The following is a 56,375-nucleotide window of genomic DNA, read 5'->3' on the forward strand; positions in this document are numbered from 1 at the left end:
GCCCCGGCCGGAGGAATCCCCGGCCGTGCGTGTACGTTGCAGCCGTCGTCGTGGCGAGTGAACGGAACGGAGCGCCGGCGTGGATGTGAACGGCACGGTCGCCGAGGGCTTCGAGCCGGTGCGGGAGGCGTTCCTCCGCAACTTCGAGGCGTTCGGCGAGAAGGGCGCGGCGGTCGTCGTCTACCGGCACGGCCGCAAGGTCGTCGACCTGTGGGGCGGCACCCGCGACGTGGACGGCGACGAGCCTTGGCAGCAGGGCACCGCCCAGATCCTGCGCTCCGCCACGAAGGGCGTCGCCGCCGCAGCGCTGCTGATGCCGGCCGAGCGCGGCGAACTGGACCTGGACGCCCCGGTGGGCCGCTACTGGCCCGAGTTCAAGGCGCACGGCAAGGACGGCGTCCTCGTGCGGCACGTACTCAACCACCGGGCGGGCCTGCCCGTCCTCGACCGCCCCCTCACCCCCGCCGAGGCGTTGGACCCCCGCCGCGGCCCCGAGGCCGTCGCCGCCCAGACGCCCGCCTGGGAGCCCGGCACCGCGCACGGCTACCACCCGCTGACGTACGGCTGGCTCCTCGACGAGCTGGTCCGGCGTGTGACGGGCCGGGGCGCCGGTGAGTGGATCGCGTCGGAGATCGCGGCGCCCCTCGGCCTCGACCTCTGGCTCGGTCTGCCCGACGCGGTGGCGGCCGAGGGCCGGGTGGGCCGCGCCGGGCGGCTGCCGTCGGCACCCGAACCCACCGGGGGACTGCGCGTGCGCGCGAAGCGGTCGGTCACCGCCGCCTACGACGACCCCGACTCCCTCACCCGGCGCGCCTTCGCCGCGATCACCCCGTTCCCCGACCAGAACGACCCCGCGTACCGCGCGACGGCGCTGCCCGCCACCAACGGCATCGCCACGGCGGACGCCCTGGCCCGCTTCTACGCCGCGCTGATCGGAGAGGTCGACGGCGTACGGCTGCTCGCCCCGGCCACGATGGAGGCGGCCCGCGCGGAGGAGTCGGCCGGCCCCGACCGCACCCTCGTCATCAACACCCGCTTCGGCCTCGGCTACATGCTGCACGGCACCGCGTCCCCGCTCCTCGGCCCCGGCTCCTTCGGCCACCCCGGCCGAGGCGGCCCCCTCGGCTTCGCCGACCCGGACACGGCCACGGCGTTCGCCTACGTCACCAACGGCTACCGCAAGACGGTCACGGCGGACCCGAGGGCCCAGGCACTGGTAAAGGCGCTCCGCGCCCTTTAGGGGCGCGGGGAACTGCGCGAGAAACCACGACGGACCCGCACCCGCCGACGGACAGGCACCCCCGGCCCCATCAGGCGCCCCGGCCCACCCCGGCGGAGCGAAGACGCGGCCGCCCGGACACCGGAGACGCCCCAGAACTCCCCCGCAGAATGCCCTGGCGCGCTCCGATGAACCGGACGGCCGCCCTCCGTGAGCGGCGATCCCAGCATGCGCGACATTTCCCGCGCTGTCGTTCGCACCCGGTCCACAGTCGCTTGGCACCCCGTCCACGGCCGGACCGCCCGGCGGCCCCACCGACACGGCGGGCGGCTGCCCCCGGCCGCGCGGGGCCGCGGGCAGCCGCCCGGTCACCAGGACTTGTCACAGCTCAGAGGGCTATCGGGTGGGACGTCCTGCCCGACGCCTCGTCTATCTCGTCGTGCGCCTTGGTGAGCAGTTTCATGGCCAGCTCGTTGAGGGCCCGCGCGCCAGCTATCTCCTCGCCGACCCGTGGCTGATTGGAGTCGGTGTGGTGGCGGCTCGCGTACCCGTTGGCCCGGACCTCCTTGCCATCGGGCAGCCGTACGAGCGCCGCCGCCCGAGTCTTCTGTTCGTCCTCCTGGAACTCCAGCTCGATGTGCCATCCCACAGCGGTGTGCATCATGACGATCACCTCCGGAAACCGCTCTTTCCAGAGTGCTCCTCCGGGCCCGCCGACGCACGGCCTGGCCGAGCCTCGGCCCCGCGGCCCCCGCCCACCCGGTCAGGCCCCTACCCGGCCCGCAGCATCAACCCGATGCCGACCACCAGCAACCCGGCCGCCACGACGCGGGGAGCGCCGAACCGCTCCTTGAAGAACACCGCCCCGATCGCCGCCCCCACGATGATCGACGACTCCCGCAGCGCCGCGATCGGCGCCAGCTCCGCCTTCGTCTGGGCCCACAGGACCAGGCCGTACGCCACCACGGACAGAGCGGCGCCGAGCAGGCCCACGGTGGCGACCGGGCGCAGCAACGCCACCGTCTCGCCGCGCCAGCGGTACACCGCGTACGCGGGGACGGCCAGCCCTTCCAGTGCCATCAGCCAGGCGATGTAGCTCAAGGGGGACCCGGCGGCGCGTACGCCGAGGCCGTCGACGACCGTGTACGCCGCGATCGACAGGCCCGTGGCGAGCGCCGCCCCGATCGCGGTCCAGTGCGGCCGGTCCCCGCGCAGGCCCCACAGGGCGACCCCGGTCAGTCCGGCGCAGCTCAGCAGGATGCCGGCCGCGGCCCAGCCGTCCGGCACCTCGTGGGCGAAGACGGCGGCGAGAACGGTGACGACGAGGGGCGCGGAGCCGCGGGCGATGGGGTACGCCTGACCGAAGTCGCCCAGCCGGAAGGACGTCATCAGCAGGACGTAGTAGAGGAGGTGAAGGATCGTCGAGGCGATGAGGTAGGGCCAGGCCGCGGGCTCGGGCAAGGGCACGAACGGCACGGCCGCGAAGCCGATGAGTGCGCCGCCGCCGGATATCAGCGTGAAGCCGACGAGCTTGTCCGTGATGTTGTGGGCTATCGCGTTCCAACTGGCGTGGGTGACCGCGGCGAGCAGCACGGCCGCGGTGACCAGCGGCGTCACGAGTTGCGGTTCTGTGCGTCGGTGGGCATGGCCGGCAGGCTAGCGCGACGCTGGTTCGGGCTGGGAACCCGCCCCGAGCGCACCTTCCCCTCCTGGGTCGGCAAGAGCGTCCCGGGAGCGAAGGAACCCCTGCACCGAGTCGTCGACGAGAAGACCGTCGACGACAATCGCGAAAAATCCATTAGGGAGTGCAAGAAGGTCTGGGGCAACTACACCGGCACCGGCCTGGAGTGTGACGAGTACCCCTTCGCCTCCACGAAGGAAGGGTCCACCAAGGGCGACAACCGCTTCTCTGTCCGGTTGATCACCGGTGCGGACAACCGAAAGGGCGGAGAGCGTCTCAACGCGATGTACACCCTCAACCGCATCCTGGACGACGACCCCTTCTACGTGAAGATCACAAAGTAGCGGAAAGGCACCCCACCATGGCTCTTCTCGCCGAACACGACATCACCGCTATCCCGGGCCGACGCGTGATCGAGGTCTATGACGCTGACGCCTACGTCGGCGACGAAGCAGCCCTTGATTTGGCAGAGACCCAGGTGGTGGCCGGCAACGGCTATCACCTGTATCTCCTCAGCCTGCAACCGGACATGAAGGTCCAGGTGACCATCCGCATCTGGGACAGCCCACCCACTCCGCCCGCCGAGGCCGAGGGCCACACCGAAATCAGCCTGGAATCCGAGACGGGCATTCTTGTCGTCGGCCAACTGGACCGCGGGCCCGCCGACGAAGTGACTCTGCCCCGCCCCGGTGTGTACGAGGGCCACGCCTGGTGGCAGGGGCGCCAAGCAGCAGCCGACTATTACGACACCACCCTCGACCAGTTCACTGACGACTCCCCCGAAGGTGAACTCGTCGAAGCCTGGAACCACTGTCCCGTCACCGAACGCTACGTTCTCGACCTCGCCTACAGCCGCGAACCTGAAGTCGTCGATGACGACGACCTTTGAGATCACTACGGTTTGCCCCGCGATTGCGTTGGAGGCAACCCCGTCTGGAGCGTACGGGCGTGCACGGAAGGAACGCGCCTCCAGTTCCTCGAGCTCCTGAAGGACCCCCACCCACCCGCACCCCGAAATCCGGTCCGGACACAGAGACGGCACTGGACCGGAGTGATCGGGTTCCCTGACGATCGGGGTATGAGAGAGACTCCGCCGACATCGACCCACACCCCCCGCGCCTTCCTCGTCCTGCACGGCTGGCAGAACCACCGGCCGGTCGGGCACTGGCAGTACTGGCTGGCCGACCGGCTCGCCGACCTGGGGCACGAGGTGATGTACCCGCAACTGCCGGAGGCGGACGACCCGGACCTGGAGCGCTGGCTGGCGGAGCTGGACGCGCTGCTGGGGGAGTTGGCGGGCCGACGGGTCACCGTGGTGTGCCACAGCCTCGCCTGTCTGCTGTGGCTGCACGCCGTGGCCCGCGACGACGTCCTGTCGGGGCCTGTGGAGCGGGTCCTGCTCGTCGCCCCGCCGTCCGCGGAGGTCGCCCTGGAGCACCCGGAGATCGCCGAGTTCGCCCCGCCGCCGCTGACGCCGGAGCGGGTCGCGGCGGCCGCCGCGACCACCCGGGTGGTCGGCAGCGACAACGACCCGTACTGCCCGCCGGGCGCGGCCGCCGCGTACGCCGAACCGCTGGGCCTGCCCGCCGACGTGCTGCCGGGCGAGGCCCACCTCAACCCCGACTCGGGTTACGGCCCCTGGCCGTCGATGCTCGACTGGTGCCTGGCGGCCTCCTCCGACGGGTACGAGGAGATGGCGGTCCAGGAGCGTTCCGCGCAGCGGGCGGACGCGTCCGGGACCTGAACCGCCGGGCTCAGCGGCTGCCCGCCTTGAGGAGGGCCGCCACGATCGGGCCCGCGGACTCGCTGCCGTGGCCGCCCTCCTGGACGACGCCGGCGGAGGCCAGGTCGCCCTTCCACGCCGTGAACCAGCCGTTGGGTTCCTTCTGGCCGTCGACCTCCGCCGAGCCGGTCTTCGCGCCGAAGTCGGGGCCGAGGCCCGCCATCGCCTCGGCCGCCGTACCCGCCGCGGCGGTGTACTGGAGGAGTTCGCGCAGCTGGGAGCGGACGGTCGCGGACATGGGCCGGGAGGCGGTCGCGAGGGTGCGGCCGTCGACGGAGGGGGCCACCAGGTAGGGCTGCTTGAAGACGCCGGTCTTGGCCGTCGACACCACGGACGCCATGTTCAGCGGGTTCATCCGCACCCCGCCCTGCCCGATCAGCGAGGCGGCCATCGGCGCGGCGCTCTGCACCGGCACCGCGCCGTCGAAGGTGGGCACGCCGATGGCCCAGTTGTTCATGCCGAGGCCGAAGACCTGCTGGGCCTCCAGCGTCAGGGAGTTGTCGTCGAGCTTCTTCGCCTGGGAGATGAAGGCGGTGTTGCAGGAGCGGGCGAAGCTCGCCTTGAACGTACCGCCGTCGATCTTGAACTTGTCGTCGTTCTGGAACTTCCAGCCGCCGTACGACGAGTACTTCGGGCACGGGTGGACCTTGTCGGCGGAGGCCAGTCCCTTGTCGATGAGGAGCGCCGACGACACGATCTTCATCGTGGAGCCCGGTGCGAGGGAGCCCTGGAAGGCCACGTTGAAGCCGTGGCCCGAGTTGGCGACGGCCAGGATCTCGCCGGTCGACGGGCGCATCACGACCACCGACGCCCGCTTCCTGGTGTTCACCTGCTGCTCGGCGGCGGCCTGGAGGGACGGGCTGAGCGTCGTCCTCACCTCGCCGGGCGTGCCCTCGCTCAGCTCCAGCAGCGTCTTGTCGGCGTTCTTCTTCCTGCCCTTCTCGGCCTTCGCGCGCACCACCCGCAGTTCGACGCCCGCCTTGCCGCCGGCCTTCTTGCCGAACTTCTCCCGCAGCCCGTCCAGGACCGTGCCCAGCGACGGGTACTTCTTCGCCGTCAGCTCGCCCCCGTCCCGGTCCAGCGCCTTCACCGGGGGCGTCCCCGCCTCACCGGTGACCAGCCGGTCGCCCTCGCCGAGGTCGGGGTGGACGACGGAAGGCCGCCAGTCGACGACGGGCTCACCGTCCTTCTCGGCCCGTACGACGGTCAGGGACGACGTGTACGACAGCGGCTTGTCCGTGCCCTTGTACGACACCGTGCCCTTCACCGAGAACGCGACGTCGTCGCCCGCGCGCTTGCCGCGGGTGAGGGTGACGTCCTTGACGTGGGCGTCCTTGGCGAAGCCGGTCAGCGCGGTGCGCGCCGCCGCGGAGTCGTCCGTGGCGGCGGCGGCCTTCGTGACGGAGCCCTTCTGCCAGGCGGTCAGGAAGGTGGTCGCGGCCGTGCGGACCTCGGCGGCGGACAGGGGGCCCGTCTTCACCGGCTTCGCGTCGGCGGCCGACGAGCGGTCCTCGGCGAACGCGCCGCCGCCGAACACGGAGTACACGGCGAACGCGCCGCCGCCGAGCGCGACGACCGCCGCGCCGACGAGGACGGCGGACCGCCGGGACCTCGCCGACGCCGACGCCGGCCCCGATGCCGGCTGCGGCGAGTGCGGCGAGTGCGGTGACTGCGCCGAGTCCGGCCGCGTCGGCTTCGCCGGCCTCCGATTGTCGACACGCCTTCTCTTACCCACGCTCCCGACCTTCCGCTGCGGTTGCCTCTCGTTGCCCACAACGAGGACCCCCACCCTAGAGCTTCGGGGCCGGGCGCCTTGTAGCTCGGGGGTGCGCGGTTCGTTGGCGGGTGCGGGTGTGTTGTGGCTTCTCGCGCAGTTCCCCGCGCCCCTGAAGGCATGGGCCTGCGGCCCGGCCCTCATCTGAAAAGCACGGGGCGCAGCCCCGGTCACTTTTCAGGGGCGCGGGGAACTGCGCGAACAACGCCCACTCACCCGCGCCCCGCGACGACACCGCACCCCCAACGGCGCATCCCGGACCGCCGCAGCCCCCTCAGCCGCCGGCCCGCAGCACGTCCACCACGATCGGGCCCGCCGCCTCGCCCCCGCGGCCCCCCGCCTCCGCCATCGCCGCCGCGGCGACATCGTCGCGGAAGCCGGTGAACCAGCTGTCCGCCACGTCCTGCCCGTCGACCTCCGCGGAACCGGTCTTCGCGCCGATGTCGCCGGTCAGCCCGGACATGACGCCCGCGGCGGTGCCCTGCGGCGAGGTCGCGGTGAGCCTCATCATCTGCTTGAGCTGCGACGCGGTGGCGGGGTTCAGGCCCCGCGCCGTGGCCAGTTCACGGTCGTCCAGGTCGGGCGAGACCAGGTACGGCTGGCGGAACTTGCCGGTGATCGCGGTGGCCGTGACCGACGCCATGTTCAGCGGGTTCATCGTGACCTGGCCCTGCCCGATGGCGTTGGCCGCGCGGTCCGGCCCCACGGACTCCGGGACCGTGCCGTCGGTGGAGGTGATGCCCGTCTTCCAGTTGTCCCGGCCGAGGCCGAACCGCTCCTGCGCCTCGTCGGTCAGGGAGGCGTCGTTCATCGGGTCCTCGTCGATCAGCTTGATGAAGGCCGTGTTGCAGGACCGCATGAACGCCTTGGCGAGCGTGGCGCCGGACGACTCGTCGGGCTTCATCCCGGGCAGGTTCTTGAAGGTCTGGCTCTGCCAGGTCGCGGTGTCGGGGCAGGGTGCCGGGCCGTTCATCGTCGCCACGCCGTTGTCGATGAGCGTGGCGGCGGTGAGGATCTTCATCGTGGAGCCGGGCGGCACCTCCCCCTCGAACGCCGCGTTGAACGCGTCCTTGCGGTGGTTGGCGACGGCCAGCACCTCACCGGTGCCGGTCTTGACGGCGACCACGGACGACTCGGCGTACTTCTCGACGGCCTTCTCGGCGGCGGCCTGCACCTTCCCGCTGATCGTCGTCCTCAACTCGCCCGCCCTGCCCTTGGCGAGCGTGAGCAGCGGGGTGTCGGCGGCGTCGGTGGCGGTGTGCCGGATCGCCAGCTCGATGCCGGGGGTGCCGCCCGCCTTGTCGCCGTAGCGTTCGCGCAGGGTGTCCAGGATCGGCCCGAGGGAGGGGTACTTCTCCTTCGTCAGGACGGCGCCGTCGCGGTCCACGGCCTTGATGGGCGGCGCCTCGGCCTCCCCGGTGTACAGCTCGTCACCCTTCTTGAGGTCCGGGTGCACGACGGACGGCGCCCAGTCGACCAGGGCCCGCCCGGTGGTCTCGCCGCGCACCACGGTCAGCCGGCTCCTGTAGGCGAGCTTCTCGGTCTTCCCCTTGTACGACACCGTCGCCCGGACGGAGAACGGCACGGTCCGGCCGCCCGCGCCGGTCGGCTCGCCCGGCGCGATCTCCACGTCGCCGATCCGCGCCGCGCCGGTGTACTCCCCGAACAGCCTCCCCGCGCCGGCCGCGTCGTTGGTGTACGACGCCGCGGTCGTCGCGTCGCCCTTCTCCCACGCGGCGAAGAACTTCTCCGTGGTCTCCGCGACCTCGTCCGAACTCGGCGGCCCCGTCCGTCTCTCGGTGCTCTCCCCGCCGTTCAGCGCGTCGACGAAGTTGTACATCCCGTACCCGGCGCCCCCCACCAGCACCACGAGCACTCCGCCGACTATGGCGACCTTGGCCCCCTTGCGCATGACCTCTCCCCGTTCGTTCCCCGTGAGCGGCCCCGGCGGCTGGCACCGGGGGCGCTTTGAACATGTTCAGAAATCGCTTGCCGCGCCTCACTGTATGCGCGTCGGGTGACGAACGGGACGAGTGTTCCCCGAATCGTTAGACCGGGACGCCCTTCCACATACGCGAACAGCGACCGTGGTGCGGACCCGGGGCCGGCCTCCGGGATGCGACTCCTGGGGCGGAAGTGCACGGTGGTACTGGGGGTGTTACTTGGAGGCGAGAGACATGCGACGCTCGACCACTTGCGTGACCTTGGCCGCCTCTCTGGTCCTTGCGGGAGGCGCGGCCGTAGCGGTACCCCAGAGCCCTGATTCCGTGGCGCGCACGACGACGGCGCGCGCGGCGGCGCCCGAGAGGCCCGTCACACACGGAACTCTGGACGTCTGCAACCACACCATCCAGCGGCCCACCCTGAAGATCGGCTCGGCGGGCAGCGCCGTCCGGCAGGCCCAGTGCTACCTGAACAACTCCCTGTCGGGCCCGAAGCTGTCCGTGGACGGGAACTTCGGGCCGGTCACCAACGCGGCGACGAGGCGGTTCCAGCAGTGCGCCGGCATCACCGTGGACGGCACCATCGGCGCCCAGACCTGGTCGTTCCTGGTCTTCTGGGCCAACTCCACGTCCAACGTGTGCTGATCGGCCCAGCTCTCCCGGCGCCCGTCGTTCGGCCCTGGATGCCTAGACCCACGTATCCAGCCACATCCGTGAACGCCAGCTGTCGATCGGGATGGGCTGGCCGGTGTACAGGGGCCAGAAGTAGATGAAGTTCCAGGTGATGAGGAGGACGAGGACGCCCGCAGCCGCCGCGCCCGCCACGCGGCGGCGTTCGGGTGCCCCGGCCGGGCCGAGGACCGCGCCCACGAGCATCGCCACCGCCAGGCACAGGAAGGGGAGGAAGACGACGGCGTAGAAGTAGAAGATGGTGCGTTCCTGGTACAGGAACCAGGGCAGGTACCCGGCGGCGATCCCGCAGGCGATGGCGCCGGCGCGCCAGTCGCGGCGGAAGAACCAGCGCCACAGGACGTAGAGGGTCGCGAACGCGGCGGCCCACCACAGCAGCGGGGTGCCGATGGCGAGGACCTCACGGGCGCACTTCTCGACGGTGTCCGTCGGGCAGCCGTCCGTGCCGGGCGGCGGCGACTCGTAGAAGTACGAGACGGGCCGGCCGGCGATGATCCAGCTCCACGGGTTCGACTGGTACGTGTGCGGCGACGACAGGCCCACATGGAACTCGTAGACCGCGTGCTCGTAGTGCCACAGGCTGCGCAGCCAGTCCGGCAGCCAGCTGAACCAGCCGCCCTTCCCCTCGGTCGCCGCCCAGTTGCGGTAGTAGCCGCCGGTGCCGTCGTCGGGGGAGACGATCCAGCCGGTCCACGACACCAGATAGGTGACGATCACCACCGGGACCGTCGACAGGAACGCCCAGCCCAGGTCGCGCTGGAGCGTCGCGACCAGCGGCTGCCGGGCACCGGCGACCTTGCGCGCCGAGTAGTCCCACAGGACCGTCATGATCCCGAAGAACACCAGGAAGTACGCGGCGTTCCACTTGGTGCCGAAGGCCAGACCCAGGCAGAGCCCCGCCAGCAGCCGGTACGGGCGCAGGCCGAGCCGGGTCGTCTCCGCGACGACCGCATGGGGGCAGACGACCCCGTCGCCGTCCCGTGGCAGGGCCGCGGCCAGCCGCGCGCGTGCCTTGTCCCGGTCGATGACCAGACAGCCGAAGGCCGCCAGCACGAAGAACATCAGCACCTGGTCGAGCAGTGCCGTGCGGCTCATCACGAAGTGCAGCCCGTCCACCGCCATCAGCCCGCCGGCGAGGCAGCCGAGGAACGTCGAACGGAAGATCCGGCGGCCGATCCGGCACAGCATCAGCACCGACAGCGTGCCGAGCACAGCCGTCATGAAGCGCCAGCCGAACGGGTTGAACCCGAACATCAGCTCGCCCAGACCGATGACGTATTTGCCGATGGGCGGGTGCACGACATACGCCGGGTCCGTCGGGATCGGCACGTTCCCGTCGTTCTGCAGGATCAGCTCGTTGGCGTTCTTCGCCCAGTTGACCTCGTACCCGCGGTGGACGATCGCCCACGCGTCCTTGGCGTAGTACGTCTCGTCGAATATCACCGCCTTGGGGCTGCCCAGGTGCCAGAACCGCAGCAGGCCCGCGACCAGCGTCACCACCAGCGGACCGCCCCACGCCGACCAGCGCACGAGGCGCTCGCCCAGGCCCTCGCCCACCCCGATCGAGGCCCAGAAACGCGGGCCGGGCCGGGTGTACGGGGGCACGAGCCGGGCGCTCACGTCGCTTCTGCGCGGCGCCGTGTAGCCGAATCGGCGCAGCCGCTGCTGCCACGACGGCCGCTGGTCTTCGGTGGCCTGGTCCTGCCGGGTGTCCGTGGAGGACGCGGTACTGGTCACCGCGCCATCGTAGGGAACGCCGCTGTGGGAGTCCCGTGCGTCGGGGATGTGGCTCCGCCCGGATGGGCGGCTGGGAGGATGGGGGTGTGACAGGAACCCTTGTGTTGGCAGGTACTCCCATCGGCGACATCGCGGACGCGCCGCCCCGGCTGGCCGAGGAGCTGAGCGGTGCGGATGTGGTCGCCGCCGAGGACACCCGGCGGCTGCGCCGGCTCACCCAGGCGTTGGGTGTGCAGCCGGGCGGACGGATCGTGTCGTACTTCGAGGGCAACGAGGCGGCCCGCACCCCGGAGCTGGTCGAGGCGCTCGCCGGGGGCGCGCGGGTGCTGCTGGTCACGGACGCGGGAATGCCGTCCGTCTCCGACCCCGGGTACCGGCTGGTCGCGGCGGCCGTCGAGAAGGACATCCGGGTCACCGCCGTCCCCGGCCCGTCCGCCGTGCTCACCGCGCTGGCCCTGTCCGGTCTGCCCGTCGACCGCTTCTGCTTCGAGGGCTTCCTGCCGCGCAAGGCGGGCGAGCGGCTCGGCCGGCTCCGCGAGGTGGCCGACGAGCGCCGCACCCTCGTCTACTTCGAGGCCCCCCACCGCCTCGACGCCACGCTCGCGGCGATGGCCGAGGTGTTCGGCGCGGGGCGCCGCGCCGCGGTCTGCCGCGAGCTGACCAAGACGTACGAGGAGATCAAGCGGGGCCCCCTCGGAGAACTGGCCGCCTGGGCGGCGGAGGGGGTGCGCGGCGAGATCACGGTCGTGGTCGAGGGCGCGCCGGAGAAGGGGCCCGAGGAACTCGACGCGGCCGAACTGGTCCGGCGGGTGCGGGTGCGCGAGGAGGCGGGGGAGCGGCGCAAGGAGGCGATCGCCGCGGTGGCGGTGGAGGCGGGGGTGCCGAAGCGGGAGGTGTTCGACGCGGTGGTGGCGGCGAAGCGGACGCCGTAGGGGTGCGGGTTCGTCGCGGGGTGCGGGTGATTCGTGGTTTCGCGCGCAGTTCCCCGCGCCCCTGAGGGCATGGGCCTGCGGCCCCGCCTTCATCCCACCCCGCCGCACTCGGCGTCGCTCCCATGCGCCGGTAAAGCCACGCAAAGCGCAGGTCTCGGACGGAGGGTCTTCCCACAAAGGGAGCCCAAATCCGCTTCAACTAAAGGCAGATGGCGTGCATTCGGCCCGGCCTCGGGCGTCCACTGGTCGTGAGGACATACAGCGCCCTCACGGTCCAGCGGACAAAAGGAGCTGGCAATGACCGAGATCGCAGAGCGGGCCGTACTGCGGAACACCGCCACCGCCGTCGTTCACGAGTCGTATTCGTTCGCCTGCATGCGCTGCGGGCACGGCTGGGAGCAGTCGTACGAGATAGAGCACCACGACGACGCCCAAGGGCACGACTTCGTGATGTACGTGGCCGACGGCCACGTGGTGCCGTCCCCGCTGTCACGGCCCACGTGCCAGAACTGCGACGGTCATGTCGTCCGGATCATGCGGGCCGGCCAGGTCTCCTCCGTGCGGGACGCCGAGCGCCGCCGGACCCTGCCCAAGCCCCGCCCGGTCGAGACCCCGTCCGACGAGGCGGAGGCGGAGCGGACCGCGGCGAACGGGACGGGCACGCCGGCCGAACGGGCCGCCGGACACCACCACTGGCACCTCTCCGACCTCCTGCACCCCTTCCACCGCAGGGCGAGCTGACCCCCCGGCACGCCTGCGCGAGGCGAGCCGCCCCTCCCCCCGGCACGCCTTGGGGGCATGCCCCGATCCCGCGATTCGTAGGATCGGGGCATGCCTTCGAACGACACCGGCACCGCCTCCGCCGAGCGGGACGCCAAGCAGGACAAGCAGGCCGAGCACAAGCAGGACAAGAACGCCGCGCCCCCGCTGCCCGAGCCCCTCCGGGTGCCCGTCGCGGACTCGCACACCCATCTCGACATGCAGTCCGGCACCGTCGAGGAAGGCCTCGCGAAGGCCGCCTCCGTCGGGGTGACGACGGTCGTGCAGGTCGGCTGCGACATCAAGGGGTCGCGGTGGGCCGCCGAGACGGCCGCCCGCCACGACGCGGTCCACGCCACCGTCGCGCTGCACCCCAACGAGGCCCCGCGCATCGTGCACGGCGACCCCGACGGCTGGTCCCGGCAGGGGGCGCGTGCCGCCGGCGGTGACGCCGCCCTCGACGAGGCGCTCGCCGAGATCGACCGGCTCGCGGCGCTGCCGCAGGTCAAGGGCGTCGGCGAGACAGGACTCGACTACTTCCGGACCGGACCGGAGGGCAAGGCCGCCCAGGAGCGGTCGTTCCGCGCCCACATCGAGATCGCCAAGCGGCACGGCAAGGCCCTGGTCATCCACGACCGCGACGCCCACGAGGACGTCCTGCGCGTGCTGAAGGAGGAGGGCGCGCCCGAGCGGACCGTCTTCCACTGCTACTCCGGCGACGCCGACATGGCCGCGATCTGCGCCGAGCACGGCTACTTCATGTCCTTCGCCGGGAACATGACCTTCAAGAACGCGCAGCCGCTGCGCGACGCCCTCGCCGTCGCCCCCCTCGAACTCGTCCTCGTGGAGACCGACGCGCCCTTCCTGACGCCCGCGCCGTACCGCGGACGGCCCAACGCGCCGTATCTCATTCCGGTCACGGTCCGGGCGATGGCCGCGGTACGGGGCATCGACGAGGACGCACTGGCGACGGCGATCGCGGCGAACACGGCGAGGGCGTTCGATTACTGACGGATCACGCTCCGTCAGCCGTCCGGGGGACGCGAAAAGATGATGAGCGCCCCCGTGTCGCGACACTGTGTGATCGCGTTGCTTGGGAGGGTGACCGCCGTCCGCTAGGTTCACGTCGCCCGACCCGGACCCGGTTCACCTCTGGAGCGTGTCGTCGTGAGCAACGTGAAGTCCTCACCCCCGTCACCGTACGAGACCTACGACACCCACCGGACGTACGAGCCCCACGAGCCGCCGCCCCACCCGCACGACGCCGAGACCCTGCCGTACGGCGTCCACCGGGACACCTACCGCCCCGCCTACGAGGCCGGACCGGGCGCCGAGGCGGGACGCCCGGCCGGGGCCGGCGGCCAGGGCGGCTCCCGGCGGGGGGTACGGCGCAGACGGGCCGCCGACCGGCCGGGCTCGCTGCGGCGGCTGGTGCCGCAGGCCCTGGTGGTGGCGTTCCTCGCCGGCGGGACCTCCGCCTTCGTGGCGAAGGACAAGGCGATCGAGCTGACCGTCGACGGCAAGCCGCGCACGCTGCACACCTTCGCCGACGACGTCGCCGAACTCCTCGCCGACGAGGGCGTCGCCTTCGGCACGCACGACGTGGTCGCCCCCGCTCCCGGCACCGCCCTGGCCAGCGGCGACGAGATCGCCGTGCACTACGGGCGGCCCGTCCGCCTCACCCTCGACGGCCACCGGCGCGAGGTGTGGACGACCGCCCGCACGGTCGACGGGGCGCTCCAGCAACTCGGGGTGCGCGCGGAGGGCGCGTACGTCTCCACCTCGCGCTCCCAGCGGATCGGGCGGGCCGGGCTGGAACTGGACGTCCGCACCGAGCGGACCGTCACCGTCATGGCGGACGGGCGGACGCGGACGGTCCGCACCAACGCGGCGACGGTCGGGGAGGCCGTGGCCGAGGCCGGCGTCACCCTGCGCGGACAGGACACCACCTCCGTCCCGCCGACGAGCTTCCCCCGCGACGGGCAGACGGTCACCGTGCTGCGGGTGACCGGCTCGAAGGAGGTGCGGGAGGAGCCGATCCCGTTCCGGGTGCGGCGTACGGAGGACCCCTCGCTCTTCCAGGGCACCGAGGTCGTCGAGCGGGCCGGACGCCCCGGGGTGCGGCGGGTCACGTACGCGCTCCGCACGGTCAACGGGGTCGCCCAGCGGCCGCGGTTGGTGCGGACCGAGGTGGTGCGGGAGCCGCAGGACCGGATCGTGAAGGTGGGGACGAAGCGGATGCCGACGTCCGTGGCCGGGGCGGACGGCCTGAACTGGTCGGCCCTCGCGGCGTGCGAGTCGGGTGGCCGGCCGAACGCGGTGGACCCGTCCGGCACGTACGGGGGGCTCTACCAGTTCGACACACACACCTGGCAGAGCCTCGGGGGCCAGGGCCGGCCCCAGGACGCGTCGGCGGCGGAACAGACGATGCGGGCGAAGAAGCTGTACGCGCAGCGGGGGGCGAGCCCCTGGCCCCACTGCGGGGCACGGCTTCGGGGGTGAGCGGGGTGCGTGAGCGGGGTGCCTAGTAGCTCGGGGGTGGGTGTGGTTGGGCGGGTGCGGGTGGGTGGGGGGTTGTTCGCGCAGTTCCCCGCGCCCCTGAAAAGCGCCCGGGGCTGCGCCCCGTGCTTTTCGACGGCACCATCCCGCTGAAGGCCGGGCCGCAGGCCCAAGCCTTCAGGGGCGGGGGGAACCGCGCGAGAAACCACACACCACCCGCACCCGCCCAACCACACGCACCCCCGAGCTACCAGACGCCCGGCCCCCGTACCCTGGTGCTCGTGAGCAGCCCCACCCCCGACGCCCTCCTGGGCCCCGCCGACATCCGCGAACTCGCGGGAGCGCTCGGCGTGCGTCCCACCAAGCAGCGCGGCCAGAACTTCGTGATCGACGCGAACACGGTGCGCCGGATCGTGCGCACCGCCGACGTCCGCCCGGACGACGTCGTCGTGGAGGTGGGACCGGGCCTCGGCTCCCTGACACTCGCGCTGCTGGAGGTCGCCGACCGGGTGACCGCCGTCGAGATCGACGACGTCCTCGCCGCCGCGCTCCCCGCGACGATCGCCGCCCGGATGCCGGCCCGCGCCGACCGTTTCGCCCTCGTGCACTCGGACGCGATGCACGTCGCCGAGCTGCCCGGCCCGGCGCCCACCGCTCTCGTCGCGAACCTCCCGTACAACGTCGCGGTGCCCGTGCTGCTGCACATGCTGGACACGTTCCCGACCATCGAGCGCACCCTGGTGATGGTGCAGGCCGAGGTCGCCGACCGGCTCGCCGCCGGGCCCGGCTCGAAGGTGTACGGCGTCCCCTCGGTGAAGGCGAACTGGTACGCCGAGGTCAAGCGGGCCGGCGCGATCGGCCGGAACGTCTTCTGGCCGGCGCCGAACGTCGACAGCGGCCTCGTGTCGCTCGTCCGCCGCACCGAGCCGATCAGGACGACCGCGACGAAGGCCGAGGTCTTCGCCGTCGTCGACGCGGCCTTCGCCCAGCGGCGCAAGACGCTGCGGGCCGCCCTCGCCGGATGGGCGGGCTCCGCCGCCGCCGCCGAGGCCGCGCTCGTCGCCGCCGGTGTCTCCCCGCAGGCCCGCGGGGAGGCCCTGACCGTCGAGGAGTTCGCCGCGATCGCCGAGAACCGCGCGGCCCCCGACGCCTCCGGCACCGCCCAGCCCGCCCAGCGCACCAAGGAGTCCCGCCCGTCGTGAGCGTCACCGTCCGCGTGCCCGCCAAGGTCAACGTCCAGCTCGCGGTCGGCGGCGCCCGCCCCGACGGATTCCACGACCTGGCCAACGTCTTCCTCGCCGTCGGGCTGTACGACGAGGTCACCGCCACCCCCGCCGGCGAACTGACCGTCACCTGCGAGGGCCCCGGCGCCGACCAGGTCCCCCTGGACCGCACCAACCTCGCCGCCCGGGCCGCGCTCGCCCTCGCCGCACGCCACGGCATCGACCCGGCCGTGCGGCTGCACATCGCCAAGGACATCCCCGTCGCGGGCGGCATGGCCGGCGGCAGCGCGGACGCCGCGGGCGCGCTGGTCGCGTGCGACGCGCTGTGGGGGACCGGCGCCTCCCGCGCGGAACTCCTCGACATCTGCGCCGAGTTGGGCAGCGACGTGCCGTTCGGTCTGGTGGGCGGGGCGGCGCTCGGCACCGGGCGCGGCGAGCGGCTGACGCCGCTGGAGGTGGGCGGCGGCTTCCACTGGGTGTTCGCGGTCGCGGACGGCGGGCTGTCCACCCCGGCCGTGTACCGGGAGTTCGACCGGCTCCACGAGAACGACGAGGTGCCCGAGCCCGTCGCCTCCCGGGCGCTGCTCGACGCGCTCGCCAAGGGCGACGTCGACGCCCTCGCGGCGTTCCTGCCCGGCTCCAACGACCTCCAGCCCGCCGCCCTGTCCCTCTTCCCGAAGCTGGCCGACACCCTCGCGGCGGGTCGTGCGGCCGGGGCGCTCGCCGCCCTCGTCTCCGGCTCCGGGCCGACGACGGCCTTCCTCGCCCGCGACGCCGCCTCGGCGCACACCGTCGCCGAGGGGCTCCTGGCCGCCGGCGTGTGCAAGGCGGCCCGCGTGGCGGCCTCCCCGGCACCGGGGGCGACGATCCTCCCGTAGCGTGCGGGCTCCCACGGGGGCCCAACCGCACGTACTCAGAGCCGACTTGAGTACCTGAGCGCTGCCCCCGCACCGTGCGCCCGCGCGACGGTACTCCCATGACTGCCAGCGTCTGCGCGAGCGCCCTCGCCGCCGCCACCCCGTCCACCCGTGACCGGTACGTCGACCTGCTGCGGGTCGCCTCGCTCGGCACGGTCGTCCTCGGCCACTGGCTGATGGCGGCCGTGACGACCGGCGGCGACGGACGGGTGGAGGTCGGCAACCTCCTCGCCGTCGAGCCCCGGCTCCAGATCCTCACCTGGGCGTTGCAGATCATGCCGGTGTTCTTCTTCGTCGGCGGCTTCTCGCACGCCCTCTCCTACCGTTCCCTGCGCCGCAAGGACCCGGAAGCCGCCTCCGTCTACCCGGCCTTCCTCCGTGCCCGCCTCCAGCGGCTGCTGCGGCCCACCATGGTGTTCATCGGGGTGTGGGGCGCCGCCGCCGTCCTGCTGCGGCTCGGCGGACAGGGCGGCGGACTGCTCGACGTGGCGCTGCGGCTGGTGGCGCAGCCTCTGTGGTTCATCGGGATCTACCTGGCGATGGTGGCGTTCACCCCGCCGCTGCTGAGGCTGCACGAAAGGTACGGCTGGGGCGCGTTCGGCGGGCTGGTCGCGGCGGCAGCCGCCGTGGACGTGCTGCGCTTCGCGCTGGGTGTGCCGTACGTCGAGTTCCTGAACTTCGCCCTCGTCTGGCTCGCGGTCCACCAGCTCGGATTCCTGCGCGCCGACGGCCGGTTGACGCGGCCGTACCTGCTCGCCGGGGCGGGCCTCGCGGGGGCCGCGCTGCTGGTCGCGTACGGACCGTACCCGCTGTCGATGGTCGGGATGCCCGGCGAGAAGGTGTCGAACATGGCGCCGCCGACCTTCGCGCTGCTCTGCCACGGGATGTGGCTGGTCGGCGCGGTGGAGTGGGTGCGCGGGCCGGTCGCGCGGTGGCTGGAGCGGCCGACGGTGTGGCGGGCGGTCGTCGCGGCCAACGGCATCTCGATGACGGCGTTCCTGTGGCACCTGACCGCGATGCTCGGGGTGTACGGGGTGCTGCTCGCCCTCGACACGTCTCTGCCGGACCCGGCGACCGGTGCGTGGTGGGCCCAGCTGCCCCTGCGGCTCGCCGCGGCGGCCGTCGTGACCGCCGCGCTGGTGGCCGCGTTCCGGGGCTTCGAACGGCCCGCGGCCCGCCGGGGGCGGGGGCGCCCCGCCGGGGCGGCGTCGCACGCCGGGCACGCGGGACCCGTCGCGGCCCTCGGGGTGACCCTCTGCCTGTTCGGCGTCCTCGGCCTGTCGATGGTCGGCTTCGGCGGACTCTTCGAGGGGCGCACGGCCCTGCTGATCGCGATCCAGGTGACGGCCCCGGCGGCGGTGGGCATGACCCTCGCGGGGTGGCTGCTGGTGGAGCGGGTGGGCCGGGGCGCCTAGTAGCTCGGGGCCGGGGGTGCGGGGGCGACTGCGGGTCCGTCGTGGTTGTTCGCGCGGTTCCCCGCGCCCCTGAAAAGCGGCCGGGGCTGCGCCCCGTGCTTTTCATGGGGAGGGCGGGCCGCAGGCCCGTCCCTCCAGGGGCGCGGGGAACTGCGCGACCAGCCCCCACCCACCCGCACCCGCTGTGCATCGGCGGATCCCGAGCTATGAGGCGCCCGCCATCCCCTCCGCCTTCTCCAACCAGTCCAGGTACCACCTCGCGAACGTCACCGGACGGCCCGCCTCGTCGAGGAGGGGCGTCAGGTCGACCTCGTCCACCCGGCAGTCGGACCAGACCGTGCCCCGGTGGGGGCCGCTGACCACGAGCCACTCCCGCTGGGCGCAGCCCAGATGGCAGATCACCACCGCGCCCGCGGTGCGCTCCGGCGCCCACAGCAGGGCCTCCAGCCGCTCGTCCCACGCCTGGTACGCCGTGTCGAAGTGGTCGAGGTCGTCGAAGTCCTCCTCCTCGGGGCACTCGGCGACGAGTGCCGCCAGCGCCTCCGGGTCCGGCCCCTTCTCGGGGAACGGCTCGGCGAGCAGCGACAGGTCGGCGAGGTCCGCGCCGTCGCCCTCCCAGCGCCAGCGGCCCTCGACCCGCCGTACCGGGAACACCCCGTAGGCCGGGCCCGCCCCACCCGCCCCGACCCGCGTGAGGAACGACCGGTACTCCTCCGGGAGGCGCACCCCCACCTGGCTCTCCAGCTCCCCGAGCGCGTCCTCGGTGAGCGGTTCCTCCAGCGCCCACCCGTGTCCGTGCGCCCCGAACACCTCACCGCCGGCCCGCTCCCCGCGCAACGCCACGACCCGCTGCCGTACGCCAGCCCACACCTGATCCGCCTCAGCCATGGACGCACGGTACGCCCCGCCACCGACAACGCCGGGCGGCCCCGTCGTCGGGAGCGGGGTGCCCCCGGTTCCGTACTCCCGCCCCCGTACGCGCGGATACTCTCCCCGGCAGACGACCACCCCCGCCGCCCCCCGGCAGGGTGACCGTATGAGGACAAGTCGCCCCGTACGCCGGGCCCTCCTGGTCGTTCACGTCGCCGTTTCCGCCTGCTGGCTCGGGCTCACGCTCGGGCTGCTCGCGCTCGGGGCCACCGCGAGCACCGCCGGGTCGGCGGTGACCGTGGAGGCGTCCGTACGCGCGATGAAGCTGTTCGCGGACTGGCTGCTGATCCCCGTCGCGCTCCTGACCTTCCTGAGCGGCCTGGCGCTGTCGCTGGGCACCGCGTGGGGGCTGGCCAGGCACCGCTGGGTGTACACGAAGTTCTGGCTGACCCTGGCCACACTCACCGCCACCGTCCTCGCCCTGCGCCCCGGGGTGAACGGCGCGGTCACCGCCGTCGCGGCGGGCGGACCGCTGCCCGACGCCGGTGACGTGCTGTTCGGGCCGGTGGTGTCGTTCTCCGCGTACGTCTTGATGACGGTGATCTCGGTGCTCAAGCCGTGGGGGCTCACCCGGCGTGGCCGCCGGCTGCGGGCGGCCGCCCAGGGCCGGGGCAAGCGTCCCGGCACGGCCGGCACGGCCGCCGACTACCCTGGAGGGTCGATCGTCCCCGTGGCAGGAGAGTAATGGCCGTCAACCTGGTCAATGTCGAGAACGTCAGCAAGGTGTACGGCACCCGCGCCCTGCTCGACGGGGTCTCGCTCGGCGTCTCCGAAGGGGACCGGATCGGAGTCGTGGGACGGAACGGGGACGGCAAGACCACCCTCATCCGGATGCTCGCCAAGCTGGAGGAGGCCGACACCGGGCGGATCACCCACTCCGGCGGCCTCCACCTCGGCGTGCTCACCCAGCACGACTCCCTCGACCCGGCCGCCACCGTGCGGCACGAGGTCATCCGGGACATGGCGGACCACGAGTGGGCGGGCAACGCCAAGATCAGGGACGTCCTCACCGGCCTGTTCGGCGGCCTCGACCTGCCCGGCTTCCCGCAGGGCCTCGACACCGTCATCGGCCCGCTCTCCGGCGGTGAGCGGCGCCGGATCGCGCTCGCCAAGCTGCTCATCGAGGAGCAGGACCTGATCGTCCTGGACGAGCCGACGAACCACCTGGACGTCGAGGGCATCTCCTGGCTCGCCAAGCACCTGCGGGAGCGGCGCTCCGCGCTGGTCTGCGTCACCCACGACCGCTGGTTCCTCGACCAGGTGTGCACCCGTATGTGGGACGTGCAGAAGGGCTCGGTCTACGAGTACGAGGGCGGCTACTCCGACTACGTCTTCGCGCGGGCCGAGCGGGAGCGGATCGCAGCGACCGAGGAGGTCAAGCGGCAGAACCTCGTCCGCAAGGAGCTGGCCTGGCTGCGGCGCGGCGCCCCCGCCCGTACGTCCAAGCCCCGCTTCCGTGTCGAGGCGGCCAACGAGCTGATCGCGGACGTGCCGCCGCCGCGCGACACCAGCGAACTGATGAAGTTCGCGTCGACCCGGCTGGGCAAGACCGTCTTCGACCTGGAGAACGTCACGGTCCAGGCCGGACCCAAGGTGCTGCTGAAGCATCTGACCTGGCAGCTCGGCCCCGGTGACCGCATCGGCCTCGTCGGCGTCAACGGCGCCGGCAAGACCTCGCTGCTGCGGGCCATGGCGGACGCCGCCCGCAGCGAGGGCGAGAAGCAGCCGGTCGCCGGACGCGTCGTCACCGGCAAGACCGTCAAGCTCGCCTACCTGTCCCAGGAGGTCGCCGAACTCGACCCCGAGTGGCGGGTGCTCCAGGCCGTGCAGCAGGTCCGCGACCGGGTCGACCTCGGCAAGGGGCGCGAGATGACGGCGGGGCAGCTCTGCGAGACCTTCGGGTTCAACAAGGAGAAGCAGTGGACGCCGGTCGGCGACCTCAGCGGCGGTGAGCGGCGGCGGCTCCAGCTGCTGCGGCTGCTGATGGACGAGCCCAACGTCCTCTTCCTCGACGAGCCCACCAACGACCTCGACATCGAGACCCTCACCCAGCTGGAGGACCTCCTCGACGGCTGGCCCGGCTCGATGATCGTCATCTCCCACGACCGGTTCTTCATCGAGCGGACGACGGACCGGGTGTTCGCCCTGCTGGGTGACGGCGCCCTGAGGATGCTGCCGCGCGGGATCGACGAGTACCTGGAGCGGCGGCACGCCATGGAGGAGGCCGCCGCGGCCTCCGCGCCGGTCGCCGCCAGGACCGCCGCCTCGGCCTCGGCCTCCGAGAAGACCGTCTCCGCGGCCGACGCCCGCGCCGCGAAGAAGGAACTCCAGAGGATCGAGCGGCAGTTGGACAAGCTCTCCGAGCGCGAGACCAAGCTGCACGCGCAGATCGCCGACAACGCGACGGACTTCGCCAAGGTCGCCGAACTCGACGCGGAACTGCGGGTGTTGGCGGGGGAGAAGGACGAGCTGGAGATGCGTTGGCTGGAACTTGCCGAGGACGCGTAGCGGGAACCGGCTGGGGAGCCTCGGCCTAGGCCCTGGTGTTCGACGCCGGGTGCCGGTCGTGCAGGGCTGGTCGCGCAGTTCCCCGCGCCCCTTCAAGGGCACTGCCCGTGCCCGGCGTTCGCTCGCCCTCCTGGGCCTCCGAAGCCGTGCGGAGCAAGGGGCGTGCGTCTCGTGAAGGGGGCGTGAAGGAGCGTAACGGAGGCATCACGGGGCGGTTCTCCCTTGGGAACAGGGGAGCGACCGGCCCCGTGCGCGGTCGTGTCGCAGTGATAGAAAGAGCCGACTGGCAACAGTTTGGGAAGCGACACCACGCGTGACGACGGGTGGCTCGAAAGCAGCGAAACAGGGGGAATCGCGCTGATGACTCAGCCACCCAACCAGCCGCCCCAGGGCGGCTTCGGAGCTCCGCAGAACCCCGGACCGCAGCAGCCGTACGGCTATCCGCAGACCCCTCCGCCGCAGGGCCCGCCCGTGCCGCCCCCCGGCTACGGCTACCCGCAGCAACCGCCCGCGCAGTCGGGCCCGTACCCCCAGCAGCCCGGCCCGTACGCGCAGCAGCCGGGGCCCTACACCCCTCCGCCGCAGCCCGGTTACGGCTATCCGCAGGGGCAGTACCCGGGCGCGCCCACCCCGCCGTCGGGCGGCGGCTCCAAGAACCCCTTCAAGGGCAAGCCGGCGCTGGCGATCGGCGCGGCGGTGGCCGCACTGCTCGTGATCGGCGGCACCGTGTTCGCGGTGACGAGCCTCGGTGACGACGGCGGCAAGAAGGAGCCGGTCGCCAAGGAGAGCGCGAGCAAGGGCGCCGACGACCCCAAGGCGTCCTCCTCCCCGTCCGCGCCCGTCAACCCGGGTGACGGCAGCGGGGGCGGCGGCGACGACCTCGACATCTCCGACCTCAACGAGGGCCGCGAGGCGGGCGAGGCGAAGGTGCTCTGGTACAAGAGCGCCCCGGACGCCCCCGGTTCGGGTGCGCAGGCCCCCGGCCTGTGGGTCACCGACAAGGTCGCCGTGAAGGCCGCGTACAAGCAGCTCTTCGCGTTCGACGTCCAGAGCGGCGACCCGGCCTGGGACCCCATCGAGTTCGAGGGCGCGATCTGCACGGTGACCCCGGAGCCGACCGCGGACGGCCACATCGTGGTCGCCTCCAAGCGCGGCACCCGCAAGGACTCCGAGTGCGACCAGCTCCAGCAGATCGACCTGAACACCGGGAAGACGGGCTGGACCGCCGAGTTGGAGAAGGGCGCCCTGTTCGACAGCAACATCAGCGTCGGCCTGTCCGTCACCGGTGACACCCTCATGGTGGGCCGCTCGCAGTCCGGCACCGCGTACGACGTCAACACCGGCAAGAAGCTCTGGGACAAGAAGGACTACGGCCAGTCCTGCTACCCGGGCGGCTTCGCGGGCGGCGCGCGTCTGGTCGCCGTCTCCTCCTGCGCGGTCACCGCCGACAAGGAGCACGACGAGGTCCAGGAGCTCGACCCGAAGACCGGCAAGGCCAAGTGGACGCGGAAGATCCCCAAGGGCTGGCGGGTCGACCACGTGTACTCGCTGAACCCGCTCGTCCTCTACCTCACCAACGAGGAAGAGAAGAAGTGGAACATCTCCGCCTTCGAGGCCGACGGTTCCACCCGCTCGCAGCTCGACATCAAGGGCTCCATCAAGCCCGACTGCGACACCGGAATCATCTCCCGCAACCTCCAGGGCTGCTCCGGTGTCGCCGCCGACGCCGACACGCTCTACCTGCCGACCGAGGCGAAGGACGACGCGAACGAGATCGTCGCGGTCAACCTGTCCACAGGCAAGGAGAAGTGGCGGGTCAAGTCCCCCGCCGACGCGGCCATGTCGGCCGTGAGGATCGAGAACTCCAAGCTGATCGCGTACGTCAAGCCGACGCGCGAGGGCGACGGCGGCCAGATCGTGTCGTTCCCGACGACTGGCTCCAGGCCCAAGGTGACGAAGCTCCTGCAGATGCCGGGCAGTGCCGCGAAGATCGAGAGCTCCTTCTACGCGAAGGCCATCGCCTACGTGGACGGGCGCTTCTACATCTCCACCGCCCGGCTGCTGGGCGTGGGCGAGTCGAAGGAGAAGTTGATGCTGGCCTACGGCAACTGAGCCGGGGACCGGTGTCCCGGTCGACCCTCCCCCTCGTCCCTCATCCGCCTTCCACCATCCGTCCCGAGGTATTCACGTCATGACGCAGCCGCCGCCCCCGCCGAACCAGCCGCCGGGCCCGCCCCCGAACCAGCCGCCGCAGCCCCCGGCCCAGCCCCCGCAGGACACCCCGCCGCAGGGCGGCTTCGGCGCGCCCACACCCCCGCCGGCCGGCGGTTTCGGCGCCCCGACGCCCCCGCCGCAGGGCCCGCCGCCCGCGCAGGGCGCCGGGTACGGCTACCCGCAGACGCCTCCGCCCGCCGGCCCGCCGCAGGGCCCGCCGCCCGCCCAGGGCCCGGGTTACGGCTACCCGCAGACGCCCCCGCCGCAGCCGCAGCCCGGCTACGGCTACCCGGGCCAGCCCGGTCAGCCGGGACAGCCGGGCCCGTACGGGCAGCCGCAGCCCGGCCCGTACGGTCAGCAGCCCTACGGCCAGCCCGGTCAGCCGTACGGCTACCAGCCGCCGACCATGGCGATGCACCCGCACGCTCCCGGCGGCAAGAAGAAGGTCAACTCCACGGCGATCATCATCACCGCGGCGGTCGCCGCCATCGCCCTCATCGTCGGCGGCGGCGTCTTCTACGCCGCCTCCAAGGGCGGTGACGACGACAAGAAGAACACCGCCAGCTCCGAGGGGACGACCGGCGGCAAGGACGACCCGAAGGGCACCGACGGCGGCACCTCGTCCTCCGGCGGCTCCTCCTCCGGCGGTGTGGAGATCCCGGCCGAGGCCCAGGAGAAGGCCCCCTCCAACTCCAGCGCCAAGGTCCTCTTCCAGGTGCCGGCGCACGAGATCAAGGACAAGGGCCAGATCGACAGCGTCAAGGGGTCCTGGCTCACCGGCAAGACGTACGCCAAGGCCGGTCTGAACAAGATCGTCGGCTATGAGCCGGACAGCGGCAAGGCCAAGTGGACGCTGGACCTGCCCGGCCAGACCTGCGCGAGCTCCCGTGAGATCACCACGGAGGGGATCTCCGTGGTGATCACCGAGGAGGCCAAGCGCAGCAAGGCGGACGAGCGTCCGGCGTGCACCCAGGTCATCGCGTTCAACGTCGACACCGGCAAGGAGATCTGGACGAAGACCGCCGACGTCAGCGGCAGCAAGGTGCCGTTCGGCGAGGTCACCATCTCCGGTACGACGGTCGCCGCGGCCGGCGGCTACTCCGGCGGCGCCGCCTTCGACGTCAACTCCGGCAAGGTGCTGTGGTCGCCGAAGGTCGGCGAGTGCACGGACGAGGGCTACGCGGGCGGCGCCCAGCTGGTCGCGGTCCGCAAGTGCGGCGACTACGGCGAGGAGACCTTCGAGATCCAGCTGCTCGACCCGAAGTCGGGCAGCGTCAAGTGGACGTACAAGCTGCCCAACGGCATCGACCGCGCCAAGATCATCTCCACCAAGCCGGTGGTGTTCGGCGTCGTGACCGGCAGCGACATCCCGCTGACCGGCACCAGCGACATCTTCTCGCTCGACGAGAAGGGCAAGCTGCGCGCCAAGATCTCCATCCCGGACAAGAAGTACAACTACGACTGCCCGGTCCGCGGGGTCTGGGCCTGCAAGGGCATCTACGTCGGCAACGACAAGGTGTACATGCCGACCGAGAACCACGACGGCACCGGTTCCTACAGCCGGACCAACGAGATCGTCTCCTTCTCGCTGGCCACGGGGAAGCCCACCGGCGACCGGGTGGACGCGGGCGACGACTACGAGCTGTTCCCGATCCGCATGGACGGCCCGAACATCATCGCCTTCAAGGACGGCCCGTACGACAAGGGCGCCCAGGTCGTCTCCATCGACGGCAGGACAATGAAGCAGACCACCCTCATCGAGACCCCGTCGTCCGAGTCGGTCCTCCGCGCGATCAGCGCGATGGTGCCGACGCTGAGCGAGATGCTCTACACCGACGGACGGTTCTTCATCGGCAAGGACCTGGTCAGCAAGCCGTACGACAAGGACGAAAAGGAGTACACGGCGCTCGGTTTCGGGGCGAAGTAACACCACGCGCCCCCTGGGTCCCGCGCGACGGCCCCGCCCCTGGTCAGGGGTGGGGCCGTGCACGTATACCGCATCACTCGCGAAGGGGAGGGATGTCGGTAATCCGGGGCACTTCCCACCGGTAGGGGGAGCGCAACGTCGAACAAGCGTGTAGCTTCCGGGGGCATGAGAGCGGGGGAGCAGACGGCGGAGTCGGGGGGCTTCTGTCCGTGAGGCCCGGTGGGCGGCCATAGTTGGCAACCATTGGGGGGACTGGGGGGTGGCTGGCTCGATGGGAGTGCGGCTCATGGTGGTCGACGACCACCGACTGCTCGCCGAGGCGCTGGCCTCGGCGTTGAAGCTGCGGGGGCACCGGGTGCTCGCCGCGGCGGCACCCGCCGCGGGCGCGGCGGAACTGGTGATCACACGGGCGCCCGAGGTGTGCCTGCTCGGCACGGCGACACCCGCCGAGCCGGGCATCTTCGACCCGGTGGTCAGGATCAAGCGCGAGCGTCCGCAGGTGGCGGTGCTGGTCCTCGGCCCGGTGCCGAACCCGCGCGGCATCGCGGCCGCGTTCGCCGCCGGCGCGTCCGGCTACGTACGGCACGACGAACGCATAGAGGGCGTCGAGCGGGCCATCATGAAGGCCCGCGCGGGCGAGGCGGCGGTGGCGCCGCAACTGCTCCAGAGCGCGTTCAGCGAACTGCTGAACCCGGCGGTCCAGCCGGACGACGAGGGCCAGCGACTGCTCCAGATGCTGACCCCGCGCGAGGTGGAGGTCCTGGTCCGCGTCGCGGAGGGCGAGGACACGAGGCTGATCGCGGCGGGCATGGGCATCGCCCCCTCCACCGCCCGCACCCACGTCCAGCGGGTCCTGATGAAGCTGGGCGTGGGCTCAAGGCTGGAGGCGGCGGCCCTGGCGGCCCGCACGGGCTTGCTGGACAGGGCGGGACCGGTGGGGCCGCCCCCCGGGTGAGCTGGGCCCGGAACGGCGTTGAGCAAAACTCCGCTCGGCGTGGATCGAGCCGCATGGCCGTACCTAGTCAGAAGGTGTCCGCTCATTCGACCCTGACGGGAGCCATGATGACGACGTCGCCGAACCCGAACCCGAATCCGGGTTCACCGACCCCTGACCCGCAGGTTCAGGACGAAGGGCCGCTGGTCGGCGTACGCACTGCGGTCATTTTCCTGATCTGCGCGTTCGTCGGGCTGGTCGTCGGGGGGCTCACACACCTCGACGGGCATTCGACTGCCATGGCTCTTCTCGCGGGAGCTTCCGCCGCGGGGATGAGTCTTCCGGTATTGCACAAGCTGATCGCCACGCGCTGACTCGGGTCGAGGAACCGAAGGTTCGGGGTGGCATCCACCTTCACACGCGGATGCCACCCCGACCGGTCTGCGAATCCGTCTCCGGTTCGAACGCCGAGGATCACGCCCCCAGCAGGATGCGCTCCGCGGTGCGCAGCGCGTTCTGGGCGTATTCGTGGAGTTGTGTGCGTTGCTCTCTCGGAGTCAGAACCGAAAGGAACGCGAACACGGCCGACGTCGTGACCAGGAGCGCCGCGACCGGCAGCAACGGTACGGCTCTCACCCCGTCCGTCCAGGACAGGCGCGCACCAGTGGTCCCAGGGGTCCTCGGCGGTTGCGTACGGGTGAGTGCCAGTGCCGTGAGCAGGAACAGCACCCCCAGGGCGATCAGGAACGGTGACAAGGTCAGGAGAGAGAGCCCGGCGCCCGCGCCAGGAAACACCAGCCAGCTCGTCACGGTGATGGCAGAGGCGCCCGCCGTCAGTTGCAAAGTGGCCTGCTGGCGGGCTGAGGACCGCTGCCGTGCCGCAGTTTCGCCTTCGTGCCGGGCGGCCTCGATCTCCGTGTTCCGCTCCCGCAGGGCGAGTTCACGCATCTGCTGGGCGTTCTGCAGGTCCAAGCGTTGCTGTTCCAGCGAGTAGCGGCGGTCGCTCTCACGCTCACTCATCTCCAGCCGTTGTCGTTCCAACTGGAGCTGCTGCTCCTCGACTTCGATCTGGCGCACAGCCACACGCATGGTGTCATGAGCGTAGGAGCTCTGCCGTACATTCAGTTCTCGTTCCGCGACCTCCTGTTCGGCTTGCTGTACGGCGATCTCGGCCTGCTGCAGATTCCTTTTCACTTCCAGCAGCCCGGCCATCGAGGAGTCCGTCCCGCCGTCGCCGTCGGCGCGCTGTCCCGTGGGGCCCTCGGTGCCCTGAGCCGCTCGCGCGGCTTCAACCCGTGCGACCAACTGCTCAAGCCGCTCGATGTCGTCGTGGTCGTCGTGGTCGTCGCTGTCCCCGTGGTGGAAACGGTCGTCTTGCTGGTGGTCGCCGTACTGGGCAAAGGCCACCATCGACGACTCGTCCTTCAGGCGATGCGGGGAGACAAACGCGGACATCGCGTATCCAGCAGGCGGCGAGTCGGAGTCGGCCTCGCCGCTGACATGCGCTCCTACCGCGGCCACTTTCTCAGAGCAGGGGAAGAGCTCGTCTTCAGGCTGGTCATCCTCAGCCGGTTCGGCCCATTCGGCCGTGTCCTCGGCGATCACTTCGTCGTCCTCGATGCTAGGGCTGAGCGAAGACGAGCCCAGCAGATCCAGGTACTCCGTCACCTCGGCGAGGGTCTCTGTGTCCTGGGGAATCTCATGGGGTGTTGCCGCAGCCAGTGGCTCCAGAGCAGCGATCCAGCGGGCTCGCTGTCCGCTGTCGTCGACCTCCACCTGGTCCAGTTGCCGAAGCAAGGCCAGTGCCTCACCGGCGACGGTCCGCATCTGGTGCGGCGTCAGATCATCCGTAGACGCATGCATGTCAGACCTCCTTCTCAGGGTCGTCCGATTCGTCTCTTCGCTGAACAGGTGGTTGGGGCGGGGTGCGGGGGCCGCTGGACGTCTCCAGGTCTGACGCCTTGTCCAGGCCGTCCTGGCGTTTGCGCGCGGCGGCACAGAACCGGCGCCACTTCTCACTGGCGGAGTTTCCGCTCTTGCCCAGTGCGGCACCGATCTCGCTCCACTCCCAGTCAAGTTTGAAGCGCAGCTCCGCGATCTTCCGGGTCTCTTCGTCGGCTTGCTGGAGCACGCGTTCCAGCAAGTCGACGATGATCGCGTGGTTCATCGGGTCGATGGGCGGATGCAGGAGGAACATGCGCGCTGCGGTGCGTTCGAGGGCCGCTAGGTCCTCCGAGTTGACGGCGCGCAGTCTGCGGTCCTCGTCCCACCGCCTACGCCACCTCCGAAAGGCGTTGGGGAACTCCAGCACGAGCGCCCCGACGTAGTAGGACCGCAACAGGCCGCCCCGGTCCGGCTGCCATTGGCCGCCGCGCAGGGCGTGCTCGCGGAAGCGTTCCGCGACCACTGCCAGGACGTCCATGACCAGCCCTTCGCGGGCGGTCACGTGATCGCGCAGGAGAGCGCGCTCCCGTGAGGTGCCGACCGGTCGTCCACGATCCTTGCACCGTTGGAAGATGCTGCTGTCGCAGATCGTCTTGTGCAGGAAATTACGCCCATAGGCGGTGAGCTTCCCGATGAACAGATCCCACCGCGGTCCCTGGAATCCGTCAGCTCGAAGTTGCTCCACGAGGGCGCGGTCGGCAGACAACCGAGACTCGGCGGTAGCCTTCTTGGCTGCCACCGAGTCCTCGGTATTGTCAGGCGCTCCGCCCTCCGTCCGCTCTTCGTCCGACGCCGAACTCTGGCCTTGTCCCCCTTCTTCGGGCATCGCTCTTGTCGAGCTCGCGCCCGATGCTTGTTCGTCACCGTCCGATGGCATCTGCCGCTCCACTTCCCCTCCAGGCGGCCAGGATCCGCCGCTGCTGCGGCTCATGGACCTGTGTAGGTCGAGCCGACCGGGATGTTCCACACGTGAAGCCGAAATGCTCGTTTGTCGAGGTTTCTGCTCTTCCTGCGTTCCCTATGTCACCTGCTGCTTCTGCTCCCTCCTGGGCCCGGGCCAGGGTGTGGTCGACCAAGGCGGTGAGGGCCTGGATCTGCCGGACGGCGGTTGCCTCGTCGGCGGGTCGGTTGTGCACGGCGACGGTCACCGAGACACGGCCGTCCGCGGTTGTCGCGGGCCACGCCAGGAAGCCGAAGCCGCTGCCGCCGTGCCCCCAGCAGCCGCCGCCGCAGCTCATCGAGGTCCAGCCCCAGCCCCAGCCCGTACCGGGAGCCCGGTACCTCGCCGGGAGTGTCGGGCACGGCGACGGTGCGCCGCATCTCGCCGGCGGGGCGGGGGCGAGGAGCCAGCCGCAAGGAGCGCGGAGAAGAAGCGGTTGGTGTGGGCGGCGGTACTGATGACCGACCCGTCGGCGGCCCCGTCGAAGCGGGGTGGGCGAGGGTGGTGTCGGTGAGGGAACCCGGTGCGGAGGCGGACGCCGTCCGCGTGGACGCCGGCCCGCCTCCCCTGTCCACCGCCTCGAACTGCTGGCAGTTGCGGGCGTGGGGCCGAGGGAGAGGGGTGTCGTCGCCCGGCGTGTACGTCCGGGTGAGCCGCAGCGGACCAGGATCCGCGCCTCGACCTCCCGGTCCCAACTCTGGCCGATGAGCGCCTCGATCACTCCTCCGCCTCGGCCCATGCCGGGGCGCGCGTAGCGCCGGAGGTGTCCGCCCGGAACACCGGCGACTCCGCGACCGTCGTCCGCACCCACAGTCCCACCCCCACGAGCACGGCGCTGAGCAGGAACGGAACCCGCCAGGCCCACTCGGTGAAGCCGTCCCTGCCGACGATGTCGAGCGTGGGGACGATGACGGCGCCGGAGAGCAGGAAGCCGAGCGAAGGGCCCACGTCGGGGACGGCCGCGTACAGCGCGCGGCGTCGGTCCTACGGGCCCAGGGCGCTCGGCATCCCGCAGCGGAACACGATGCTGACGGCGACGACCATCGGGGCGGCGGCCGGGATCGCGGTCACCCTTCCCGTAGCCCGGCTCGCCGACCGGGTCGGACGGCGGCCGCTCCTGCTCACGGGCGCACGGAGTCGCTGTTGGAGCACTCCCAGCGGGCGCCCGGCGCGAAGACGGGCGGACGCGTCATGGCGAAGGCGACGCGCTGCCGGGAGGTGTACGCGGTGGACCGGTGCTTGAGGTATCCGGCGGCGCTCATGTCCGGTACGGCGTCCGCGATGTGGGAGGACGGTCGCGACGTACGTCTTGGTGGTGCTGCCGATCCGGATGTACTCGGCGGGCGGCACCGGCCGCACGTCCCCACCCCGCTTCGGGCGGTCCGCACAGCACGAGCCGGGTCCACCCGGACGGACACCCCGGTGACCCCGCTGTCCCGCACGGCGTCGGCGTCGCGGTGAAGGATGGCCGCTGCCGCGTGGGCGTGGGCTGGGGAGAGGATGCCGAGGAGGGCGAGGGGGAGAAGGGCGGTCGTGGCGGCGCCGGTGCGCCGGACTGTGCGGTGGACGCTGCCTCGGGCAGTAAGGGTGAGGGGGCATGACCCACCGGTAGGAAGCCGCACTTCAGCCCCACCACCCGGCAATTCCCCGCGTGTCACCGGGGTTTCCCTCAGCGGCCGGCCTTGAGGTGGTGGAGCAGGCCGGCGAGGGGGTGAGAGCGCCGGCTGGCCGGAAGCCGTGTGCGGCTCCCGGCCCCTCACTCGGCGGTCACCCGAGGGCATCCCCCGGCGGTAGCGCTTCGGACTGCTCCGCCGGTCGGATCGGTCGCATCCACAGCCACACCAGGAAGAACACCCCCAGCGCGAGCATGCCGAGGCCCGTCCACAGGTTGATGTTGACGCCCTCCGCCTTGTCGATCTCGGCGTCGGACGCGGTGATGCCCGCGAGGGTGACGATGACGCCGTAGACCACGAAGAGGCCGCCGATGATGCGGCGGATGTCGAAGAGGCGGGCCGCGGTGGTGGACCTGCCCTCCAGTTCGGTGACCTCGCGCTGGACGTCGCGCTCGGAGTACCCGGAGCGGGCGGCGTGATCGGGGTGTTCCCGCCCGCCGTGCTCGGCGTCGTCGTGGCGCCCGGAGTGCTCGGGAGGCTCGGGGAAGTCGGACATCGGTGTCGGTCCTCCGGTCGTCAGAACGAGAACGGGATGTAGCAGGCGGCGGCCAGCACGACCGCGCCCCAGCCGAGCAGGGCCGGCCGGCGGTACCACGCGTCGTCGCCCTCCGCCGGCGGCTCCTCCATGCCGGGGGAGCGCGTCCCGTACACCAGCCCCTGGAGGTCCTCCTCCGGCTTGGGCGCGGTGAAGAGGGAGACCGCGACCATCACCACCGCGCCCGCCACGAATCCGGCGATCGCGGAGACGAAGTTGGCCCCCTGGTCGGTGGGGATGTCGAGGACGTCCCGCTTGTAGAGGACGAAGTAGTTGACCATCGCGGCCGTCGTCCCGGCGAGCAGCCCCCAGAAGCCGGACTTCATCGACGCGCGCCGCCAGAACATGCCGATGATGAAGACGACGAACATCGGCACGTTGAAGAAGGAGAACAGCGTCTGGAGGTAGCTCATGATGTTGGAGAAGGACGACGCGAGGAACGCCGTCCCGATCGACGCGAGCACCCCGATCGCCGTGATGAGCCGCCCGAAGCGGACGTAGTACTCGTCCTCACGCCCCCGGACCGCGTACTTGGCCCAGATGTCGTTGGTGAACACGGTGTTGAAGGACGACACATTGGCCGCCATGCCCGCCATGAACGCGGCGAGGAGCCCGGTGACGGCGATGCCGAGGACACCGTTCGGGAGCAGGTCCTGCATGAGGTACGGGATCGCGTCGTTGTACTGGTAGCCCGACTCGGCCGTACCGAACCCGGGCACGAGGACGGCGGCGACCAGCCCCGGGATCATGACCAGGAAGACGATGAAGATCTTCGGGTAGGCGGCGATGAGCGGGGTGCGCTGGGCCGCCGACAAATTCTTCGCCGACAACGCGCGCTGCACCTCGGCGAAGTTCGTCGTCCAGTAGCCGAAGGACAGGACGAACCCGAGGCCGAGGACGATCGTCAGCCAGTTCGCGCCGAGCGGGTTGTCGTTGCCGATGCCGGTGCCGTCCCAGGCGGTGACGAAGTCCGGGCCCTTGCTCGCCGTCAGTGAGTCGGACAGGCCGTCCCAGCCGCCGACCTTCTTCAGACCGAGCACGCTGATCGGGATGAGCGCGGCGAGGATCACGAAGAACTGCAGGACCTCGTTGTAGATCGCCGACGAGAGACCGCCCAGCGTGATGTACGCGAGGACGAAGAACCCGGCCACCACGATCGACACCCACTCCGGCCAGCCCAGCAGCGCCTCGACGACGATGGCGAGGGCGTACAGGTTCACCCCGGCGATCAGGATCGCGGCGAAGGCGAACAGGATCGAACTGAGCAGATGCGCGCCCCGGTCGAAGCGCAGCAGCAGGAACTCCGGTACCGAGCGGACCTTGCTGCCGTAGTAGAAGGGCATCATCACCAGGCCCAGGAAGACCATGGCCGGGATGGCGCCGATCCAGTACCAGTGCGTGGTGTAGACGCCGTACTGCGCGCTGTTCGCGGCCATGCCCAGGATCTCGGTGGCGCCCAGGTTGGCCGCGATGAACGCCAGCCCCGTCACCCAGGCGGGCAGCGAACGCCCGGAGAGGAAGAAGTCGAGGCTCGTGCGCACCGACCGCCGGGCGGCGAACCCGATGCCGAGGACCACGACGAAATAGACGGCGAGGATCGTGTAGTCGAGCCAGTCGGTGGGGAGCCGTAGCTCGGCGGCGAGATTCTGCATGCGCGGCTCACTTCGGTCGGTTGGCCTTGTGGTGATCTTTGTTTGATTGTGATGGTGACGGGCGTGGGGACTTGTGCTTTGATGTGTTCGGTTCTGTTTGGTGAGCCGGATGACGTGATGGCTTTACGGCGTGATGGCTACGGCGTGATGGCTTGATCGCTCGACGGCTTGATCGCTCGATTGCGGGTACGGATGGGGAGTCCGGCGTGAAGAAGACCTCGACCCGGCTGGCCGACGGTCGTGAGCTGATCTACTACGACCTGCGCGACGACACCGTGCGCGACGCGGTGGACAAGCGGCCCCTGGAGCGCACCGTCACCACTTCGGAGGTACGCAGGGACCCGCTGCTCGGCGACTCCGTCGCGATCGCCTCGCACCGGCAGGGCCGCACCTACCACCCGCCGGCCGACGAATGCCCGCTCTGCCCCTCCCAGGGCGACCGGCTCAGCGAGATCCCCGACTCCTCGTACGACGTCGTCGTGTTCGAGAACCGCTTCCCGTCACTGGCCGGCGACTCGGGCCGCTGCGAGGTCGTCTGCTTCACCTCGGACCACAACGCGTCCTTCGCCGACCTCACCGAGGAGCAGGCCCGCCTCGTCCTGGAGGCATGGACCGACCGCACCGCGGAGCTGTCGCATCTCCCCTCCGTCGAACAGGTCTTCTGCTTCGAGAACCGGGGCGCGGAGATCGGCGTGACCCTCGGCCACCCCCACGGGCAGATCTACGCCTACCCCTTCACCACCCCCCGCACCGCCCTGATGCTGCGCTCGCTCGCCGCCCACAAGGACGCCACCGGCGGGGAGAACCTCTTCGACGCCGTACTGGAGAGCGAACTGGCCGGCGACCGCGTCGTGCTCCGGACCGAGCACTGGGTGGCGTTCGTGCCGTACGCGGCCCACTGGCCGTACGAGATCCACCTCTACCCCCGCCGTCGCGTACCGGACCTCCTGGCCCTCGACGAGGACGCGCGTACAGAGTTCCCCAAGGTTTATCTGGAACTCTTGAGGCGCTTCGACCGGATCTTCGGCGAAGGTGAACCGCCCACGCCGTACATCGCGGCCTGGCACCAGGCACCGTTCGGCGCGCTGGAGGAGTTCGAGGGCGTCAACCGCGACGACTTCGCCCTCCACCTCGAGCTTTTCACCATCCGCCGCACCTCCGGCAAGCTGAAGTTTCTCGCGGGTTCCGAATCCGGCATGAACGTGTTCATCAACGACGTGCCGCCGGAGCGCGCGGCCGAGCGACTGCGAGAGGTAGCGAGTTCATGAGCGGTAAGTACCTGGTCACGGGCGGTGCCGGTTACGTCGGCAGCGTGGTCGCCCAGCATCTGCTGGAGGCGGGCCACGAGGTCGTCGTCCTCGACAACCTCTCCACGGGCTTCCGCGAGGGCGTACCGGCGGACGCGACCTTCATCGAGGGCGACATCCGCGACGCCGCGAAGTGGCTGGACGCCTCCTTCGACGCCGTCCTGCACTTCGCCGCGTTCTCGCAGGTCGGCGAGTCGGCCGTCAAGCCCGAGAAGTACTGGGACAACAACGTCGGCGGCACCATGGCCCTGCTCGGCGCGATGCGCGAGGCGGGCGTGCGCAAGCTCGTCTTCTCCTCGACGGCGGCGACGTACGGCGAGCCCGACACGACCCCGATCGTGGAGTCCGCGCCGACCCGGCCGACGAGCCCCTACGGCGCGACCAAGCTCGCCGTCGACCACATGATCACCGGCGAGGCGGCGGCCCACGGCCTGGGCGCGGTGTCGCTGCGCTACTTCAACGTCGCCGGCGCCTACGGCTCCTGCGGCGAGCGCCACGACCCCGAGTCCCATCTGATCCCGCTGGTCCTCCAGGTCGCGCAGGGCCGCCGCGAGGCGATCTCCGTCTTCGGTGACGACTACCCGACGCCCGACGGCACCTGCGTCCGCGACTACATCCACGTCGCGGACCTCGCCGAGGCGCACCTGCTGGCGCTGGACGCCGCGGTGGCCGGCGAGCACCTGATCTGCAACCTGGGCAACGGCAACGGCTTCTCGGTCCGCGAGGTCATCGAGACGGTCCGCAAGGTGACCGGTCACCCCATCCCGGAGGTGGTCGCCCCGCGCCGCGCCGGCGACCCGGCGATCCTGGTCGCCTCCGCCGACACGGCCCGCGACCGCCTCGGCTGGAACCCGTCCCGGGCGGACCTGGCGGGGATCGTGGCGGACGCGTGGGAGTTCGCGCGGCGACAGGCGGGGTGAGGACGTCCCCGGGCGGAGAGTTGTGCGCGGGTGAGTGTGGGCCGGGGTGGCGGCCGGTAGGTTCGACCGGTGTCGCGGTCGGTGGGTTCGGCCGGATCGTCGGCCGGTGGGCAAGGAAAGGGCAAGGTCAGGGCATGAGCGAGGCCGTAGAGGGCGAGGCCGTGGGGGTCGGAGCCGTGGACGCCGGGGCCGTCGAGTCCAGGGCCGTGGAGTCCGGGGCCGAGGTCGCTGTCGCCGAGCGCTTCGAGGAACTGTACGGGGTGGCGCCGGAGGGGGTGTGGGCGGCGCCGGGCCGGGTCAACCTGATCGGCGAGCACACCGACTACAACGACGGCTTCGTCATGCCCTTCGCCCTCCCGCACACCACCGTCGCCGCGGTCTCCCGCCGCACGGACGGCGTCCTGCGCCTGCACTCCTCCGACGTGGACGGCGGTGTGGTGGAGCTGGCGCTGGACGGGCTGGCCCCCGAGACGGACCGCGGCTGGACGGCGTACCCGGCGGGCGTCGTCTGGGCCCTGCGCGAGGCCGGCCACGCGGTGACCGGCGCGGACGTGCACCTGACGTCGACGGTCCCGACGGGCGCCGGCCTGTCCTCGTCGGCCGCGCTGGAGGTCGTGGTGGCCCTGGCCCTCAACGACCTCTTCGACCTCGGCCTGAAGGGCTGGCAGCTGGCTCGCCTCTGCCAGCGCGCGGAGAACGTCTACGTCGGCGCGCCGACCGGCATCATGGACCAGACCGCGTCGGCGTGCTGCGAGCAGGGCCACGCCCTGTTCCTCGACACCCGTGACCTCTCCCAGAAGCAGATCCCCTTCGACCTGGCGGCGCAGGGCATGCAGCTGCTGGTCGTCGACACCCAGGTCAAGCACTCCCACAGCGAGGGCGAGTACGGCAAGCGCCGCGCCGGCTGCGAGAAGGGCGCGGCCCTGCTGGGCGTGGACGCCCTGCGGGACGTGGCGTACGACGACCTCGACGCGGCCCTGGAGCGGCTCGGCGACGAGGAGGAGGTCCGCCGCCTGGTCCGTCACATCGTGACGGAGAACCACCGGGTGGAGCAGGTGGTGGCGCTGCTGGAGGCGGGCGAGACGCGGGCGATCGGCCCCGTCCTGGTCGAGGGCCACGCGTCCCTGCGCGACGACTTCCGCATCTCCTGCCCCGAGCTGGACCTGGTCGTCGACACGGCGACCGCGTCGGGCGCGCTGGGCGCGAGGATGACGGGCGGCGGCTTCGGCGGCTCGGCGATCGTCCTGGTCGAGTCGGCGGACGCGGACACGGTCACGAAGGCGATCGAGGAGGCGTTCGCGGCGGCGGACTTCACGGCCCCGCGGGTGTTCGTGGCGGTGCCGTCGGCGGGGGCACGGCGACTGTCCTGACCCGCCCCTCCCAGGGCCGCGCCCGGCCGACGACGTACGACTTCACGCACACCGCGGGAAGGGCGCGGCTCCGCAGCGGTGTGATTTCACCCGCGAACGCCCGCCGACACCCACAACAAGCTCACTGACGATGGCCCCCGAGCCCCACGCCTGGGTGCGAGCCCGCATGCGCGCGAGAAATCGCGCGCAGGTCGGAAGAGACCGGCGGAACTCAGGGTGGGCGCTCCACGCCTGCTGAACGTGCGAGCGCGGGGCCTCGAACTGCGCTCATCGAGGCGTGACGCCGCCGGTCGACTCACAACTTGCCGAAGACGACTCCGCGCCACGTCCAGCCCGACTCGAGGACCGCGCCGCGCAGTGGTCTCCGTAGGTCTGCTCCGTCAAAGCGGAAAGTCTCGGTCGCTTCGACGCGGCCACTTTCTGCCCGCTCGATCGTCCAGTGGCGGGAGATGGTTCGATCCGGCCCGCGCGAGTACCCGGACGAGATGGCGAGCCGGGGAGGATTTCCGACGCGGGTGACCTCCCACTGCTCTTCGAGAGCACGCACTTCGTGGTCGACCGCGTTCAGGCGCATCCGGATTCTGATCGCCCGAGTCAGCTGAGATTCCAGGAACAGCGTCTGCCAGGCAGGCTCCCGCATCCGCCACTCGGCCACGAGGTCGGCTTCGTCCCCGGAGCCGTCACGGATGACGTAGGGGACGTCGGAACGGTTGAGACTGAGCAAGGCCACACGGACCTCCTCAAGGGAGCGAGGCGCAACACCACCGTCTGGATGCTTGGTTCCGGTCAGCTTGTCGAAGAGTCCCATGAAGTCAACCTACGAGAAAGGAGAAGGGCGAAGCGCCCCTCACCCCAACCGCTTCGTCAAGGTGTACTCCGTGATCCCCGGCGGGTAGTCCGGGATCACGCAGACCACCTCGTAGCCGCGCTTCTTGTAGAAGGTCGGGGCCTGGAAGTCCCAGGTTTCCAGGCGGGAGGCCTGGCAGCCGCGGGTGGTGTGGGCCGTAAGTTCCGCCTCCGTCAGGAGGCGTGAGCCCAGGCCCGTGCCTCGGGCGCCCTCGTCGACCCAGAGGTACGTGACGTGGAGCCAGGTCGCCCATGTGTGGCCCACGAGGCCGCCCATGAGGGTGCCCCTCTCGTCGAGGGCCCAGATGTGCAGGGGCGTCTCCCGTTCGCCGGGGGTGCCGCGCAGCTCGCGCAGGACCGGTGAGGCCGCCGTGTTGGTGGCCCGCAGCCGGGAACGCAGCAATTGGGCCCGTTCTTTGTCGACTTCTGTCTCGATACGAAACATGCGGCTCACCATAAACGCGTTCGTCGGCCAGTTCTGCAAATTGCCTTCCGCTCCTGCCCTCCGGCCCTACCCTGATGAACAGCACCGGTGGGGGCCGGTGCTGATCAGGGGGCGAGACAAGTCGGGTACGACGCCCGGAGTGGGGGTAGCGGTTCAGCACGGCGGCGGCCGTGCGGCTACGGCGCCCCGTCCCAGGTGTAAACCGGGGTACATTCCGGGCGCCGTACCCGCGCCGGTCGTCCCCCGACCAGTGGGGGTTTCAGTGGTTCGCATCCGAGTCCTGGTCGTCGACGACCACCGCATCTTCGCCGAGTCGCTCGCCGCGGCCCTCGCCGCCGAGCCCGACGTCGACGTGTCCGCGGCCGGCAGTGGCCCCGCCGCGCTGCGCTGTCTGGATCGCGCGGCGGCGGAAGGACGGAAGTTCGACGTGCTCCTCGTCGACGCCGACCTGGGCGGGCACGGTCTGCCACCCGGCACCGGCACCGGCATCGGCACCGGCATACGCCCCGGTCACGCCTCCGGAGGCCCGGGCACCGGCGTAGGCGCCGCCCCAGGTCCAGGCCCAGGCTCAGGTCCAGGGGCGAGCGCCGGCGTCGCGAACGGCTTGCGGTACGGGCCCGGAGCGGCTGTCGCCGGCGCCGGCCGCTCCGGGCCCGTCGCCGCCGTCTCCGGGCCGGTGCCCGTACAGGACGGCGGTGAGGACGGGCTCGTCGACGGCATATCCCTCGTCGCGGGCGTCCGGTCGGGGCAGCCGAGCGTACGGACCGTCGTGCTCGCCGAGAAGGACGACCCGCGCCGGGCCGCGCTCGCCCTTCAGGCGGGAGCCTCCGGATGGGTCGCCAAGGACTGCTCGCTGTCGCGGCTCCTCACCGTCATCCGCGGAGTGCTGCGCGACGAGACGCATCTGCCGCCCGCCCTCCTCACCGGCGTGCTGCGGGAACTGACCGCCGCCCGCAAGCACCGCACGGAGAGTGAGCGGCTCGTAGAGTCCCTGACACCGCGTGAGCGGGAAGTGCTTCGGTGCATGGTGGCGGGGCTGGGGCGCAAAGCCGTCGCTGAGCGCCTGTTCCTGTCGCCCCACACTGTCCGCACCCATATGCAGAACGTCCTCGGCAAGCTGGGCGTCCACAGCACCCTCGCCGCCGTCGCCCTCGCCCGCCGGGCCGGCGTCGGGCCCGTCGACCTAGCCGGGGATGTTGTCGAACGGGGCGGTCAACTGGCGTAGCAGTCCCGCCAGTTCGCCTCGCTGGGCGCGTGACAGCTCGGCCAGGATCGCCCGTTCCTGGTCGAGGAGTCCGGCGAGCGCCTGGTCCGCCCGGTCCCGGCCCTCGTCCGTCAGCCGGACGAGGACGCCCCGCCGGTCGCTGGGGTCCGGCAGCCGCTCGACCAGGCCCTTCTTCGCCAGCCGGTCGATGCGGTTGGTCATCGTGCCCGAGGTCACGAGTGTCTGCGTGAGCAGTTGCCCCGGGGAGAGCTGGTACGGCGTACCCGCGCGCCGCAGCGCCGTCAGCACGTCGAACTCCCAGGGCTCCAGTTGGTGCTCGGCGAACGCCAGCCTGCGCGCACGGTCGAGATGCCGGGCCAGTCTGCTCACCCGGCTGAGTACTTCAAGCGGCTCCACGTCGAGGTCGGGGCGCTCCCGGCGCCACGCTGCGACCAGCCGATCGACCTCGTCCTCCATGGCGATCAGTGTAGTGGTTGTGTCGATGTGAAGTCTCTTGGTGTCGAGAGGATTGTTGTCGAGATTCTTGACATCGAGATACTTACCCCAGGACAGTGGTGGCACAGTGCGGCGGTGATCGCCGAGTGACGAGGAGGTAGCCCGACCATGCCCCCCACCACCCCCACCTGGGACCCCCAGCAGTACCTGCGCCACGCCGGCCACCGGGCCCGTGCCTTCGTCGACCTGCTCGCCCATGTGCCCGAGCCGCCCGGCGGTGACCGCCCCCGGATCGCCGACCTCGGCTGCGGTCCCGGCAACGTCACCCAGCTCCTCGCCGACCGCTGGCCCGGCGCGCGCGTCACCGGCTACGACAACTCGCCCGAGATGCTCGACAGGGCGCACGTCGAGTACGAGGGGCCCACGCCAGGCGGTGGCCGGATCGACTTCGCCGCCGCCGACCTGCGTACGTGGGAGCCCGCCGAACCGTTCGACCTGATCGTCAGCAACGCCACCTTCCAGTGGGTGCCCGGGCATCTCGAACGCTTCCCGGTCTGGGTGGACGCCCTCGTGCCGGGCGGCACCTTCGCCTTCCAGGTCCCCGGCAGCTTCGACTCGCCCAGCCACCGCCTGATGCGGGAGTTGGCGCGTTCCGACCGGTGGCGGGACCGCCTCGGCGAGACCCTCCGCCACGACGACGCCGTCCACACGCCCGCCGCGTACCTGACCGCGCTCGCGGACCTCGGCTGCGAGGTCGACGCCTGGGAGACGACATACGTCCACCTCCTCCAGGGCGAGGACGCCGTGCTCGACTGGGTGAAGGGGACGGGGCTGCGGCCGATCCTCACCGAACTCGGCGACGACGCCGGCCCCTTCGTCGCCCAGTACCGCACCGCCCTCCGCGAGGCATATCCGGCCACCCCGCACGGCACGCCCTTTCCCTTCCGCCGCATCTTCGTCGTGGCCCGGAAGCCGGAAGCCGGGAGCGCGGGGTGAGAGGGGTGAGGGGTGAGGGGGCGAGGCGGGGCCCGCCGAGTGGATGTTGTGCAGAATATTGACGGCAGGTAGGTCCACGCCTACCTTCGCGGTGTTGCTCCCTCGTTCCCCCCTCGCTCCAGGGAGACCCGCATGCCCCCGTCCCCCCTCCCCGTCCCCGGTCCCGCCGAACAGGCCGAGCGGACCCGGCAGTTGCGGCGAGTCGCACTGTCCGGGCTGCTCGGTACCGCCGTCGAGTTCTACGACTTCCTCGTGTACGGCACGGTCGCCGCCCTCGTCTTCGGCGAACTGTTCTTCCCGGGCGCCGACCCCGCCGTCGGCACCATCGCGGCGTTCGGCACCTTCGCCGCCGGATACGTCGCCCGACCGCTCGGCGGCATCGTGTTCGGGCACTTCGGCGACCGGCTCGGCCGCAAGTCGATGCTGCTGCTCACCATGGGCCTCATGGGCGGCGCCAGCTTCCTCATCGGGCTGCTGCCCACCTACGACACCATCGGCGTCTGGGCCCCCGTCCTCCTCATCACCCTGCGCGTCCTCCAGGGCGTCGCCATCGGCGGTGAATGGGGCGGCGCCACCCTCATGGTCGTCGAGCACGCCGGCGAGAAACGGCGCGGCCTGTGGTCGAGCTTCACCCAGATGGGAGCACCGCTCGGCTCCCTGATGTCCTCGCTCGTCGTCACCCTCGTCGTCACCATGCCCCGCGACCAGTTCGCGGCCTGGGGCTGGCGCGTCCCGTTCCTGCTCAGCGTCGTCCTGCTGGCCGTCGGTCTGTTCGTACGGCTGAAGGTCGTCGAGAGCCCGCTCTTCGCGGCGGTCAGGAAGGACCGGGCCGAAGCGCGGATGCCGCTGCTCGACGTGCTGCGCCGGCCCCGCGCCCTGGTGCTGGCCGCCTGTGTCGGGATCGGCGCGTTCACCGCGCAGTCGCTGCTCACCAGCTACCTCATCGCCTACGCGACCGGCATCGGCTACGCCCGCCCGCAGGTCCTCACCGCCCTCACCGTCTCGGCGTCCGTCGCGCTGGTCGTGCTGCCCGCCGCGTCCGCGCTCTCCGACCGGGTCGGCCGACGCCCGGTCGTGCTCGCCGGGGCCGTCACGTCCGCCGCGCTCGCCTTCCCGGTGCTCGCGCTGGTCGACTCCGAGTCGCCCGGGCTGCTGATCCTCGCGGTCGTCCTGGGCCACGGCATCGCCCAGTCGGTGATGTACGGGCCGCTGGGCGCGCTCCTCACCGAGATGTTCGGCACGAGGGTCCGCTACACGGGCGCGTCGCTGGGCTACCAGCTCGCCACGCTCGTCGGGGCCGGGTTCTCACCGATGATCGCGGGGAGCCTGGTGGCGGCGAACGGGGGCTCCAGCACACCCATCTCGCTGCTGGTGTGCGGGGGCGCGGCCGTCACCGCGGTGACCGTGTGGTTCGTACGGGAGACCCACCGGGACTCGCTCGGCGACGGGACGGTTCGGGGGAGCGCCGTGAAGGAGGAGGTGGCCTCGTAGCGGGGGCCTCCCCGGCCCCGCCGTACCCTTACCGCTGTGGAGGACGAGATCCTGGACGTCGGTGTCGCCGGCTCGCCGCAGCCGCGGCCGCAGTCGCTCGTGCTGGCCTTCTTCGGCAACCACGTGCTCGACCGGGGCGAGGGCGACCTCGGGGTGTACTCGGGGAGCATCATCGACGTCCTCGGACGGGTCGGCACCGGCGAGCAGGCGGTGCGCTCGACGCTGACGCGGATGGTGAACCGGGGGCTGCTGTGCCGCCAGCGCGAAGGGCGCAAGATGTTCTTCGGCCTCACCCCGCACGCGAACGGCATCCTGCGCGACGGCGGACAGCGCATCTGGCGCGACGGCGCCGTCAACGAGGACTGGGACGGCACCTGGACCCTCCTCGGCTTCTCCCTCCCCGAGTCCTGGCAACGGCAGCGCCACGACCTGCGCTCCCGGCTCACCTGGTCAGGATTCGGGGCGCTCTACAGCGGGCTGTGGATCGCGCCGGGACGCGTCGACGTACGGGAGATCGTCTCGGAGCTGGGGCTCGACGCCCATGTGAAGGTGTTCCACGCGCGCGCCGACGAGTTCACCGACATCGGGCTGATGATCCGCGAGAGCTGGGACCTGGAGGCCCTCGCCGCGCGGTACGTCGCCTTCGACAAACGCTGGACCACCGCGGACCTGGCCGCCGCCGACCCCATCGCCACCCGGCTGCGGCTGGTCGCGGAGTGGCTGCGGATCATCCGCACCGACCCCCGGCTGCCGGTCCGGCACCTGCCGGGGGAGTGGCCCGCGCGGCAGGCCCAGGAGACGTTCCGGCGCATCGCGGAACAGACGGCGGGGCCGGCGGGGCGAATGGCGGCGGAGGTCCTGGAGACGACGCCGCTTCGCTCGGGTCCGACCGACGGAGGGTGAGGCGGTGCCGACGCCGGGAGAATGCGAGGTGGCATTCGCCCAAGGGGGTGGGGTGTGCGGTCTCTCGCGGGTGCGGGTCCGTCGTGGCTTGTCGCGCAGTTCCCCGCGCCCCCGAAGACTCCGCAGTTCCCCGCGCCCCCGAAGACTCCGCTCCGCAGTTCCCCGCGCCCCCGAAGACTCCGCGGCTCCCCGCGCTGCCGAGGCGCTGCCCGCTTCCCCGGGCCCCTGGAGAACAGCGCCCCGACGACCGCCCAGCCCCCCCGGCCTCGAAACGATCCCTAGCTCTTGCGGTGGCCGATCAGGCGGGGCTTCTGTTCCAGGCCGTCCAGGCCGTGCCATGACAGGTTCACCAGGTGCGCGGCCACCTCCGCCTTCTTCGGGCGGCGTACGTCCAGCCACCACTGGCCGGTCAGGGCGACCATGCCGACCAGGGCCTGGGCGTACAGCGGGGCGAGCTTGGGGTCGAAGCCGCGGCTCTTGAACTCACGGCCGAGGATGTCCTCCACCTGCGTGGCGATGTCCGAGATCAGCGAGGCGAAGGAACCCGTCGACTGCGGGATCGGCGAGTCACGGACCAGGATGCGGAAACCGTCCGTGTACTCCTCGATGTAGTCCAGGAGCGCGAAGGCCGCCTGCTCCAGCAGCTCACGCGGATGGCCGGCCGTCAGCGAACTCGTCACCATGTCCAGCAGGCGCCGCATCTCCCGGTCCACCACCACCGCGTACAGGCCCTCCTTGCCGCCGAAGTGCTCGTACACCACCGGCTTGGAGACCCCCGCCTTCGCGGCGATCTCCTCCACCGACGTGCCCTCGAACCCCTTCGCGGCGAAGAGGGTGCGGCCGATCTCCAGCAGTTGCTGACGGCGTTCGGCGCCCGTCATCCGGGTGCGGCGAGCACGCCGCGGCTTCTCATTGCTCGGGGTGCTGCTGGAGTCGGTCGCCACGGCGTCAATCATGCCGCCTCGGCGGGCGCCTTCCGGTGCCGGGAGCCGTCCTCACCCGTGTTACGCCTGGAATCGATACGCGAGCGTGACGGCCAGCGCACGTCATAGGCCCACCCCAACTGTTCGAACCACCGGATCAGCCGGGCGGAGGAGTCCAGCTGGCCCCGTTCGACGCCGTGCCGGGCCGAGGTCGGGTCGGCGTGGTGCAGGTTGTGCCAGGACTCGCCGCACGACAGGACCGCCAGCCACCACACGTTGCCCGAGCGGTCGCGGGACTTGAAGGGGCGTTTGCCGACCGCGTGGCAGATCGAGTTGATCGACCACGTCACGTGGTGCAGCAGGGCCACCCGGACGAGTGAGCCCCAGAAGAACGCGGTGAACGCGCCCCACCAGGACATCGTCACCAGGCCCCCGATCAGCGCGGGCAGGGCGAGAGAGACCATCGTCCACAGGATGAACTGGCGCGAGATCGTCCGCAGCGCCTTGTCCTTGATCAGGTCCGGGGCGTACTTCTCCTGCGGGGTCTGCTCCTCGTCGAACATCCAGCCGATGTGGGCCCACCACAGGCCCTTGATCAGCGCCGGAACCGTCTCGCCGTAGCGCCACGGCGAGTGCGGGTCGCCCTCGGCGTCGGAGAACTTGTGGTGCTTGCGGTGGTCGGCCACCCAGCGCACCAGCGGACCCTCCACGGCCATCGACCCCGCGATCGCCAGAGCGATCTTCAGCGGGCGCTTCGCCTTGAACGAACCGTGCGTGAAATGCCGGTGGAAGCCGATCGTGATGCCGTGGCAGCCCAGGTAGTAGAAGAACACCAGCAGGCCGAGATCCAGCCAGCTCACGCCCCAGCCCCAGGCCAGCGGGACCGCCGCCAGCAGTGCCACGAACGGGACGGTGATGAAGAGGAGCAGCGTGATCTGCTCGATCGAGCGCTTCTGCTCGCCGCCCAGCGTCGCCGAGACAGCGGGGGAGTCGGGCGTCGCGGAGCCCGGGGAGTCGTTCGCCTTCGGGGCGTCTTCGATCACATCGGAACTTGTGGTCATGGGGGCGTCCCCTAGGGGGTCGAGGGTGGAGAAGGGGGAGTGCCTGTCGGCGACAGGCTGCGCGGGCCGCCTTACGGCATTCCCTACGGTTCCGTAACCTACGGCATCGTAAGTATGTCAGCGCGTCGCCCGGCGGCAAGAGCCCATCCGCATCGCGTCCCGGAGCCGAGTGGACATCTGCCGCCCCAGCACACAAAACACCGGCTTCCGGTCCCCGAATCTGGCACTCAGTGCCGTACATCGGGCACCTGGCGGCCTGCGCGTGACACCGGCCACCTATCCTGGTGTCGGTCGGACAGCGCGGTCCGCTTCTGAATCCTGCCCGGATGCCAAGCCCACCAAGCGGCGCCTGCACCTCCTCGAGTCGCTGGGCCGCCCTCCGGGTTCCCTCCCAGACGAGCTTCAACACTGCAAGGAGCCGCACCTGTGAGCAGTGCCGACGACCAGACCACGACGGTCAGCAGTGAGCTGCGCGCCGACATCCGGCGCCTGGGCGATCTGCTGGGCGAAGCCCTCGTACGCCAAGAGGGTCCCGAACTCCTGGAGCTGGTCGAGCGCGTCCGCCGCCTGACCCGCGAGGACGGCGAAGCCGCCGCCGAACTGCTGCGCGGCACGGAACTGGAGACCGCCGCCAAGCTCGTACGGGCCTTCTCCACCTACTTCCACCTGGCCAACGTCACCGAGCAGGTGCACCGGGGCCGCGAACTCAGGGCACGCCGTGCCGCCGAGGGCGGCCTCCTCGCCCGAACGGCCGACCGCCTCAAGGACGCCGACCCGGACCACCTGCGCGAAACGGTCAGGAACCTCAACGTCCGCCCCGTCTTCACCGCACACCCCACCGAGGCCGCGCGCCGGTCGGTACTCAACAAGCTCCGGCGCATCGCCGCGCTCCTGGAGACCCCGGTCCTCGAATCCGACCGCCGCCGCCACGACACCCGACTGGCCGAGAACATCGACCTCGTCTGGCAGACCGACGAGCTGCGCGTCGTCCGCCCCGAACCGGCCGACGAGGCCCGCAACGCCATCTACTACCTGGACGAGCTGCACGCCAACGCCGTCGGCGACGTCCTGGAGGACCTCACCGCGGAACTGGAACGCGTCGGCGTCCAGCTCCCCGACCACACCCGCCCCCTCACCTTCGGCACCTGGATCGGCGGCGACCGCGACGGCAACCCCAACGTCACCCCCCAGGTGACCTGGGACGTCCTCATCCTCCAGCACGAACACGGCATCAACGACGCCCTCGACCTCATCGACGAGCTGCGCGGCTTCCTGTCCAACTCCATCCGCTACACCGGAGCCACCGAGGAGCTCCTCTCCTCCCTCCAGGCCGACCTCGAAGCCCTCCCCGAGATCAGCCCCCGCTACAAGCGCCTCAACGCGGAGGAGCCCTACCGCCTCAAGGCCACCTGCATCCGGCAGAAGCTGGAGAACACCAAGCAGCGCCTCGCCAAGGGCACCCCGCACGAGCCCGGCCGCGACTACCTCGGCACCAGCGAACTCCTGGGCGACCTCACCCTCATCCAGACCTCGCTGCGCGAGCACCGCGGCGGCCTCTTCGCCGACGGCCGCATGAACCGCACCATCCGCACCCTCGCCGCCTTCGGCCTCCAGCTCGCCACCATGGACGTCCGCGAACACGCCGACGCCCACCACCACGCCCTCGGCCAGCTCTTCGACCGCCTCGGCGAGGAATCCTGGCGCTACGAGGACATGCCCCGTGAGTACCGGCACAAGCTCCTCGCCAAGGAGCTCCGCTCCCGCCGGCCCCTCGCCCCGACCCCGGCGCCCCTCGACACCGACGGCGCCAAGACCCTCGGCGTCTTCGAGACCGTCAAGAAGGCCCTGGAGGTCTTCGGCCCCGAAGTCATCGAGTCGTACATCATCTCCATGTGCCAGGGCGCCGACGACGTCTTCGCCGCCACCGTCCTCGCCCGCGAGGCCGGACTCATCGACCTCCACGCCGGGTGGGCGAAGATCGGCATCGTGCCGCTCCTGGAGACCACCGACGAGCTCAAGGCCGCCGACACCATCCTGGAGGACATGCTCGCCGACCCCTCCTACCGGCGGCTCGTCGCCCTGCGCGGCGACGTCCAGGAGGTCATGCTCGGCTACTCCGACTCCTCCAAGTTCGGCGGCATCACCACCAGCCAGTGGGAGATCCACCGCGCCCAGCGCCGCCTGCGCGACGTCGCCCACCGCTACGGCGTCCGCCTGCGTCTCTTCCACGGCCGCGGCGGCACCGTCGGCCGCGGCGGCGGCCCCTCCCACGACGCGATCCTCGCCCAGCCCTGGGGCACCCTCGAAGGCGAGATCAAGGTCACCGAACAGGGCGAGGTCATCTCCGACAAGTACCTCGTGCCGTCCCTGGCCAGGGAGAACCTGGAACTGACCGTCGCCGCGACCCTCCAGGCGTCCGCCCTGCACACCGCGCCCCGCCAGTCCGTCGAGGCACTCGCCCGCTGGGACGCCGCCATGGACGTCGTCTCCGACGCCGCCCACGCCGCCTACCGCGCCCTCGTCGAGGACCCGGACCTGCCGACGTACTTCCTCGCCTCGACGCCGGTGGACCAGCTCGCCGACCTGCACCTGGGCTCCCGGCCCTCCCGCCGCCCCGGCTCCGGTGTCTCCCTCGACGGCCTGCGCGCCATTCCCTGGGTGTTCGGCTGGACCCAGTCACGGCAGATCGTCCCCGGCTGGTTCGGCGTCGGCTCCGGCCTCAAGGCGCTGCGCGAGGCCGGCCTCGACACCGTCCTGGAAGAGATGCACGAGCAGTGGCACTTCTTCCGCAACTTCCTCTCCAACGTCGAGATGACGCTGGCCAAGACCGACCTGCGGATCGCCCAGCACTACGTCGACACCCTCGTCCCCGACGAGCTCCGCCACGTCTTCGACACCATCAAGGCCGAACACGAACTCACCGTCCGCGAGGTCCTGCGCGTCACCGGAGAGGAGAAGCTGCTCGACGCCAACCCCGTCCTCCAGCAGACCTTCTCCATCCGCGACGCCTACCTCGACCCGATCTCCTACCTCCAGGTCGCCCTCCTCAAGCGGCAGCGCGACGCGGTCGCCGCCGGAGAGACCCCCGACCCGCTCCTCTCCCGAGCCCTCCTCCTCACCGTCAACGGCGTGGCGGCGGGCCTGCGCAACACCGGCTGACCCCGCACACGGAAGAACGGTGCCCCCGCGGTCCTACGACCACGGGGGCACCGTCGTGTGTGCTCAGGGCTGTGTGCTCAGGGCTGTGTGCTCGGGATCGTGTGCTCAGGGGCCGCCGGCCTCGCCGTGTGCTCCCGGGCGGACGGCGTCACAGGGCCACCCAGGCCGCCGTGATCAGGGCCAGTCCCGCACCGCCCAGCACCCACGCCGAGCGACGCATCCGCAGCCCGCCCGCCACGACCACCGACGCCAGCAGCAGCGCACCACCGAGCGGCACCCACGCGTGCAGCAGACCCGCCGGTCCCGTCCGGACCACATCACTGCTGCCCGGCTTCACGACGACCGAGTACGTCTCCCCCGTGCTCACGGCCACCGAGTGCTCGATGCTCACCCGCTGCCGGGCCGTCGACCCCGCCGACACCGGCTCGTACGGCCCCCAGCAGACCGACCCGTCGCACCGGGACACCGTCATCGTGCCCTGCTCGCGCCCCTTGCTCAGCATCACGTGCTGGGCGCACCCCCAGGAACCCCACACCCCGGCGACCAGGATCACCAGCGCCACGACTCCCATCGCCGCGAGCCGCCCGTACCGCAGCGCGCTCGACGCGTGCCCCTTGCGCGGCAGCGCACGGGCGCGCCGCGAACGGGAAGCGGAGGCATGGCTGGCAGGCATGGCCGGGATCATTGGCCATGGCACCGCGGTCGGTCAACTCCCCGGGCCAACTCGGACGAGAAAGCAATCAGGACTTGTCCCGATCCCTCCCCAAGGCACCCCTCAGGAGTTGTACGTCCCCTGTGCCCGCTCCAGCCCCTCGATCACCAGGCACTCCACCGCGTCCGCCGCCCGGTCCACGAAATAGTCCAACTCCTTGCGCTCCGCCGACGCGAAGTCCTTCAGCACGAAGTCCGCCACCGGCATCCGACCCGGCGGCCGCCCGATCCCGAACCGCACCCGGTGGTAGTCCGAGCCCATCGCCTTCGTCATCGACTTCAGCCCGTTGTGACCGTTGTCACCACCGCCCAGCTTCAGCCGCAGCGTCCCGTAGTCGATGTCCAGCTCGTCATGGACGGCCACGATGTTCCCCACCGGCACCTTGTAGAAGTCCCGCAGCGCGTTCACCGGACCACCGGAGAGATTCATGTACGACATCGGCTTCACCAGCACCACCCGCCGGCTCATCGGCCCCGGCGGACCGATCCGCCCCTCCACGACCTGCGCCTGAGCCTTCCCGGCCCGCTTGAACCTCCCCCCGATCCGCTCGGCCAGCAGATCCACCACCATGAACCCGACGTTGTGCCGGTTCATGGCGTACTCGGGCCCGGGATTCCCCAACCCGGCGATCAACCAGGGGGCAGCGGGATCGGTCGTCACGTCCATGTCTCCATTCCTACGCGAACCAGCCGCCGCTCCCGCGAGGGAAACGGCGGCTGGACAACTGCCCGGCGGCGGATCAGGCCTCCGCGACCTCTTCGCCCTCGGCGCTCTCCTCGGCCGGCTCCTCCGCCTGCGCGGCCAGAACCTGGAGGACCACCGCGTCCTCCTCGACCGCCAGGGAGACACCCTTCGGCAGCGCGATGTCCTTCGCCAGGACCGAGGCACCCGCCTCAAGACCCTCGACCGAGACGCTGACCGACTCGGGGATGTGCGTGGCCTCGGCCTCGACCGGCAGCGCGTTCAGGACGTGCTCCAGCAGGTTGCCACCCGGCGCCAGCTCACCCTCGGCGTTCACGGGGATCTCGACGTTGACCTTCTCGCCCTTCTTCACGAGCAGCAGGTCGACGTGCTCCAGGAAACCCTTGATCGGGTCGCGCTGCACGGACTTCGGGATCGCCAGCTCGGAGGTCTTGCCGTCGATGTCCAGCTGGATCAGGACGTTCGGCGTACGCAGCGCCAGCAGCAGGTCGTGACCCGGCAGCGTCAGGTGCAGCGGGTCGGAACCGTGACCGTACAGAACACCGGGAACCTTGGAGTCACGACGGATACGACGGGCGGCACCCTTGCCGAACTCGGTACGCGTCGACGCGGTGAGCTTCACCTCGGACATGATCACTCCTCGTAGAGATAGCAACGGACGTGGTCACCCGGCCACGAACGGCCTGCTACGAAGAGCGCGTCGATAACGGACCGCCGAACCCGCGCACAGAACGCGGACGGCCTCCCTCGCCGAGCAACTGCAGCAGTCTACTCGGCAAGGGAGGCCGCACCCAAAACGATCTCTACGGGACCGCTCCGCGATCCCCTACTGCTCGTCGAACAGGCTCGTCACCGAACCGTCCTCGAACACCTCACGCACCGCGTTCGCGATGGTCGGCGCGATCGACAGCACCGTGATCTTGTCCAGCTCCAACTCACTCGGCGTCGGCAGCGAGTTCGTGAACACGAACTCACTCACCTTCGAGTTCTTCAGCCGGTCGGCGGCCGGACCCGACAGCACACCGTGCGTCGCCGTCACGATGACGTCCTCCGCGCCGTGCGCGAACAACGCGTCCGCCGCGGCGCAGATCGTGCCACCCGTGTCGATCATGTCGTCCACGAGGACACAGATACGGCCCTTGACCTCACCCACGACCTCATGCACCGTGACCTGGTTCGCCACGTCCTTGTCACGCCGCTTGTGCACGATCGCCAGCGGCGCGCCCAGCCGGTCGCACCAACGGTCCGCCACCCGCACACGACCCGCGTCCGGGGACACCACCGTCAGCTTGCTCCGGTCCACCTTCGCGCCCACGTAGTCCGCCAGCAGCGGCAGCGCGAACAGGTGGTCCACCGGACCGTCGAAGAAGCCCTGGATCTGGTCCGTGTGCAGATCGACCGCCAGAATCCGGTCCGCACCCGCCGTCTTCATCAGATCCGCGATCAGACGCGCCGAGATCGGTTCACGGCCACGGTGCTTCTTGTCCTGCCGCGCGTAACCGTAGAACGGCACGATCACCGTGATGGAGCGGGCCGACGCACGCTTCAGAGCGTCGATCATGATCAACTGCTCCATGATCCACTTGTTGATCGGAGCCGTGTGGCTCTGGATCAGAAAGCAGTCCGCACCACGCGCCGACTCCTGATAACGCACATAGATCTCGCCATTGGCGAAGTCGAAGGCCTTCGTCGGGACGACCCCGACACCCAACTGCTGGGCGACCTCCTCGGCAAGCTCGGGGTGGGCGCGGCCGGAGAAGAACATCATCTTCTTCTCGCCGGTCGTCTTGATCCCGGTCACAGCACTGTCTCCTCAGAGGTGTCACAGCTGGGCACGGATGACCGCTCAGCTGGGGTGCGGGTGTGCACTTATCACGGTACGCCGTCCCCGACGCACCCGTTTCCGGTCAGCTTTCGCTTTCCGCCTCCCGGGAAGCCGCCTCGGCCGCCTTCGCCGCCGCGCTCCCCGGACGCTTACGGGCCACCCAACCCTCGATATTCCGCTGCTGGCCACGGGCCACGGCCAGCGAACCGGGCGGCACATCCTTCGTGATCACGGACCCGGCGGCGGTGTACGCACCGTCCCCGACCGTGACAGGAGCCACAAACATGTTGTCCGAACCCGTCTTGCAGTGCGAGCCGACGGTCGTGTGGTGCTTCTGCTCACCGTCGTAGTTCACAAAGACACTCGCCGCACCGATGTTCGAGTACTCCCCGATGGTCGCATCCCCCACATACGACAGATGCGGAACCTTCGTCCCCTCGCCGATCGACGCGTTCTTCGTCTCCACGTACGTACCGATCTTCGCCTTCAGCCCCAGACGCGTCCCCGGACGCAGATACGCGTACGGCCCCACCGTCGCCTGCGGACCCACCTCCGCACCGTCCGCCACCGTGTTGTCCACGCGCGCGCCGGCCCCGACCACGGTGTCCTTCAGCCGCGAGTTCGGGCCGACCTCCGCCCCCTCGCCGAGATGCGTGGCGCCCAGCAACTGCGTACCGGGGTGCACCAGAGCGTCCTGCTCGAAGGTCACGGTCACGTCGACCCACGTGGTCGCCGGGTCCACGACGGTGACACCCGCGAGCATCGCCTCGGTCAGCAACCGGTCGTTGAGGATCCGGCGCGCCTGGGCGAGCTGCACCCGGTTGTTGATGCCGGCGATCTCCCGGTGGTCCCCGGCGATCGAGGCACCCACCCGGTGCCCCGCCTCGCGCAGGATCCCCAGGACGTCCGTCAGGTACTCCTCGCCCTGGCTGTTGTCCGTCCGCACCTTCCCGAGCGCGTCCGCGAGCAACTGGCCGTCGAACGCGAACACGCCCGAGTTGATCTCCCGGATCGCCCGCTGCGACTCCGTCGCGTCCTTGTGCTCCACGATCGCCGTCACGGCACCCGAGGCGCCGTCCCGCACGATGCGGCCGTAGCCGGTGGCGTCCGGGACCTCGGCCGTCAGCACGGTGACGGCGTTGCCGTCGGCCGCGTGTGTCTCGGCGAGGCGGCGCAGCGTCGCGCCGGTCAGCAGGGGGGTGTCACCGCAGACGACCACGACCGTGCCGTCGACACCGCCGCCCAGCTCCTCCAGGCCCATCCGGACGGCGTGCCCCGTGCCGTTCTGCTCCGCCTGGACCGCGGTGCGTACGTCCGGGTCGATCCCGGCGAGGTGCGCGGCGACCTGCTCGCGGGCGTGCCCCACGACGACGACCAGGTTCTCCGGGTCCAACTCGCGCGCGGCGGCGAGGACGTGGCCGACCAGGGAGCGGCCACAGATGCTGTGCAGAACCTTGGGTGTGGCCGACTTCATACGGGTGCCCTCACCCGCTGCGAGGACGACGACGGCTGCCGGGCGGGTTGCGCTCACGGGGATGCCCTTCGGCTGTGGATGAGTGGGGTGTGGACATCCGCAGGATACCGGGGGGCTGTGAGGGGGAAATGTGAGCGGGTCCTGACCCGCCTTGCTGGGGTCAGGACCCGAACTGAGGTCTTGTGTGCTGTGGCTCCCGGAGAAGGATTCGAACCCTCATTCAACGGACCAAAACCGTTTGTCCTGCCCTTAGACGATCCGGGATGGTTTGTTCGCTATGTCCGATTTTCTGGATCGGAAGCGACGCCAGCCCCTACTATGCCGTACCAGGCACCCTCCATGCGACGGTACAGGTCGGCGCTACCGAGCACGTAGATGATCAGGCAGCCTCGATACGCCTGGCCGGTGTTCTTCCGCTTCGTCTTCGGGTTGTGCTTCTTGAGGCTGGCTTGCTGGAACGTGGAGGGGTCCACGCCGACCAGTCCGGCCCAGAATGCTTCGGCGTCCGCTACGTTGGCCGACTCGTGGATGCTCACCCGGAAGCGCAGCCGGTCGCGTTCTACGTCGAGTGTTTCGAGCCAGCGAAGAAAGAAGCTGATGACGTTCGGGTCGCTGTTGATGAAGTGCAGTCTCTCGCGGCGGCTGTACGACTTGTCCTTGGCTCCTTCTGCCCAGTAGAGGGCGACGCCCGCCAGGAAGATCTCTCGATCGGACAGCTCGCCGACTGCATGCATGGCGGCAGCTTTTGTCTGTAGACGCTCCTCTTCGCGGCGTCGCAGCGTGGCTTCCCAGCCTCTCCTGGCGATGGCGGAAGCTTCCTCGGTGCTGCGCTTGCGCTCCGGCTTGGGTAGGTCCCGTACCCACAACGAGATCGAACTCTTCGAGCAGCCCAGCTCCACCTGGATCTGGTCGTACGTCCAGCCCTGGGCGCGAAGCTCTCTGGCCTTGACGCGGAGGTCGTCCTTGGCGCGGGGCCGCTTGGTCCATTCCGGAGGGGGTTCGCCCTTCAGGAGGCGGTTGAGGAGGTCGTTGTTGTCGACGTGCAGGCGGTCGCGGATCTGTCGGCGGCTGAGGCCTGCCCGGCGCAAGGTGATCGCTTGGTCCCGCAGGGTCTCGAAGTCGGCGTACTTGCCATGGGGATGTGCCATGGGCTTACCGTCCGGGCGGAATGGGGGGTTCCGGGATCGAACGATGTGCGATTCAGCAGTTCGAGGGATACCGGGTGGTTTCGCTTCTGTTCGATTGGGCCGTGTGGTGTAGGCCAGTACGAGAAACTCGCCGGAAAATCGGGGGCGCTCGAACGTAGGCTGGGGGTATGACCGCGACGGGGGAAGACCGCACCGGGGCCAGGATGGAGGGCCGCCCGGTCGGCCCGTGGTGGTGGGAGCGATGGCGCAGCGCCGTGTTCGACGGGGCGCTGGCGTTGGTGTCGGCGGTCGAGTGTTCGGTGGAGGGTGTCGAGTTCGCCCGGGACGCGGGGCTGCCCTCGTCCGTGGGCGTCGTGTTCGGCGCGCTCGCCGGTTCCGTGCTGCTGGTGCGGCGGATGTGGCCCGTGGCCGTGGTGCTCGTCTTCATCGCGGTCGCGCCCGCCCAGATGGGGTACCTGATGGGGCTCGTCGGGCTCTACACCCTGGCCGCGTCCGAGGCGCCGAGACGGATCATCGGGGCGCTGTCCGGGATGGCGTTCACGGGGGTGTTCATCGTGTGGTTCGTGCAGGCCACGCAGATCACCCGGGGTGAGGACGGCGGGGTGAGCGGGAACGCCGTGGTCGGCGGTGACGAGTGGTTCGCGCTGTTCCTGGCGTTGACGGTGGCGATCGGGCTGACGGCGCCGCCGGTGCTGCTGGGGCTGTACGTGGGGGCCCGGCGGCGGTTGATGGAGAGCCTGCGGGAGCGGGCGGACTCGTTGGAGCGGGAGCTTCAGCTGCTCGCGGAGCGGGCGGAGGAGCGGGCGGAGTGGGCCCGGGGCGAGGAGCGGACGCGGATCGCGCGGGAGATGCATGACGTGGTCGCGCACCGGGTGTCGTTGATGGTGGTGCACGCGGCGGCGTTGCAGGCGGTGGCGCGCAAGGACCCCGAGAAGGCGGTGCGGAACGCGGCGCTGGTGGGGGACATGGGGCGGCAGGCGCTGACCGAGCTGCGGGAGATGCTCGGGGTGCTGCGGTCGGGGGAGGGTTTCTCGACGGTGCGGTCGGCGGAGCCGGCGTCGGTGCCGTTGGCGGCGGTGGGGGCTGCCGCGGCGGCCGCGGCTTCGCGGGCGGAGGACGAGGTGGGGGAGGGGCCCTGTCTCGCCGAGCTGGAGGAGTTGGTGGGGCAGTCGGCGGCCGCGGGGATGGTCGTGGAGCTGTCGGTGGAGGGGGAGGTGCGGGTGTATGCGGCCGAGGTGGAGCAGACGGCGTACCGGGTGGTGCAGGAGGCGTTGACGAACGTCCACAAGCACGCGGCGGGGGCGAAGACGCATGTGCGACTGGCGCACCGTTCGGCGGAGATCGCGATGCAGGTGGAGAACGGGCCGCCGCCGGAGCCGGGGGCGGCGGGTGCCGCGCGGCTGCCCAGTGGGGGGAACGGGCTGCTCGGGATGAAGGAGCGGGTGGCCGCGTTGGGGGGCGTGTTCGTGTCGGGGCCGACCGATGCCGGGGGGTTCCGGGTGTCGGCGGTGATCCCGGCGTAGCGCTCCGCCGCCGTCTTGCGGCCGTCCCGTTGCCTCGGTTGCCCCGTTTTCTCAGTGTGCCGTCAGGCGGGTCGGTGCCGT

The 56,375-nt window shown here is 70.9% G+C and carries 51 protein-coding genes and 1 tRNA gene (1 of these 52 only partly in view); 27 read left to right on the forward strand and 25 right to left on the reverse strand.

Annotated elements, in window-relative coordinates; all coding sequences use genetic code 11:
• The first annotated feature begins 79 nt into the window (after window positions 1-79).
• On the forward strand, window positions 80-1,240 hold the full coding sequence (locus ACZ4Z2_RS03890) for a serine hydrolase domain-containing protein (RefSeq protein WP_468072036.1): 1,161 nt from the start codon (window positions 80-82) through the stop codon (window positions 1,238-1,240).
• 367 nt (window positions 1,241-1,607) lie between these two features.
• Here ACZ4Z2_RS03890 and ACZ4Z2_RS03895 read toward each other — a convergent pair whose 3' ends face one another.
• Both ACZ4Z2_RS03895 and ACZ4Z2_RS03900 read right to left on the reverse strand, forming a co-directional pair.
• Entirely contained in the window at window positions 1,608-1,883 is a 276-nt protein-coding gene (locus ACZ4Z2_RS03895; protein ID WP_055521112.1) for a DUF1876 domain-containing protein, read from the reverse strand.
• Between the two features lie 107 nt (window positions 1,884-1,990).
• A complete protein-coding gene (locus ACZ4Z2_RS03900) occupies window positions 1,991-2,836 on the reverse strand; it encodes an EamA family transporter (RefSeq protein WP_468072038.1) in 846 nt (281 codons plus the stop codon).
• Window positions 2,837-2,863: 27 nt separating this feature from the next.
• Here ACZ4Z2_RS03900 and ACZ4Z2_RS03905 point away from each other — a divergent pair, with 27 nt between their 5' ends.
• The 3 genes from ACZ4Z2_RS03905 (at window position 2,864) to ACZ4Z2_RS03915 (ending at window position 4,644) form a co-directional block, all read left to right on the forward strand.
• A complete protein-coding gene (locus ACZ4Z2_RS03905; RefSeq protein WP_468072040.1) occupies window positions 2,864-3,244 on the forward strand; it encodes a NucA/NucB deoxyribonuclease domain-containing protein in 381 nt (126 codons plus the stop codon).
• Between the two features lie 17 nt (window positions 3,245-3,261).
• Window positions 3,262-3,789, forward strand: a complete 528-nt coding sequence (locus ACZ4Z2_RS03910) for a hypothetical protein (RefSeq protein WP_468072042.1) — start codon at window positions 3,262-3,264, stop codon at window positions 3,787-3,789.
• A gap of 189 nt (window positions 3,790-3,978) precedes the next feature.
• Window positions 3,979-4,644, forward strand: coding sequence for an RBBP9/YdeN family alpha/beta hydrolase (locus ACZ4Z2_RS03915; RefSeq protein WP_468072044.1), 666 nt, complete (start codon window positions 3,979-3,981; stop codon window positions 4,642-4,644).
• A 10-nt stretch (window positions 4,645-4,654) separates the two neighbouring features.
• Here the strand turns inward: ACZ4Z2_RS03915 and ACZ4Z2_RS03920 are convergent, their stop codons facing one another.
• A complete protein-coding gene (locus ACZ4Z2_RS03920) occupies window positions 4,655-6,229 on the reverse strand; it encodes a penicillin-binding transpeptidase domain-containing protein (RefSeq protein ID WP_468072337.1) in 1,575 nt (524 codons plus the stop codon).
• 502 nt (window positions 6,230-6,731) lie between these two features.
• Entirely contained in the window at window positions 6,732-8,369 is a 1,638-nt protein-coding gene (locus tag ACZ4Z2_RS03925) for a penicillin-binding transpeptidase domain-containing protein (protein WP_468072046.1), read from the reverse strand.
• A gap of 355 nt (window positions 8,370-8,724) precedes the next feature.
• On the opposite strand from ACZ4Z2_RS03925, the gene ACZ4Z2_RS03930 reads away from it, so the two are divergent.
• Window positions 8,725-9,045: a peptidoglycan-binding domain-containing protein gene (locus ACZ4Z2_RS03930; protein ID WP_468072048.1), complete on the forward strand. Its 321-nt coding sequence runs from the start codon at window positions 8,725-8,727 to the stop codon at window positions 9,043-9,045.
• 42 nt (window positions 9,046-9,087) lie between these two features.
• On the opposite strand, the gene ACZ4Z2_RS03935 is transcribed toward ACZ4Z2_RS03930, so the two are convergent.
• On the reverse strand, window positions 9,088-10,827 hold the full coding sequence (locus ACZ4Z2_RS03935; RefSeq protein ID WP_468072050.1) for a dolichyl-phosphate-mannose--protein mannosyltransferase: 1,740 nt from the start codon (window positions 10,825-10,827) through the stop codon (window positions 9,088-9,090).
• An 86-nt stretch (window positions 10,828-10,913) separates the two neighbouring features.
• Here ACZ4Z2_RS03935 and rsmI point away from each other — a divergent pair, with 86 nt between their 5' ends.
• The 7 genes from rsmI (at window position 10,914) to ACZ4Z2_RS03970 (ending at window position 18,572) form a co-directional block, all read left to right on the forward strand.
• Entirely contained in the window at window positions 10,914-11,759 is an 846-nt protein-coding gene (rsmI, locus tag ACZ4Z2_RS03940; RefSeq protein WP_468072052.1) for a 16S rRNA (cytidine(1402)-2'-O)-methyltransferase, read from the forward strand.
• 297 nt (window positions 11,760-12,056) lie between these two features.
• Window positions 12,057-12,500, forward strand: a complete 444-nt coding sequence (locus ACZ4Z2_RS03945; RefSeq protein ID WP_468072054.1) for a hypothetical protein — start codon at window positions 12,057-12,059, stop codon at window positions 12,498-12,500.
• 90 nt (window positions 12,501-12,590) lie between these two features.
• Window positions 12,591-13,529 carry a TatD family hydrolase gene (locus ACZ4Z2_RS03950; protein ID WP_468072056.1) on the forward strand — a complete coding sequence of 313 codons (939 nt, stop codon included), beginning with the start codon at window positions 12,591-12,593 and terminating at the stop codon, window positions 13,527-13,529.
• 156 nt (window positions 13,530-13,685) lie between these two features.
• A complete protein-coding gene (locus ACZ4Z2_RS03955; RefSeq protein WP_468072058.1) occupies window positions 13,686-15,020 on the forward strand; it encodes a ubiquitin-like domain-containing protein in 1,335 nt (444 codons plus the stop codon).
• A 278-nt stretch (window positions 15,021-15,298) separates the two neighbouring features.
• A complete protein-coding gene (gene rsmA, locus ACZ4Z2_RS03960; RefSeq protein WP_468072060.1) occupies window positions 15,299-16,219 on the forward strand; it encodes a 16S rRNA (adenine(1518)-N(6)/adenine(1519)-N(6))-dimethyltransferase RsmA in 921 nt (306 codons plus the stop codon).
• Window positions 16,216-17,118, forward strand: coding sequence for a 4-(cytidine 5'-diphospho)-2-C-methyl-D-erythritol kinase (locus tag ACZ4Z2_RS03965; protein WP_468072062.1), 903 nt, complete (start codon window positions 16,216-16,218; stop codon window positions 17,116-17,118). Before rsmA ends, ACZ4Z2_RS03965 begins: the two co-directional genes overlap by 4 nt.
• Before the next feature lie 98 nt (window positions 17,119-17,216).
• Window positions 17,217-18,572, forward strand: coding sequence for an acyltransferase family protein (locus ACZ4Z2_RS03970; RefSeq protein ID WP_468072064.1), 1,356 nt, complete (start codon window positions 17,217-17,219; stop codon window positions 18,570-18,572).
• A 204-nt stretch (window positions 18,573-18,776) separates the two neighbouring features.
• Here ACZ4Z2_RS03970 and ACZ4Z2_RS03975 read toward each other — a convergent pair whose 3' ends face one another.
• The gene (locus ACZ4Z2_RS03975; protein ID WP_468072066.1) at window positions 18,777-19,460 is read right to left on the reverse strand and encodes an SMI1/KNR4 family protein; all 684 of its coding nucleotides are present in this window, start codon (window positions 19,458-19,460) and stop codon (window positions 18,777-18,779) included.
• A gap of 148 nt (window positions 19,461-19,608) precedes the next feature.
• On the opposite strand from ACZ4Z2_RS03975, the gene ACZ4Z2_RS03980 reads away from it, so the two are divergent.
• From ACZ4Z2_RS03980 to ACZ4Z2_RS04005, 6 genes are all read left to right on the forward strand, one after another.
• A complete protein-coding gene (locus tag ACZ4Z2_RS03980; RefSeq protein WP_468072068.1) occupies window positions 19,609-20,187 on the forward strand; it encodes a DUF2269 domain-containing protein in 579 nt (192 codons plus the stop codon).
• A complete protein-coding gene (locus ACZ4Z2_RS03985) occupies window positions 20,187-22,010 on the forward strand; it encodes an ABC-F family ATP-binding cassette domain-containing protein (RefSeq protein WP_468072070.1) in 1,824 nt (607 codons plus the stop codon). The genes ACZ4Z2_RS03980 and ACZ4Z2_RS03985 overlap by 1 nt, the downstream gene beginning before the upstream one ends.
• A 360-nt stretch (window positions 22,011-22,370) precedes the next feature.
• Window positions 22,371-24,122: an outer membrane protein assembly factor BamB family protein gene (locus ACZ4Z2_RS03990; RefSeq protein WP_468072072.1), complete on the forward strand. Its 1,752-nt coding sequence runs from the start codon at window positions 22,371-22,373 to the stop codon at window positions 24,120-24,122.
• 79 nt (window positions 24,123-24,201) lie between these two features.
• Window positions 24,202-26,151, forward strand: a complete 1,950-nt coding sequence (locus ACZ4Z2_RS03995; RefSeq protein WP_468072074.1) for an outer membrane protein assembly factor BamB family protein — start codon at window positions 24,202-24,204, stop codon at window positions 26,149-26,151.
• Between the two features lie 271 nt (window positions 26,152-26,422).
• Entirely contained in the window at window positions 26,423-27,106 is a 684-nt protein-coding gene (locus ACZ4Z2_RS04000) for a helix-turn-helix transcriptional regulator (protein WP_468072076.1), read from the forward strand.
• 104 nt (window positions 27,107-27,210) lie between these two features.
• Window positions 27,211-27,459 carry a hypothetical protein gene (locus ACZ4Z2_RS04005; protein ID WP_468072078.1) on the forward strand — a complete coding sequence of 83 codons (249 nt, stop codon included), beginning with the start codon at window positions 27,211-27,213 and terminating at the stop codon, window positions 27,457-27,459.
• Between the two features lie 100 nt (window positions 27,460-27,559).
• Here the strand turns inward: ACZ4Z2_RS04005 and ACZ4Z2_RS04010 are convergent, their stop codons facing one another.
• From ACZ4Z2_RS04010 to ACZ4Z2_RS04035, 6 genes are all read right to left on the reverse strand, one after another.
• Complete coding sequence (locus tag ACZ4Z2_RS04010; protein WP_468072080.1) at window positions 27,560-28,948, reverse strand: hypothetical protein; 1,389 nt, start codon at window positions 28,946-28,948, stop codon at window positions 27,560-27,562.
• Window position 28,949: 1 nt separating this feature from the next.
• Window positions 28,950-29,768 (reverse strand): hypothetical protein, encoded by an 819-nt coding sequence (locus tag ACZ4Z2_RS04015; protein WP_468072082.1) that lies wholly within the window; start codon window positions 29,766-29,768, stop codon window positions 28,950-28,952.
• 918 nt (window positions 29,769-30,686) lie between these two features.
• Entirely contained in the window at window positions 30,687-30,917 is a 231-nt protein-coding gene (locus ACZ4Z2_RS04020; RefSeq protein WP_468072084.1) for a hypothetical protein, read from the reverse strand.
• Window positions 30,918-31,090: 173 nt separating this feature from the next.
• On the reverse strand, window positions 31,091-31,231 hold the full coding sequence (locus ACZ4Z2_RS04025) for a hypothetical protein (protein ID WP_468072086.1): 141 nt from the start codon (window positions 31,229-31,231) through the stop codon (window positions 31,091-31,093).
• A gap of 505 nt (window positions 31,232-31,736) precedes the next feature.
• A complete protein-coding gene (locus tag ACZ4Z2_RS04030; protein ID WP_468072088.1) occupies window positions 31,737-32,138 on the reverse strand; it encodes a hypothetical protein in 402 nt (133 codons plus the stop codon).
• 20 nt (window positions 32,139-32,158) lie between these two features.
• Window positions 32,159-33,829, reverse strand: coding sequence for a sodium:solute symporter family protein (locus ACZ4Z2_RS04035; protein ID WP_468072090.1), 1,671 nt, complete (start codon window positions 33,827-33,829; stop codon window positions 32,159-32,161).
• Window positions 33,830-34,035: 206 nt separating this feature from the next.
• Here ACZ4Z2_RS04035 and galT point away from each other — a divergent pair, with 206 nt between their 5' ends.
• The 3 genes from galT (at window position 34,036) to galK (ending at window position 37,426) form a co-directional block, all read left to right on the forward strand.
• Window positions 34,036-35,097 carry a galactose-1-phosphate uridylyltransferase gene (gene galT / locus ACZ4Z2_RS04040; RefSeq protein WP_468072092.1) on the forward strand — a complete coding sequence of 354 codons (1,062 nt, stop codon included), beginning with the start codon at window positions 34,036-34,038 and terminating at the stop codon, window positions 35,095-35,097.
• Complete coding sequence (gene galE / locus ACZ4Z2_RS04045) at window positions 35,094-36,056, forward strand: UDP-glucose 4-epimerase GalE (protein WP_468072094.1); 963 nt, start codon at window positions 35,094-35,096, stop codon at window positions 36,054-36,056. The genes galT and galE overlap by 4 nt, the downstream gene beginning before the upstream one ends.
• Window positions 36,057-36,190: 134 nt before the next feature.
• Window positions 36,191-37,426, forward strand: a complete 1,236-nt coding sequence (gene galK, locus ACZ4Z2_RS04050) for a galactokinase (RefSeq protein WP_468072096.1) — start codon at window positions 36,191-36,193, stop codon at window positions 37,424-37,426.
• Between the two features lie 295 nt (window positions 37,427-37,721).
• On the opposite strand, the gene ACZ4Z2_RS04055 is transcribed toward galK, so the two are convergent.
• On the reverse strand, window positions 37,722-38,234 hold the full coding sequence (locus tag ACZ4Z2_RS04055; RefSeq protein WP_468072098.1) for a hypothetical protein: 513 nt from the start codon (window positions 38,232-38,234) through the stop codon (window positions 37,722-37,724).
• 39 nt (window positions 38,235-38,273) lie between these two features.
• The gene (locus ACZ4Z2_RS04060) at window positions 38,274-38,729 is read right to left on the reverse strand and encodes a GNAT family N-acetyltransferase (RefSeq protein WP_468072100.1); all 456 of its coding nucleotides are present in this window, start codon (window positions 38,727-38,729) and stop codon (window positions 38,274-38,276) included.
• Between the two features lie 250 nt (window positions 38,730-38,979).
• Between ACZ4Z2_RS04060 and ACZ4Z2_RS04065 the strand changes: the two genes are divergently transcribed.
• Window positions 38,980-39,942, forward strand: coding sequence for a response regulator transcription factor (locus tag ACZ4Z2_RS04065; protein WP_468072102.1), 963 nt, complete (start codon window positions 38,980-38,982; stop codon window positions 39,940-39,942).
• Here the strand turns inward: ACZ4Z2_RS04065 and tamR are convergent.
• On the reverse strand, window positions 39,901-40,398 hold the full coding sequence (gene tamR, locus ACZ4Z2_RS04070) for a MarR family transcriptional regulator TamR (protein ID WP_055712124.1): 498 nt from the start codon (window positions 40,396-40,398) through the stop codon (window positions 39,901-39,903). The two genes, ACZ4Z2_RS04065 and tamR, sit on opposite strands and share 42 nt — an antisense overlap.
• Window positions 40,399-40,545: 147 nt before the next feature.
• Here tamR and ACZ4Z2_RS04075 point away from each other — a divergent pair, with 147 nt between their 5' ends.
• The 3 genes from ACZ4Z2_RS04075 to ACZ4Z2_RS04085 all read left to right on the forward strand — a co-directional run bounded on the left by ACZ4Z2_RS04075 (window position 40,546) and on the right by ACZ4Z2_RS04085 (window position 43,767).
• Window positions 40,546-41,373: a trans-aconitate 2-methyltransferase gene (locus tag ACZ4Z2_RS04075; RefSeq protein WP_468072105.1), complete on the forward strand. Its 828-nt coding sequence runs from the start codon at window positions 40,546-40,548 to the stop codon at window positions 41,371-41,373.
• Window positions 41,374-41,505: 132 nt separating this feature from the next.
• Window positions 41,506-42,864, forward strand: coding sequence for an MFS transporter (locus ACZ4Z2_RS04080; protein WP_468072107.1), 1,359 nt, complete (start codon window positions 41,506-41,508; stop codon window positions 42,862-42,864).
• A gap of 36 nt (window positions 42,865-42,900) precedes the next feature.
• On the forward strand, window positions 42,901-43,767 hold the full coding sequence (locus ACZ4Z2_RS04085) for a PaaX family transcriptional regulator (RefSeq protein ID WP_468072109.1): 867 nt from the start codon (window positions 42,901-42,903) through the stop codon (window positions 43,765-43,767).
• A gap of 278 nt (window positions 43,768-44,045) precedes the next feature.
• Here the strand turns inward: ACZ4Z2_RS04085 and ACZ4Z2_RS04090 are convergent, their stop codons facing one another.
• Together ACZ4Z2_RS04090 and ACZ4Z2_RS04095 are read right to left on the reverse strand one after the other, a co-directional pair.
• On the reverse strand, window positions 44,046-44,723 hold the full coding sequence (locus ACZ4Z2_RS04090; protein ID WP_055539988.1) for a TetR/AcrR family transcriptional regulator: 678 nt from the start codon (window positions 44,721-44,723) through the stop codon (window positions 44,046-44,048).
• Window positions 44,720-45,751, reverse strand: coding sequence for an acyl-CoA desaturase (locus ACZ4Z2_RS04095; protein ID WP_468072111.1), 1,032 nt, complete (start codon window positions 45,749-45,751; stop codon window positions 44,720-44,722). Before ACZ4Z2_RS04095 ends, ACZ4Z2_RS04090 begins: the two co-directional genes overlap by 4 nt.
• A gap of 426 nt (window positions 45,752-46,177) precedes the next feature.
• Here ACZ4Z2_RS04095 and ppc point away from each other — a divergent pair, with 426 nt between their 5' ends.
• Complete coding sequence (gene ppc / locus ACZ4Z2_RS04100) at window positions 46,178-48,910, forward strand: phosphoenolpyruvate carboxylase (protein WP_468072113.1); 2,733 nt, start codon at window positions 46,178-46,180, stop codon at window positions 48,908-48,910.
• Window positions 48,911-49,058: 148 nt separating this feature from the next.
• Here the strand turns inward: ppc and ACZ4Z2_RS04105 are convergent, their stop codons facing one another.
• From ACZ4Z2_RS04105 to ACZ4Z2_RS04135, 7 genes are all read right to left on the reverse strand, one after another.
• Window positions 49,059-49,583, reverse strand: coding sequence for a hypothetical protein (locus ACZ4Z2_RS04105; RefSeq protein ID WP_468072115.1), 525 nt, complete (start codon window positions 49,581-49,583; stop codon window positions 49,059-49,061).
• Window positions 49,584-49,685: 102 nt separating this feature from the next.
• The gene (gene pth / locus ACZ4Z2_RS04110) at window positions 49,686-50,288 is read right to left on the reverse strand and encodes an aminoacyl-tRNA hydrolase (protein WP_468072117.1); all 603 of its coding nucleotides are present in this window, start codon (window positions 50,286-50,288) and stop codon (window positions 49,686-49,688) included.
• A 73-nt stretch (window positions 50,289-50,361) separates the two neighbouring features.
• Complete coding sequence (locus ACZ4Z2_RS04115; RefSeq protein WP_468072119.1) at window positions 50,362-50,955, reverse strand: 50S ribosomal protein L25/general stress protein Ctc; 594 nt, start codon at window positions 50,953-50,955, stop codon at window positions 50,362-50,364.
• Between the two features lie 195 nt (window positions 50,956-51,150).
• Window positions 51,151-52,125: a ribose-phosphate diphosphokinase gene (locus tag ACZ4Z2_RS04120; RefSeq protein ID WP_055522386.1), complete on the reverse strand. Its 975-nt coding sequence runs from the start codon at window positions 52,123-52,125 to the stop codon at window positions 51,151-51,153.
• A 106-nt stretch (window positions 52,126-52,231) separates the two neighbouring features.
• A complete protein-coding gene (gene glmU / locus ACZ4Z2_RS04125) occupies window positions 52,232-53,680 on the reverse strand; it encodes a bifunctional UDP-N-acetylglucosamine diphosphorylase/glucosamine-1-phosphate N-acetyltransferase GlmU (protein ID WP_468072122.1) in 1,449 nt (482 codons plus the stop codon).
• Between the two features lie 133 nt (window positions 53,681-53,813).
• A tRNA-Gln gene (locus ACZ4Z2_RS04130) sits at window positions 53,814-53,887 on the reverse strand.
• An 11-nt stretch (window positions 53,888-53,898) separates the two neighbouring features.
• On the reverse strand, window positions 53,899-54,771 hold the full coding sequence (locus tag ACZ4Z2_RS04135; protein ID WP_468072124.1) for a hypothetical protein: 873 nt from the start codon (window positions 54,769-54,771) through the stop codon (window positions 53,899-53,901).
• A 167-nt stretch (window positions 54,772-54,938) separates the two neighbouring features.
• Here ACZ4Z2_RS04135 and ACZ4Z2_RS04140 point away from each other — a divergent pair, with 167 nt between their 5' ends.
• Entirely contained in the window at window positions 54,939-56,294 is a 1,356-nt protein-coding gene (locus ACZ4Z2_RS04140) for a sensor histidine kinase (protein ID WP_468072126.1), read from the forward strand.
• A gap of 51 nt (window positions 56,295-56,345) precedes the next feature.
• Here the strand turns inward: ACZ4Z2_RS04140 and ACZ4Z2_RS04145 are convergent, their stop codons facing one another.
• On the reverse strand, window positions 56,346-56,375 hold the final stretch of the coding sequence (locus ACZ4Z2_RS04145; RefSeq protein WP_468072128.1) for an SUKH-3 domain-containing protein. It continues 465 nt past the right edge of the window; the window shows 30 of its 495 coding nt (coding positions 466-495); the start codon falls outside the window, past its right edge; its stop codon occupies window positions 56,346-56,348.

It is taken from the genome of Streptomyces sp. NPDC030183 (assembly GCF_055573455.1).

Bases quoted from the DNA above. Each gene is read 5' to 3' on its own strand.
- ACZ4Z2_RS04010 (WP_468072080.1), bottom strand. From the start codon at position 28,948: ATGCATGCGTCTACGGATGATCTGACGCCGCACCAGATGCGGACCGTC.
- tamR (WP_055712124.1), bottom strand. From the start codon at position 40,398: ATGGAGGACGAGGTCGATCGGCTGGTCGCAGCGTGGCGCCGGGAGCGC.
- ACZ4Z2_RS03985 (WP_468072070.1), top strand. From the start codon at position 20,187: ATGGCCGTCAACCTGGTCAATGTCGAGAACGTCAGCAAGGTGTACGGC.
- ACZ4Z2_RS04030 (WP_468072088.1), bottom strand. From the start codon at position 32,138: ATGTCCGACTTCCCCGAGCCTCCCGAGCACTCCGGGCGCCACGACGAC.
- ACZ4Z2_RS04140 (WP_468072126.1), top strand. From the start codon at position 54,939: ATGACCGCGACGGGGGAAGACCGCACCGGGGCCAGGATGGAGGGCCGC.
- ACZ4Z2_RS03995 (WP_468072074.1), top strand. From the start codon at position 24,202: ATGACGCAGCCGCCGCCCCCGCCGAACCAGCCGCCGGGCCCGCCCCCG.
- pth (WP_468072117.1), bottom strand. From the start codon at position 50,288: ATGGACGTGACGACCGATCCCGCTGCCCCCTGGTTGATCGCCGGGTTG.
- ACZ4Z2_RS04135 (WP_468072124.1), bottom strand. From the start codon at position 54,771: ATGGCACATCCCCATGGCAAGTACGCCGACTTCGAGACCCTGCGGGAC.
- ACZ4Z2_RS03895 (WP_055521112.1), bottom strand. From the start codon at position 1,883: ATGATGCACACCGCTGTGGGATGGCACATCGAGCTGGAGTTCCAGGAG.
- ACZ4Z2_RS04080 (WP_468072107.1), top strand. From the start codon at position 41,506: ATGCCCCCGTCCCCCCTCCCCGTCCCCGGTCCCGCCGAACAGGCCGAG.
- galE (WP_468072094.1), top strand. From the start codon at position 35,094: ATGAGCGGTAAGTACCTGGTCACGGGCGGTGCCGGTTACGTCGGCAGC.
- ACZ4Z2_RS03905 (WP_468072040.1), top strand. From the start codon at position 2,864: ATGGCCGGCAGGCTAGCGCGACGCTGGTTCGGGCTGGGAACCCGCCCC.
- ACZ4Z2_RS04105 (WP_468072115.1), bottom strand. From the start codon at position 49,583: ATGCCTGCCAGCCATGCCTCCGCTTCCCGTTCGCGGCGCGCCCGTGCG.
- ACZ4Z2_RS04090 (WP_055539988.1), bottom strand. From the start codon at position 44,723: ATGATTGACGCCGTGGCGACCGACTCCAGCAGCACCCCGAGCAATGAG.
- ACZ4Z2_RS03980 (WP_468072068.1), top strand. From the start codon at position 19,609: ATGAGGACAAGTCGCCCCGTACGCCGGGCCCTCCTGGTCGTTCACGTC.
- ACZ4Z2_RS04075 (WP_468072105.1), top strand. From the start codon at position 40,546: ATGCCCCCCACCACCCCCACCTGGGACCCCCAGCAGTACCTGCGCCAC.
- ACZ4Z2_RS03910 (WP_468072042.1), top strand. From the start codon at position 3,262: ATGGCTCTTCTCGCCGAACACGACATCACCGCTATCCCGGGCCGACGC.
- ACZ4Z2_RS04025 (WP_468072086.1), bottom strand. From the start codon at position 31,231: ATGAGCGCCGCCGGATACCTCAAGCACCGGTCCACCGCGTACACCTCC.
- ACZ4Z2_RS04055 (WP_468072098.1), bottom strand. From the start codon at position 38,234: ATGGGACTCTTCGACAAGCTGACCGGAACCAAGCATCCAGACGGTGGT.
- ACZ4Z2_RS03970 (WP_468072064.1), top strand. From the start codon at position 17,217: ATGACTGCCAGCGTCTGCGCGAGCGCCCTCGCCGCCGCCACCCCGTCC.
- ACZ4Z2_RS03990 (WP_468072072.1), top strand. From the start codon at position 22,371: ATGACTCAGCCACCCAACCAGCCGCCCCAGGGCGGCTTCGGAGCTCCG.
- galK (WP_468072096.1), top strand. From the start codon at position 36,191: ATGAGCGAGGCCGTAGAGGGCGAGGCCGTGGGGGTCGGAGCCGTGGAC.
- ACZ4Z2_RS03915 (WP_468072044.1), top strand. From the start codon at position 3,979: ATGAGAGAGACTCCGCCGACATCGACCCACACCCCCCGCGCCTTCCTC.
- ACZ4Z2_RS04005 (WP_468072078.1), top strand. From the start codon at position 27,211: ATGATGACGACGTCGCCGAACCCGAACCCGAATCCGGGTTCACCGACC.
- ACZ4Z2_RS04095 (WP_468072111.1), bottom strand. From the start codon at position 45,751: ATGACCACAAGTTCCGATGTGATCGAAGACGCCCCGAAGGCGAACGAC.
- ACZ4Z2_RS04000 (WP_468072076.1), top strand. From the start codon at position 26,423: ATGGGAGTGCGGCTCATGGTGGTCGACGACCACCGACTGCTCGCCGAG.
- ACZ4Z2_RS04060 (WP_468072100.1), bottom strand. From the start codon at position 38,729: ATGGTGAGCCGCATGTTTCGTATCGAGACAGAAGTCGACAAAGAACGG.
- ACZ4Z2_RS04115 (WP_468072119.1), bottom strand. From the start codon at position 50,955: ATGTCCGAGGTGAAGCTCACCGCGTCGACGCGTACCGAGTTCGGCAAG.
- ACZ4Z2_RS03975 (WP_468072066.1), bottom strand. From the start codon at position 19,460: ATGGCTGAGGCGGATCAGGTGTGGGCTGGCGTACGGCAGCGGGTCGTG.
- ACZ4Z2_RS04035 (WP_468072090.1), bottom strand. From the start codon at position 33,829: ATGCAGAATCTCGCCGCCGAGCTACGGCTCCCCACCGACTGGCTCGAC.
- ACZ4Z2_RS03945 (WP_468072054.1), top strand. From the start codon at position 12,057: ATGACCGAGATCGCAGAGCGGGCCGTACTGCGGAACACCGCCACCGCC.
- ACZ4Z2_RS03950 (WP_468072056.1), top strand. From the start codon at position 12,591: ATGCCTTCGAACGACACCGGCACCGCCTCCGCCGAGCGGGACGCCAAG.
- ACZ4Z2_RS03925 (WP_468072046.1), bottom strand. From the start codon at position 8,369: ATGCGCAAGGGGGCCAAGGTCGCCATAGTCGGCGGAGTGCTCGTGGTG.